Origin of the sequence: Paenibacillus camelliae, assembly GCF_023715345.1 — a bacterium.
Taxonomy (GTDB): Bacteria; Bacillota; Bacilli; order Paenibacillales; family Paenibacillaceae; genus Pristimantibacillus; species Pristimantibacillus camelliae.
In genome coordinates, this window is sequence record NZ_JAMBNY010000001.1 from 173,015 (window position 1) to 230,685 (window position 57,671).

General features: G+C 41.8%; 53 protein-coding genes, 1 riboswitch and 1 other annotated feature (2 of these 55 running past the window's edge). Of the genes, 18 read left to right on the forward strand and 35 right to left on the reverse strand.

All coding sequences use genetic code 11. The features are described 5' to 3' along the window. Positions 1–1,281, forward strand: the 3' portion of a protein-coding gene (locus M3180_RS00860) for a sensor histidine kinase (protein WP_251665336.1). The gene continues 105 nt to the left of window position 1, outside the view; 1,281 of the gene's 1,386 nt are visible here — the last part of the coding sequence; its start codon lies off the left edge, out of view; its stop codon occupies positions 1,279–1,281. 83 nt (positions 1,282–1,364) lie between these two features. Here the strand turns inward: M3180_RS00860 and M3180_RS00865 are convergent, their stop codons facing one another. Together M3180_RS00865 and M3180_RS00870 are read right to left on the reverse strand one after the other, a co-directional pair. Further along, positions 1,365–2,513, reverse strand: a complete 1,149-nt coding sequence (locus M3180_RS00865; protein WP_251665337.1) for a sugar efflux transporter — start codon at positions 2,511–2,513, stop codon at positions 1,365–1,367. Positions 2,514–2,687: 174 nt separating this feature from the next. After that, positions 2,688–3,542 carry an aldo/keto reductase gene (locus tag M3180_RS00870; RefSeq protein ID WP_251665338.1) on the reverse strand — a complete coding sequence of 285 codons (855 nt, stop codon included), beginning with the start codon at positions 3,540–3,542 and terminating at the stop codon, positions 2,688–2,690. Positions 3,543–3,735: 193 nt separating this feature from the next. On the opposite strand from M3180_RS00870, the gene M3180_RS00875 reads away from it, so the two are divergent. The 11 genes from M3180_RS00875 to M3180_RS00925 all read left to right on the forward strand — a co-directional run bounded on the left by M3180_RS00875 (position 3,736) and on the right by M3180_RS00925 (position 17,378). Continuing rightward, on the forward strand, positions 3,736–4,629 hold the full coding sequence (locus M3180_RS00875; protein WP_251665339.1) for an AraC family transcriptional regulator: 894 nt from the start codon (positions 3,736–3,738) through the stop codon (positions 4,627–4,629). A gap of 45 nt (positions 4,630–4,674) precedes the next feature. Further along, positions 4,675–5,328: a M48 family metallopeptidase gene (locus M3180_RS00880; RefSeq protein ID WP_251665340.1), complete on the forward strand. Its 654-nt coding sequence runs from the start codon at positions 4,675–4,677 to the stop codon at positions 5,326–5,328. Positions 5,329–5,413: 85 nt separating this feature from the next. Further along, positions 5,414–6,502 (forward strand): Gfo/Idh/MocA family protein, encoded by a 1,089-nt coding sequence (locus tag M3180_RS00885; RefSeq protein ID WP_251665341.1) that lies wholly within the window; start codon positions 5,414–5,416, stop codon positions 6,500–6,502. Between the two features lie 331 nt (positions 6,503–6,833). Continuing rightward, positions 6,834–7,790 (forward strand): 3'-5' exoribonuclease YhaM family protein, encoded by a 957-nt coding sequence (locus M3180_RS00890; protein WP_251665342.1) that lies wholly within the window; start codon positions 6,834–6,836, stop codon positions 7,788–7,790. A 112-nt stretch (positions 7,791–7,902) separates the two neighbouring features. Further along, positions 7,903–8,155, forward strand: a binding site (T-box leader). Positions 8,156–8,220: 65 nt separating this feature from the next. Continuing rightward, on the forward strand, positions 8,221–9,900 hold the full coding sequence (locus M3180_RS00895) for a glutamine--tRNA ligase/YqeY domain fusion protein (RefSeq protein ID WP_251665343.1): 1,680 nt from the start codon (positions 8,221–8,223) through the stop codon (positions 9,898–9,900). A gap of 368 nt (positions 9,901–10,268) precedes the next feature. Next, positions 10,269–11,225 carry a Gmad2 immunoglobulin-like domain-containing protein gene (locus M3180_RS00900; RefSeq protein WP_251665344.1) on the forward strand — a complete coding sequence of 319 codons (957 nt, stop codon included), beginning with the start codon at positions 10,269–10,271 and terminating at the stop codon, positions 11,223–11,225. Positions 11,226–11,593: 368 nt separating this feature from the next. Beyond that, positions 11,594–13,450 (forward strand): ABC transporter ATP-binding protein, encoded by a 1,857-nt coding sequence (locus M3180_RS00905; RefSeq protein ID WP_251665345.1) that lies wholly within the window; start codon positions 11,594–11,596, stop codon positions 13,448–13,450. Further along, positions 13,440–15,260, forward strand: a complete 1,821-nt coding sequence (locus tag M3180_RS00910; protein ID WP_251665346.1) for an ABC transporter ATP-binding protein — start codon at positions 13,440–13,442, stop codon at positions 15,258–15,260. Before M3180_RS00905 ends, M3180_RS00910 begins: the two co-directional genes overlap by 11 nt. A 284-nt stretch (positions 15,261–15,544) precedes the next feature. Next, entirely contained in the window at positions 15,545–15,865 is a 321-nt protein-coding gene (locus tag M3180_RS00915; protein WP_251665347.1) for an outer membrane protein assembly factor BamE, read from the forward strand. 417 nt (positions 15,866–16,282) lie between these two features. Further along, entirely contained in the window at positions 16,283–16,756 is a 474-nt protein-coding gene (locus M3180_RS00920; RefSeq protein WP_251665348.1) for a hypothetical protein, read from the forward strand. Positions 16,757–16,937: 181 nt separating this feature from the next. Next, positions 16,938–17,378, forward strand: coding sequence for a DUF5412 family protein (locus tag M3180_RS00925; RefSeq protein ID WP_251666325.1), 441 nt, complete (start codon positions 16,938–16,940; stop codon positions 17,376–17,378). Between the two features lie 602 nt (positions 17,379–17,980). On the opposite strand, the gene M3180_RS00930 is transcribed toward M3180_RS00925, so the two are convergent. Both M3180_RS00930 and M3180_RS00935 read right to left on the reverse strand, forming a co-directional pair. Further along, positions 17,981–18,400, reverse strand: coding sequence for a hypothetical protein (locus M3180_RS00930; protein ID WP_251665349.1), 420 nt, complete (start codon positions 18,398–18,400; stop codon positions 17,981–17,983). 1,385 nt (positions 18,401–19,785) lie between these two features. Further along, positions 19,786–20,559: a class I SAM-dependent methyltransferase gene (locus tag M3180_RS00935; RefSeq protein WP_251665350.1), complete on the reverse strand. Its 774-nt coding sequence runs from the start codon at positions 20,557–20,559 to the stop codon at positions 19,786–19,788. Between the two features lie 213 nt (positions 20,560–20,772). Here M3180_RS00935 and M3180_RS00940 point away from each other — a divergent pair, with 213 nt between their 5' ends. Together M3180_RS00940 and M3180_RS00945 are read left to right on the forward strand one after the other, a co-directional pair. Continuing rightward, the gene (locus tag M3180_RS00940; protein WP_251665351.1) at positions 20,773–21,276 is read left to right on the forward strand and encodes a DUF2243 domain-containing protein; all 504 of its coding nucleotides are present in this window, start codon (positions 20,773–20,775) and stop codon (positions 21,274–21,276) included. Next, positions 21,269–22,105, forward strand: a complete 837-nt coding sequence (locus M3180_RS00945; protein ID WP_432806898.1) for a cytochrome c oxidase assembly protein — start codon at positions 21,269–21,271, stop codon at positions 22,103–22,105. The genes M3180_RS00940 and M3180_RS00945 overlap by 8 nt, the downstream gene beginning before the upstream one ends. Before the next feature lie 110 nt (positions 22,106–22,215). Here M3180_RS00945 and M3180_RS00950 read toward each other — a convergent pair whose 3' ends face one another. The 9 genes from M3180_RS00950 to M3180_RS00990 form a co-directional block, all read right to left on the reverse strand. Then, positions 22,216–22,611 carry a hypothetical protein gene (locus M3180_RS00950; RefSeq protein WP_251665352.1) on the reverse strand — a complete coding sequence of 132 codons (396 nt, stop codon included), beginning with the start codon at positions 22,609–22,611 and terminating at the stop codon, positions 22,216–22,218. Beyond that, on the reverse strand, positions 22,611–24,002 hold the full coding sequence (locus M3180_RS00955; RefSeq protein ID WP_251665353.1) for a sensor histidine kinase: 1,392 nt from the start codon (positions 24,000–24,002) through the stop codon (positions 22,611–22,613). Before M3180_RS00955 ends, M3180_RS00950 begins: the two co-directional genes overlap by 1 nt. Continuing rightward, positions 23,999–24,670 (reverse strand): response regulator transcription factor, encoded by a 672-nt coding sequence (locus M3180_RS00960; protein ID WP_251665354.1) that lies wholly within the window; start codon positions 24,668–24,670, stop codon positions 23,999–24,001. The genes M3180_RS00955 and M3180_RS00960 overlap by 4 nt, the downstream gene beginning before the upstream one ends. Positions 24,671–24,685: 15 nt before the next feature. Further along, positions 24,686–26,809: an MMPL family transporter gene (locus tag M3180_RS00965; RefSeq protein ID WP_251665355.1), complete on the reverse strand. Its 2,124-nt coding sequence runs from the start codon at positions 26,807–26,809 to the stop codon at positions 24,686–24,688. A gap of 134 nt (positions 26,810–26,943) precedes the next feature. Continuing rightward, entirely contained in the window at positions 26,944–27,159 is a 216-nt protein-coding gene (locus tag M3180_RS00970; protein ID WP_251665356.1) for a helix-turn-helix domain-containing protein, read from the reverse strand. A gap of 10 nt (positions 27,160–27,169) precedes the next feature. Continuing rightward, a complete protein-coding gene (locus M3180_RS00975) occupies positions 27,170–27,652 on the reverse strand; it encodes a DUF2975 domain-containing protein (RefSeq protein ID WP_251665357.1) in 483 nt (160 codons plus the stop codon). Positions 27,653–28,057: 405 nt separating this feature from the next. Then, positions 28,058–28,789, reverse strand: a complete 732-nt coding sequence (locus tag M3180_RS00980; RefSeq protein ID WP_251665358.1) for a ZIP family metal transporter — start codon at positions 28,787–28,789, stop codon at positions 28,058–28,060. Between the two features lie 555 nt (positions 28,790–29,344). Beyond that, positions 29,345–30,097 (reverse strand): phosphoribosylformimino-5-aminoimidazole carboxamide ribotide isomerase, encoded by a 753-nt coding sequence (gene hisA / locus M3180_RS00985; protein WP_251665359.1) that lies wholly within the window; start codon positions 30,095–30,097, stop codon positions 29,345–29,347. Positions 30,098–30,121: 24 nt separating this feature from the next. Beyond that, positions 30,122–31,549 (reverse strand): MDR family MFS transporter, encoded by a 1,428-nt coding sequence (locus M3180_RS00990; protein ID WP_251665360.1) that lies wholly within the window; start codon positions 31,547–31,549, stop codon positions 30,122–30,124. Positions 31,550–31,643: 94 nt separating this feature from the next. On the opposite strand from M3180_RS00990, the gene M3180_RS00995 reads away from it, so the two are divergent. Then, positions 31,644–32,279: a DedA family protein gene (locus M3180_RS00995; protein WP_251665361.1), complete on the forward strand. Its 636-nt coding sequence runs from the start codon at positions 31,644–31,646 to the stop codon at positions 32,277–32,279. A 118-nt stretch (positions 32,280–32,397) separates the two neighbouring features. On the opposite strand, the gene M3180_RS01000 is transcribed toward M3180_RS00995, so the two are convergent. Next, positions 32,398–32,679, reverse strand: a complete 282-nt coding sequence (locus M3180_RS01000; RefSeq protein ID WP_251665362.1) for a hypothetical protein — start codon at positions 32,677–32,679, stop codon at positions 32,398–32,400. A gap of 225 nt (positions 32,680–32,904) precedes the next feature. Here M3180_RS01000 and M3180_RS01005 point away from each other — a divergent pair, with 225 nt between their 5' ends. Then, entirely contained in the window at positions 32,905–34,314 is a 1,410-nt protein-coding gene (locus M3180_RS01005) for a hypothetical protein (RefSeq protein ID WP_251665363.1), read from the forward strand. Positions 34,315–34,451: 137 nt separating this feature from the next. On the opposite strand, the gene M3180_RS01010 is transcribed toward M3180_RS01005, so the two are convergent. The 7 genes from M3180_RS01010 to M3180_RS01040 form a co-directional block, all read right to left on the reverse strand. Beyond that, the gene (locus tag M3180_RS01010; RefSeq protein WP_251665364.1) at positions 34,452–35,213 is read right to left on the reverse strand and encodes an ABC transporter permease; all 762 of its coding nucleotides are present in this window, start codon (positions 35,211–35,213) and stop codon (positions 34,452–34,454) included. Further along, the gene (locus M3180_RS01015; protein WP_251665365.1) at positions 35,210–35,953 is read right to left on the reverse strand and encodes an ABC transporter permease; all 744 of its coding nucleotides are present in this window, start codon (positions 35,951–35,953) and stop codon (positions 35,210–35,212) included. The genes M3180_RS01010 and M3180_RS01015 overlap by 4 nt, the downstream gene beginning before the upstream one ends. Further along, positions 35,950–36,663 (reverse strand): ABC transporter ATP-binding protein, encoded by a 714-nt coding sequence (locus tag M3180_RS01020; protein WP_251665366.1) that lies wholly within the window; start codon positions 36,661–36,663, stop codon positions 35,950–35,952. Before M3180_RS01020 ends, M3180_RS01015 begins: the two co-directional genes overlap by 4 nt. Positions 36,664–36,750: 87 nt before the next feature. Next, on the reverse strand, positions 36,751–37,764 hold the full coding sequence (locus M3180_RS01025) for a sensor histidine kinase (protein WP_251665367.1): 1,014 nt from the start codon (positions 37,762–37,764) through the stop codon (positions 36,751–36,753). Continuing rightward, positions 37,761–38,438: a response regulator transcription factor gene (locus tag M3180_RS01030; protein ID WP_251665368.1), complete on the reverse strand. Its 678-nt coding sequence runs from the start codon at positions 38,436–38,438 to the stop codon at positions 37,761–37,763. The genes M3180_RS01025 and M3180_RS01030 overlap by 4 nt, the downstream gene beginning before the upstream one ends. Before the next feature lie 262 nt (positions 38,439–38,700). Next, positions 38,701–39,411: a hypothetical protein gene (locus tag M3180_RS01035; RefSeq protein ID WP_251665369.1), complete on the reverse strand. Its 711-nt coding sequence runs from the start codon at positions 39,409–39,411 to the stop codon at positions 38,701–38,703. 91 nt (positions 39,412–39,502) lie between these two features. Beyond that, a complete protein-coding gene (locus M3180_RS01040; RefSeq protein ID WP_251665370.1) occupies positions 39,503–41,686 on the reverse strand; it encodes an MMPL family transporter in 2,184 nt (727 codons plus the stop codon). A gap of 123 nt (positions 41,687–41,809) precedes the next feature. On the opposite strand from M3180_RS01040, the gene M3180_RS01045 reads away from it, so the two are divergent. After that, positions 41,810–42,412, forward strand: a complete 603-nt coding sequence (locus M3180_RS01045; RefSeq protein WP_251665371.1) for a TetR/AcrR family transcriptional regulator — start codon at positions 41,810–41,812, stop codon at positions 42,410–42,412. Between the two features lie 78 nt (positions 42,413–42,490). Here the strand turns inward: M3180_RS01045 and M3180_RS01050 are convergent, their stop codons facing one another. The 14 genes from M3180_RS01050 to M3180_RS01115 form a co-directional block, all read right to left on the reverse strand. After that, the gene (locus M3180_RS01050; RefSeq protein ID WP_251665372.1) at positions 42,491–43,273 is read right to left on the reverse strand and encodes an undecaprenyl-diphosphate phosphatase; all 783 of its coding nucleotides are present in this window, start codon (positions 43,271–43,273) and stop codon (positions 42,491–42,493) included. Positions 43,274–43,338: 65 nt separating this feature from the next. Continuing rightward, complete coding sequence (locus M3180_RS01055; RefSeq protein WP_251665373.1) at positions 43,339–44,658, reverse strand: hemolysin family protein; 1,320 nt, start codon at positions 44,656–44,658, stop codon at positions 43,339–43,341. 89 nt (positions 44,659–44,747) lie between these two features. Next, positions 44,748–45,932 (reverse strand): DUF3900 domain-containing protein, encoded by a 1,185-nt coding sequence (locus tag M3180_RS01060; protein WP_251665374.1) that lies wholly within the window; start codon positions 45,930–45,932, stop codon positions 44,748–44,750. After that, positions 45,932–46,213, reverse strand: coding sequence for a DUF1294 domain-containing protein (locus tag M3180_RS01065; RefSeq protein ID WP_251665375.1), 282 nt, complete (start codon positions 46,211–46,213; stop codon positions 45,932–45,934). Before M3180_RS01065 ends, M3180_RS01060 begins: the two co-directional genes overlap by 1 nt. 128 nt (positions 46,214–46,341) lie before the next feature. Further along, on the reverse strand, positions 46,342–48,120 hold the full coding sequence (locus tag M3180_RS01070) for a stalk domain-containing protein (RefSeq protein ID WP_251665376.1): 1,779 nt from the start codon (positions 48,118–48,120) through the stop codon (positions 46,342–46,344). 17 nt (positions 48,121–48,137) lie between these two features. Then, on the reverse strand, positions 48,138–48,884 hold the full coding sequence (locus M3180_RS01075) for an adenosylcobinamide amidohydrolase (protein ID WP_251665377.1): 747 nt from the start codon (positions 48,882–48,884) through the stop codon (positions 48,138–48,140). Then, positions 48,868–49,983, reverse strand: a complete 1,116-nt coding sequence (locus M3180_RS01080) for a pyridoxal phosphate-dependent aminotransferase (protein WP_251665378.1) — start codon at positions 49,981–49,983, stop codon at positions 48,868–48,870. Before M3180_RS01080 ends, M3180_RS01075 begins: the two co-directional genes overlap by 17 nt. Before the next feature lie 106 nt (positions 49,984–50,089). After that, entirely contained in the window at positions 50,090–50,926 is an 837-nt protein-coding gene (gene cobS, locus M3180_RS01085; protein WP_251666327.1) for an adenosylcobinamide-GDP ribazoletransferase, read from the reverse strand. Beyond that, a complete protein-coding gene (gene cbiB / locus M3180_RS01090; RefSeq protein WP_251665379.1) occupies positions 50,908–51,903 on the reverse strand; it encodes an adenosylcobinamide-phosphate synthase CbiB in 996 nt (331 codons plus the stop codon). The genes cobS and cbiB overlap by 19 nt, the downstream gene beginning before the upstream one ends. Then, positions 51,900–52,541, reverse strand: coding sequence for a bifunctional adenosylcobinamide kinase/adenosylcobinamide-phosphate guanylyltransferase (gene cobU, locus M3180_RS01095; RefSeq protein WP_285855545.1), 642 nt, complete (start codon positions 52,539–52,541; stop codon positions 51,900–51,902). Before cobU ends, cbiB begins: the two co-directional genes overlap by 4 nt. A 191-nt stretch (positions 52,542–52,732) precedes the next feature. After that, positions 52,733–53,809: a nicotinate-nucleotide--dimethylbenzimidazole phosphoribosyltransferase gene (cobT, locus tag M3180_RS01100; protein WP_251665380.1), complete on the reverse strand. Its 1,077-nt coding sequence runs from the start codon at positions 53,807–53,809 to the stop codon at positions 52,733–52,735. Positions 53,810–53,876: 67 nt separating this feature from the next. After that, positions 53,877–54,698 (reverse strand): ABC transporter ATP-binding protein, encoded by an 822-nt coding sequence (locus M3180_RS01105; RefSeq protein WP_251665381.1) that lies wholly within the window; start codon positions 54,696–54,698, stop codon positions 53,877–53,879. Continuing rightward, the gene (locus M3180_RS01110) at positions 54,695–55,738 is read right to left on the reverse strand and encodes a FecCD family ABC transporter permease (protein ID WP_251665382.1); all 1,044 of its coding nucleotides are present in this window, start codon (positions 55,736–55,738) and stop codon (positions 54,695–54,697) included. Before M3180_RS01110 ends, M3180_RS01105 begins: the two co-directional genes overlap by 4 nt. 3 nt (positions 55,739–55,741) lie before the next feature. Next, the gene (locus M3180_RS01115; protein ID WP_251665383.1) at positions 55,742–56,752 is read right to left on the reverse strand and encodes an ABC transporter substrate-binding protein; all 1,011 of its coding nucleotides are present in this window, start codon (positions 56,750–56,752) and stop codon (positions 55,742–55,744) included. Positions 56,753–56,949: 197 nt separating this feature from the next. After that, positions 56,950–57,146, reverse strand: a riboswitch (cobalamin riboswitch). A gap of 125 nt (positions 57,147–57,271) precedes the next feature. On the opposite strand from M3180_RS01115, the gene M3180_RS01120 reads away from it, so the two are divergent. Continuing rightward, positions 57,272–57,671: the 5' portion of a hypothetical protein gene (locus M3180_RS01120; protein WP_251665384.1), read on the forward strand. Its footprint extends 41 nt past the window's final position; 400 of the gene's 441 nt are visible here — the first part of the coding sequence; it begins with the start codon at positions 57,272–57,274; the stop codon falls past the right edge of the window.

A 57,671-nucleotide genomic window follows, 5' to 3' on the forward strand; every position in this document is an offset into this window, starting at 1 on the left:
ACTTCGACGGCTTTAATGTATCCAGCGAATTATACTGAAAAAGCAATACAAAGGAATTATGACGAATTAAAAGAAGCACCTCACGTAACGATGGACTTATTAACACCGATGAGTAGCTTTGGTGTTTTTTCTCCCGATGGGCAATACTTGTACGGTAATTTTTCAGCTAGGGACATAAAGCTCAACTGGGATTACTATCGTAATGGGGATCTATCATCGGGCTTATCAACGTTTATTGTTTGCATTGATAGAGACAGCGAAGTACTAATTATTAGCTATCCATTAAGTATGCAATTTAAGAATGATGTATTGAGGAACCTTTTACCTCATGCAGAAATGACCGCTGTTATTTTATTTTTGCTGCAGCTTCTTTTCGTTATTGTACTTTGGTCTAACAGATTTGCTAAACGAATTAATCGTGAATTAACATTTTTACTAGCGACTACAAAGCAAATTCAAGAGCAGAATTTAGATTTTAAAGTCGGCAATAGCAGAATAGAGGAGATAGACGGGGTCCTTAAAGGGATTGATACGATGAGAGTCGCTTTGAAAATCTCTTTAGAAGAGCAATGGTCATTAGAAAAACAAAAGAGGGAGCAGGTGTCCGCTCTAACTCATGATCTCAAAACTCCTCTTACTATCGTTAAAGGCAACGCAGAACTACTTATGGAAACTACGCTGACAGAAGAACAAAGAAACTACTGCATGGATATAGAAAAGAGCAGCCTCCAAATGGATCATTATATCCATAAGTTATTGACCATCAGTAAAAACGAACTCGATCATCAGGCTGCTAGGACGACTATTGAAGTGACAAAGTTTCTACATTCAATAAAAAGGCAAACTGAGGCAATAAGTAAAATAAGAGGAATAGGCGTAGTCTGGCAAATGAATGTAAAGGAGAATCTAAGGTTAACAGCGGATCAATATGATCTCGAACGTGCAATAATGAATATCATAACAAACGCATTTGACTTTTCTCCAGGCGGCTCAACGATAACGATTAGTAGTATGGCGAACGATTCCGAGCTTAGCATTCAAGTGATAGATCAGGGCAAAGGTTTTACGAAAAAGGCGTTAAAGCATGGTAAAGAGCAACTGTTTATGGAAAATGAAAGTCGAACGATAAACGGGCATCATGGATTAGGTTTATATATCGCTAATACCATCATTACTAATGATAATGGGGAGCTGATCTTATCAAACGATGTGCATGGCGGCGGATCAGTTACAGCTAAAACTCCAATCTTAGCTGAGAATATGAAATATTTAACAAGATGATATAGTGATGCACAAAAGCCCATTCTCTTCAAATTAGAAGTAAATGGGCTAGAAAATCAAGAAAATGAGATAAAAAATGTGTATTAAGCTAATTTTTGTGTTTCGTTTTCAGAGTAACGTCCGCTAACCACAAGCATGATTATTGAAATAAAGATGAGTATAAAACAAAAAATAAAAGAATACCGGTAACCTAGAACACTGGCTAATCCGCCACCAACAAGACTACCAATCAGTCTTCCGATCGTGGATGAATTAGAGTAGAGAGTAGATGCATACCCAGGCATGCTTGGAAGCAGATCTTGAATGTAGCTAATGCCAATCGCAGAGATGACAGCAACAAAAACGGCGAGTAGAATTTGGGCTGCAAGCATTTGCCACATCGCTCCTGAAATAATAATTATGAGATAATAAGCTCCTCCGATAATTGCTCCACTCATCATTAAGATTCGGTTACTGTATTTTGAACTGAGTATACCTAGCATGATCATAAAAGGAATTTCCAATGCAGCACAAATACTGCTGACTAGCCCGACATCACTTGTCGATCCCCCAAGATTGTTTGTAATAAAGAGGGCGGTATTGAGGCTGCTCGTCCAGTGAGCCGTATACATGAGGATTAGAATCAAGAAGGGGAGCAGAATTTTAGGGTTCTGACCCAATCGGAAACTTTTCACTTTCATTTGATCGTTAGTTCTTTCCAGATTAGAATTTGATTTGAGAAAAAGAAATATAAGTAAGGCAACAAGTAGGAATACTCCAATTGTACCCGAGAAAATCCCCTTAAACCCTAAACCAGCGATTAGAAGGGTACCGATTAAAGGACCTGTAATAAAGCCGAGAGAGAAAGCAGAACGCAAGGTAGAATTAGCAAAAGAATAATCAGTAAAATTACTTTTTTTCACAGCTTCTCTAGAAATAGCGAACAATTGAGGCATCCCTGGTGCACCAAGGGCAGTAAAGATCGTCATAAAGATAAACAAGATCGTAAAATCCTCAATAAGCAAGTATCCGCTATAAGCCACAGCACTACAGAGCGTAGAGATAAGATAAATATTTTTTCGATTCAAGCCGAGATCAGAGCGTCTCCCGATTAGCAAACTGATCCATATCCCAGCAATTAATGTAACGGCTAGAAAAATACCAAACATCGCAACTGGTACTCCAAGATATTCCGTAAAATATATGGATAAAAAGGGCATGCTGATTGAAATCCCCATTCCTTGCAGTAACATACAAAAATAGAGTAAAGGATAAGAGGAAATCGAAAATAGTTCAGAGAATCGTTTGATTAAGATGTGAAGTTACTCCTTTATATTTATTTAGATAAGAGAGAAAGATATCAGCTCTATTTCTTGTGAAAAGCTTGCCATGTGATCGGACTGATTACTAATATATTGATCTATTACTTAGATATCGAGTGTTCGAGTGCCAATCCATTTCACCATTTCAGGATCGTTATGAGAAAAGAACAAGCTCTGTTTCGTGTCTAACGTTGTAATCGACTCCATATCCTCTTCGTTTAATACAAAATCAAAAATATCGATATTTTCAATAATTCTATCTTTATGTACAGATTTTGGAATCACAACAATTTCTCTTTGTGTCAACCACCGTAATACCACCTGAGCAACAGATTTATTATACTTTCCAGCGATGGATACTAAAAGATCATTATGGAACAAGTTATTTTTCCCTTCAGCAAAAGGCGCCCATGATTCAATTTGAACATTATTCTCTTTCATAAATTTTTCATTTTCGATTTGCTGGTTAAAGGGGTGTGTTTCAACCTGGTTTACAGCAGGAATTACTTCATTATGAATAATCAAATCGATCAGGCGATCTGCCTGAAAGTTACTTACACCAATTGCACGTACCTTTCCTTCACGATACAATTCCTCCATAGCTCGCCATGAGCCATATACATCTCCAAAAGGCTGATGAATCAAATACAAATCCAAATATTCCAATTGCAACCTGTTCAGTGATTTTTCAAATGCTTTCTTTGTGTTTTCATAACCGGTATCCTGCACCCAAAGTTTCGTAGTGATAAACAATTCCTTTCTTGCCACTCCACTACGCTTGATTGCTCTGCCGACTGCTTCTTCATTCAAATAAGAGGCAGCAGTATCAATCAGACGATATCCAGCCACAATAGCTTCATAAACGCTTTGTTCGCATACAATCGGATCAGCAATCTGAAAAACACCAAAGCCTAGTATAGGCATCTCAACACCATTATTTAATAATATTTTTTCTTGCATATCAATTTCCTCCTGTGTAATCATTACTGGCTGACTTCATCATGCGGCTTAATATATTTATTATGCACAGTATGACAGAATGAAAGATATCCCAATCGTGCCAAATGTTTGCCTAATCCTCTCACCACTACTTATATAATAGATATATATGGACTATAATTGAACGATAAATAACTAATAAGGGGAGGGTCAGATGTCTGATATTATTACTAAGCAGCAGAATGAGCTCACCCAAATTATTGAGCTTTATGCAAAAAAGGATGGGGTTCATCCAACAGATATTCAGTCCTTATTTTTCTTGCGTGACTCGAATGCGTCCATACGGAAACATGGAGTTTACAAACCTTCTTTATGTATAGTGGTTCAAGGGGCGAAGGAGGTATGGTTGGCACAGGAGCGTTTTAGGTATAGTCCTGCTGATTACCTTGTTGCATCCGTTCATTTGCCTGTTAGTGCCCAAATCACTGAAGCCACGCCGAATGTTCCATATTTGGGTTTAAGACTTGAATTCTCAACGAGTCAAATCTTAGAGGTCTTACATGATTCCAAATTTCGAGTAAATAAGAAAGATAATCCTAAGCGAGCTATGTTTGTCAGCCAGTTGGATTCTTCATTATTGGATGCAGTCCTCAGGTTAGCACGTTTGTTAAATAAACCTGAAGACATTCCGATGCTTACGCCATTAGTTACGAAGGAGATTCTTTATCGGGTGCTTCAAGGGCAGCATGGGACTGTTTTGGAGCAAATGGTTATGGAAGGAAGCTCTACCTATCAAATTAAAGATGTTATTGAACAAATTACGAATAACTATGTTCGTTCTTTTCGAATTGAAGAACTTGCTGAAATAGCCAATATGAGTGTTTCTTCACTACATAGGCATTTTAAAGAAGTAACTGCCATGACTCCTATTCAGTACCAAAAACAACTAAGATTACAGGAAGCCCGTCGCCTACTGTTAACTGAATCAGCAGATGCAACCGATGTGGCATTTAGGGTAGGCTATGAAAGCCCCTCGCAATTCAGCCGTGAGTATTCCCGGATGTTTGGCTTTCCACCTAAACAAGATATAAAGCGTCTGAGGGCATAGATGTAAATAATGTTTGTTAAGGAAATTATAGAAACGAAGGTTAACATGAAAATTGAATTTGAAGGTCACCACATAACATGTAATGTGCAATATTCGAAAAGAAAGAAAATTTCTCTTCATATGGACGCTCAAGGCCTCGTAACGGTCAAAGTTCCAAATCATACGAGTGAAGAGGTCATTATTCAGGCCGTGAAGCATTATGGACAATGGATCATAGAGAAATCGCAACTCATTGCGAAGACTCAAGAAACTCCTAAGGAGCGGGAATATGTGCATACAGGCAAGTTCCTTCATCTAGGGAAGGAATATGATCTCAACGAACTGATCGACATTGAAGACCTAAGCGAAGAAGAGCTTAAGAATAAGTTGAAGAAGTTTTATTTTACCAGCTGTAAAAAGATTATTGGTGAGCGTATCATCAACTACCAGCAAGTGCTGAAAGTTAAGCCGAAGAGCTTCGACATTATTGAGTCAAGAACGAAGTGGGGGAGCTGTAGCTCGGATAGAAAGCTCACCTTCAACTATCGCCTAGCAATGGCTCCAATTGAAGTAATCGATTACGTCATTATTCATGAACTGTGTCACCTGCACCACATGAACCATGACCGCTCCTTTTGGCGGCGCGTCGGCAGTATCATGCCAGATTACAAAGAGAAGGAAGCCTTTCTGGCTAGGCAAGGGCAGTTTATGACATTATAATGGTCTATTGATTAAGCTGATCAAACGATGGAAGTACGATGTAAGTCATTGGAATAAATCAAAAGCAGAATAGGCGGTGTGTGAAATGGGGAAGCGTATTGACTTCAGTATTATCGGCGGCAGTGGATTTCGGGCTCAATATTTTTTAAGAATAGCACAAGCATTACCTGAGCAGTTTCATGTAAGCGGCATAGTTGTTCGCGATGAAGCAAAAGGGAGGGCTATGGAAAAACAATGGCGTGTAAGTACATATCGTACTTTAGATCAGCTGTTAGAGTCAGAACAGCCAAGCTTTGTCGTGCTAGCCGTAAATCCTGCTGCAGCGATGGAATATATGATAGATTTGGCTGAACGCAAAATACCGGTATTAGCAGAAACTCCTCCTGCACCAGACCTAAGCGGTTTATTATTGCTGCATGAAGAGCTGACCCTGAAAGGGGCACAGATACAAGTCGCAGAACAGTATCATTTGCACCCGTTGCAACAGGCTCGTCAGCATATTATACAGTCTGGTCAACTTGGCCGAGTAACTGAAACGACAGTATCTATCTCTCATTTGTACCACGCGGTCAGCTTAATTCGATTCATGCTAGGTATAACGTACGAGAACGTTCGAATACAAGGTAAGCGATTTACATCAAGCTGGGTGGCTGGTCCTAACCGCGGCGGTCCGCCAACCGAAGATAAATTGATAAGCTCTGAGCGAGATTTAGCTTGGCTAGATTTTGGGGACAAACTCGGAATCTATGACTTTACGAGTAACCAGCATCGATCCTGGACTCGCTCTAATCACTTGAATGTTCGCGGCGAGCGCGGGGAAATATTTGATAATCGAATAATGATTCAGGATCGCGACTGTACAGAAATTCAGCTCCATTTACATAGAGTCAATAAAGGAGAATATGAAAATGCGGAAGGCTATTTCTTAAAAGGGATTATGGCTGGGGAACGCTGGGTATATGAGAATCCATTTATACCTGCGAGACTTTACGATGATGAAATTGCTATCGCAAGCTGTCTTGTGAAAATGGCTGATTACGCTTCTGGTGGTCCGTCTTTCTATAGTCTTGCAGAAGCCTCACAAGATCATTATTTAGGGATGCTAATAGAGCATGCCGTTGCTACAGGAGAAACCATAGAATCAGAGACACAGCCTTGGGCTAACATGAAGTAATGCAAATTAGAATATGGATCATACCGAAAGTTTCCATGTGAAAGAGCTCAGAAACGATCTAAATAGAAAGCAGGTCAATTTCTTACATATAATAGCCTGCTAAATAATCCAATAATGTCGAAGGCAAGATGTATTATAGATTAGAAGTCGCGTAAATCGCGACTTTTTTATTTTTAAAGGATATATGTTCTCTTCCCAATGCAAAGTCGGTAATTTACCTTATATACCTTGTAGAGAGGAGGATCCTCGGATTACCATCTATCTTCGAGAAGGTAATAAACCTTATGATGTAGAATAACTCATAAACCACATTGTAAGGAGCGACACTACATTGAATTTGATTAAAACATTTACCGAGGGTGAAGAAATCATCGGTTTTTATTTGTTGAAAAAAGCAGATTTAAAGCAAACCAACTCAACACCTCCGAGAGATTATTTCGATTTTGTTTTTGCTGATACGAGTGGAGAGATTCCAGCTAAGCTCTGGGATGTTTCTCCTGTCGATAAAGAAACATACTTCCCGATGATGCTAGTAAAAGTTCAAGGTTTTGTTCAAATGTATCGTGACAAACCTCAAATTAAACTTAATCGAATTCGGAAGGCTACTGAAGAGGATGGTTACAACCTGACAGACTTTATCAGATCAGCTCCGATTCAAGCGATTGATCTAGTACACATGATTAAGCAAACTGCAGTCAGCATTCAAGACAGCGATGTTAGACGTGTAGTCGAGTACTGTGTCAGCAAGGTAGAAGAAAGGCTTATGCATTATCCAGCTGCTAAGGGGATGCACCATGCTTACTATGCCGGACTAGCCTATCATATTTGTAGAATGCTTGAGCTAGGAGAATTTGTCGTAAAACAGCGTCCTTTCCTTAATGCTGATCTAATCAAAGCGGGTATTATACTGCACGACATAGCTAAACCTGAGGAAATGAACGCAGAACTCGGCATCGTAACGGATTATAGCTTTAAGGGGAAGCTGATCGGGCATATTTCGCTAGCAGCAAACTGGATTATTGAAGCAGCCATTGCTCTCGGGTTGGATACCTCGGATGAAAAAATCGTTATACTCCAGCATCTCGTTCTTTCTCATCACAATCTTGGGGAATGGGGCAGTCCTGTGCAACCACAAATACCTGAGGCAATTGCTCTGCATTATATTGATACGCTAGATGCAAAGCTTCAGGCTGTTGAGGATGCGTTAGATTCGACACCTGATTCCGAAGAATGGACGCAGCCACTAAGAATCATTGAGAACAAACCCATTTACCGAATGAGAAAATAAAGTTCAATGCTTATGGGGATGTAAAAGTTCTGATCTTTTAAGATCAAAGTGTACTGTAACTTTGAATTGTAGTTTACAAAAGAGGGAATGATTTGATAATATTAGAGCAAATTCAAACGCGATGACGAGAAGAGTAAGGGAAAAAGTACTTGCACAGAGAGCTCCGGAAGCTGAAAAGGAGTCAAGAGCTTTTCCAAGAAACAAGCCTCTGAGCAGCATGTCGGAACCGTTACAGGGGATGGCATGACGGGAGCTCCCGTTACAGAGCTAGAGTATAAGCATTGCATGCAATGCCGTACTTGAAGAGGTTAATATGGCGACATATTAATGAAGCTGGGGTGGCACCACGAAATTTCGTCCCCAAGACATTAGGTCTTGGAGGTGAAATTTTTTTTGTTTTTCCACATCCAGTTCATTAGGAGGAGTCGTCATGGTTAAAGATAAGGAACACCAAACTGATAATTTTATGTTTAGATGGATTAAGGAAGAGCTTGGACAGAATCCTTTTGGCAGGAATATGTGCACGCGCTTTCCACCCGAGCCTAATGGTTACCTTCACATTGGGAGCGCCTACGCCATACACACTAACTATTCGGTGGCTCAAAAATTTAATGGGACATTTCATTTGCGTTTTGATGATACCAATCCTCTTAAAGAGGACCTCGAGTACGTTAACGCGATCATTGAGGACATAAAGTGGCTAGGCTACGATCCGGGTAAACATATCTACTTTGGATCGGACTACTCACACGAAATCTATAATGCTGCGGTTAAATTGATCAAGAAGGGGAAGGCCTACGTCTGTGATTTGGCACCGAACGAAGTGACAGAGTATCGAGGAACTTTAACTGAGCCAGGTAAAAATAGCCCCTATAGAAACCGTTCAGTCGAGGAAAATCTGGAGCTGTTCGAAAAAATGAAAAACGGAGAATTCCCGGCTGCTTCTAAGGTTGTTCGTGCCAAAATTGATATGGCTTCGCCTAATATAAATATGCGAGATCCGATAATTTATCGAATTATCTTCGCTGAGCATTACAGGACAGGAAGTGAATGGTGCATCTATCCTATGTACGATTTTGCTCATCCGATCCAAGACGCTATGGAAGGGATCACCTACTCCTTATGCTCAGTTGAATTTAAAGATCACCGTCCCTTGTACGAATGGGTATTAAGAGAGCTTGACATCCCTGATCCTCCGCGGCAAAGGGAGTTTGGACGGCTAAATTTAACAGGCGTTGTCACAAGTAAACGTTTTTTAAGACAAATGGTTGAAGGTGGTTACGTTGATGGGTGGGATGATCCAAGGCTTCCAACGATACAAGGGCTTAGAAGAAGAGGCTTTACACCGGAAAGCATCCGTAGTTTCATCGAGACAATTGGCGGAATTCGAACAGAAAGCATGGTGGACATATCCCTCTTAGATTATTGCCTCAGACATGATTTAAGAGATAAATCGGTTAGCGTAATGGCGGTATTGCACCCTCTGAAAGTCGTCATTACAAACTATCCTGAAGATGACGTGGAGATGCTAACGATTGATAATAATAGCGAAAACGAGGAACTGGGGAAGAGAGAGGTTCCTTTTTCCAGAACGATCTATATTGAGCGTAATGATTTTTTGGAGCAGCCGCCAAAGGGTTTTCACAGGCTAAGTCCGAATGCAGAGGTTAGGCTGAAGGGAGCTTATTTCATTAAGTGTGAAGAAGTGATCAAGGATCGTGAAACAGGAGAAATCACGGAACTTCGCTGCACCTATGACCCGCTTACGAAGAGTGGCACTGGGTTTACAGGACGAAAGGTGAAAGGGACGATTCATTGGGTTTCGGCGGACCAGGCGGTAAAGATTGATGTTAATCTTTATGAAAAAATGCTGCTTGATGAAGAAACTTCGACGGAAGGTGGCAAAGAGTGGACTGAAAAGATAAATCCTAACTCATTGGTTACCATACAGGACGCACTTATTGAGCCTTCCATTAAAGATTTCCCTCCGGAAATGAAATTCCAATTTATCAGACATGGCTACTTTTGCCTTGATCGTAAGTATAGAACCCATGATCAGCTGATGTTTAACCGAATTGTTCCGCTAAAGGATAGTTGGGGCAAAAAATAATGCGCTACGATGGCGAACATAGAAATATATGGTTATAAGCAGGAGATTTCACCATCAGGAGATAGTCGCTCTATGTCATGACGGCAGCCTATGGCAGGCTGCCGTTTTCAACATACAAGGAATATTAGTGTGTATGGCATACCTCAGCATCGTATGCTTTACTATTTTAAGTTCAATCTTTTTTATCATCCCATATTACGCCTAAAGATAGGTTTGAAATGGTCTACTAATGTAACATTTTTTATCAGGGCTTCGTCAGAAGGATAAGGAGCCATTCCAGTAATGAAGTAATTTGTGCTTGGAGCAAAAAGGATCTCCGATATAAGAAGAATTACAAGAAAAACAATACTTGATCGTGGGAGTTGATCATGATGACAATTAGGAAAAGAGCTCTCCATCTAACCATGCTTTGTGCAATACTGCTAATAACAGCTTGTGGGGGAGGAGATACGAACAATAAGCAGGGGACAGGTGATAACCCGCCTATTCAGGATGACATTCACTCAGTGAAAGCGATCGACAGGGGAGAAATTATTCAAACCAGTAATGATAGCTTGCTCATTACAACCTTCGTAGACAAGGGAGCCGATTCTTATGTAGATGCTATCTCGTTTCGAATTAATGATCAGACTGAGCTACTGAGTAAGAACGAAGAAGTGGTGACCCTTGACCAACTGACTGTTGGTGCACAGGTGGAAGCATGGCATACTGGAGTAGTAGCGGAATCATATCCTGCTCAAGCTACTGCAGTGAAAATTGTGTTGCTTGATGATGAGAATTCAGTGGATACTACGATTAATCGGGCAGATGCCATTCGAATTGCACTTAACGCGCAAACAGAGGTGAATGGTCCTTGGGCAGTTAAGCAAGCGAAGCTAGATGAAGGCAATGCGTTCTGGCTGGTGGAGATCGTAAATTTTCAATATATGGATCAACCGGTAACTGTACGCATCGATTCTAAATCAGGCGAAATCGTTCCGATTGTTGCAGCGGAGAATGATGCATTCCGTTTATATAGCCCTCAAGCTCAGGAAGAATTAGGTCCTACGTTTACTGTTGAAGGAGAAGCCCGTGTTTTCGAAGCAGCGTTCAGTTGGGTGTTGGAGGACGGTCACAACATACTAGCTGAAGGTCATGAAATGACTGATGCGGGTGCACCTGAATGGGGAAGATTTAAGTTTGATGTAAGTTTCGAGCATGCAACTCAGCCCCATATGATGTTAATACTGTATGTAAGCAGCGCCAAAGACGGCAGCTCGGAGCATCAGCTCATTATTCCGCTGAAGGTTCCGGAGACCTTAATTAAATACTCTGCTGATCAGTAAGACCCGCCAATACCTACCTATGTTTACCTATTGGCACCAACGATACGAATAAGCTCGCAAAAGAAAAGTCGCCGCTGGCGGCTTTTCTTTAATTTACACTAATCGAATAATGATTCATCATCGACCCCGTACATGACTAAATTAACACGTCTCATATCCTTAGTCCATCTTCAATCCCTATAGTGTTGGATTCTTAACTACCTAACGCCCATATCTTTTTGTATGTTTTTGTTTACAAATTACAATACATATAATTTCTGGGGTTGTTTTCCATCATCCCTTGTAGTAAATTTTGATTATTTATTGGGTAGAGCTTTTTCAAAATGCTGAATAAATACTCTTAACGATACGAGGGGGAAGGAACGATCTTGAAGAGGCTACGCCATACATTCCAGCATATTAAAGTCAATATCGCCAACAACTTATTTATGTTCAAATTAGCATGGAGTATACATCCGCAGAGAGTGGTGGCTGAGTTTGCAGTCCAAGCCGGTAGACAGCTTGCTAATGTTTTTTTTACCGTGTATTTTATGAAGTACATAATCGAGTCCATATCAATCGGAAGAGATTTTCAACAAATTGTCTATTTCATATTGCTGACATTGGGTTTGCTTTTCGCATTAGTCTTGCTGGACAACTGGTATGATTATCGCTTCAAACCTATAAGCGATCTCAAGTTATATGAGAAGCTTTATCTCATTCTCTTTCGCAAGGCTGCTTCCGTAGAATTGAAGTGCTTTGAAGATCATGAGTTTTATAATAAATATACCAAAGCCATCCAAGAAGCGGATATACGAGTAAGCGCTGTTCTTGCCAATCTCTCTAGGATTATATTCGTCTCGCTTGCAACGATAAGTATATTTGCCGTCATGTACGCCATAGATCCTTGGGTGGTATGGTTTGCTTTATTGCCGATTATCGGTAATTTTTATTTTGGAAAAAAGCTGAATCGACTTCAGTTCCAGCAAAATGATGAGCGGATACCCTACCAAAGAAAAATGGACTATGTAAACCGTGTCATTTATTTATCGCACTTTGCCAAGGAAATTCGATTGTCCCGCATTTTTTCAGTACTGAGAAGCACTTATATTGAAGGGTATGACGGTGTCATTTCTGTCATTCATAAGTATCGAGTAAAGGCGGGAGTCATTTCCTTTTTGAAAATTTTCACTACCTTCACGCTCATTTTCCAAGGGGTGTTGCTGTACGGTGCTTATCTAGCCATTGTTAAGCAATCGATTTCTATCAGTTCCTTTATCGTTCTTGGAAGCGCAATGGTTGGTGGCGCCTGGTCGCTCATCCGGCTGTCTGACAGTTTTGTAGAGATCAACAAGAACGGCATTTACATTGAAAATTTAAAAACTTTTTTAAGCTATGTTTCTGAAATTCAGGAGGATGACGATCCAGTCAAACCCATTGCGCCACCGATACAGCAATTAGCAATTCGGAAGCTTCAATTTACGTATGATGGAGCAGATAGACCCTCTATTCGCCATATTACGATGGAAGTGAATAAGAATGAGAAAATTGCTCTTGTTGGCCACAATGGAGCAGGTAAATCAACGTTAATCAAGCTCATGATGCGATTGTACGATCCTACTGAGGGAGAAATACTGTTAAATGGCCGCAATATAAAAGAGTTCGACCTCATGTCCTATCGCTCATTGTATGGGACCGTATTTCAGGATTTTAAGATTTTTTCGATGACAATTGCAGAGAACGTGCTTATGCGCGATGTGGAAACTGAAGCAGACCGCCAGCTCGTCATAAATGCGCTCAAGAAAAGCAAAGTATACGATAAGGTAGCCACTTTGCCGGAGGGAATAGATACGATGCTTACGAAGGAATTCGATGAACAAGGAGTGGTTTTATCAGGCGGCGAGTTTCAAAAGATTGCGATCGCGCGCATTTTTGCGCAACAGGCTGAACTACTCATTCTTGATGAGCCTACAAGCGCACTCGACCCAATTGCGGAATATGAAATCTTTGAAAGTATGATGGAAGCCTGCAAGGATAAAGCCGTTGTCATTATTTCTCACCGCATGTCGTCCGCTATGCTGGCAGACCGCATTTATTACATGGAGGATGGCGAAATTCAAGAGTCTGGTTCACACATGGAATTGATGCAGCTGCAAGGAAAATATGCGGAGCTATTCTTAAAGCAAGCAGAAAAGTATGTTGATCAAGAAGAGTTGGCTGGGGTGGTGAATCTGCATGAAGCCTAATAAGCATAGCTTTAGTCGGGTTCTTCAAAATAATTGGTTTGTTTTGAAATACGGGCTGCGCTATTCTCGCAAATATATCATCTTTACATGCTTGTATGCATGCTTGCAGGAAATCGAAATTTTTATCGAGCATGTCATTTTGATTAAGTTTGTGTTCGACAGCGTTCAATATGGAACTTCTTTTTCTACGGTTGCCTTCTATATCGGACTAACCATTTTGTTTATCGCAATCTGCTTTGTACTAGACAGTATTTACTACCAGAGCGTTGAACCTAAAGGAAAAGAATTGCTGTATCAAAAGATAAGGATGGATCTTTACGGAAAAGCGATTAGTACCGATTTGGCGAATTATGATGATCCCGTTTACTATAATGATTATGTCTGGAGCGCCAATGATGCTCATAATCGAATAGATGCTACCATAAACAACATCAGAACAATTTGTAAATCCGTTACGGTTATCATAACCTCTATAAGCTTCTTCTTGTTCGTTGACAAGGTCGGTTTGCTGTTTGTGCTCGTGTCCTTCATTTTAACCCTAATTGTCAGCATGATCACCAATAAAATCGGGTACAAAATGAGGATGGAGCTAAACGAAAAGGATCGCAAACGAATCTATTTGAAGCGGTTATTTTATTTGGCTGATTATGCGAAGGAATTAAGACTTTATTCCATCAAGGAGAGATTTTTTAGAAATTTCTCTGATACACATAAAGAGATGCACGGAATCGTGCAAAAGCATTCGAAAAAGCAGTTCTGGTTAAACTTTTCCTCTGAGTATTTTTTTAATGAGTTGATTTTGAGCGGCTTGTACGTCGTCTATGTTGTGTTTATGACGTTAGTGAAAGGAACGTTAAGTTTTGGAAGCGCGGTTACGCTGCTCAATTCATCCTGGCGTTTAAAGGGCAATTTGCAATATATGACGACGCTTATTAGCCAGATGCAAGAAAACAGCTTGTATATTGAGAAGTTAAGAAGCTTCCTGGATCAAAAGAACCGTCTGATAGAAGCTGAAGATCCTATACCTGTGCCAAACAAGTTTGTTGGATTAACGCTAAGAGATTTATCATTCCAATATGGTCAATCTGGGCCGCCAATCCTCCAAAACGTTAATTTAAGCATTAAGCCTGGAGAAAAAATAGCAATCGTTGGCTATAATGGTGCGGGAAAAACGACATTGACAAAGCTGATCATGCGTCTATATGATGCAAGCTCGGGAGAAATTCGATTAAATGGGATACCCATCGATCAATTGAAGCTGGATGATTATCGAATGAAGATTAGCTCCGTGTTTCAGGATCATCAGTTGTTCGCTGCTACGCTTTCTCAAAACGTCGTCATGAACCATGCTGCATCAGGCGATACCTATCTGATAAGAGAAGCGCTGGAGAAAAGTGGTTTTGGCAGTAAGCTACAATCTTTGCGACTAGGGACCGAGACTTCCGTTACTAAGGAATTTGACGATGCCGGGATCGAATTATCTGGCGGAGAGGCTCAGAAGGTGGCAATAGCAAGAGTATTCGCCAAGCCTACTCTTCTTATTATATTAGACGAGCCTTCCAGTGCATTAGACCCTATGAGTGAATACCATTTGAATCAAGTCATGCTTGAGAAGGCAGAAGATAGACCGATCATTTTCATTTCCCATCGCTTATCGACGACCAAAATGGCGGATCGCATTCTCATGATGGAAAATGGTCAAATCATTGAGCAAGGCTCACACGAAGAGCTTATGAAAATCGACGGGAAATACGCTCAAATGTTTAACCTTCAGGCGTCCAGATATCGCGTGGTCGTTGGAACTTCTTAACGGATGATGTGAGGGAGTAGGAGGTAGCAGTTGAATCATACCTGCTTACCTATAAAATCCTACTGGAAGTTCTACCGTTCAATGAATTTCTAACGGAAAACGTTAGTTCTGTAATAAACAATGAGCAGGTGCTTCGGTATCCTGCTCATTTTATTAGACTAAAATGCAGGATAGCTCAATAATTTCGAGAATACTCTACAATATGAAGTGATTACGAAATTTGTAAAAAACGTCATGTGCAATACCTGCAAATTATTTTCAAAGTAGAATGAAAGGTTGATTTAATGAAGAAGTTACCCTTCGTAATAATATTAATACTAATTCTTTGTTCCTGTAGTAATCAGTTTGACAGTGAAAAATGGTTAAAGGAACCAGAAAAAAGAAGCAGCATGGTGTATGATTTAATAAACAAATATGAGCTTGAGGAAATGACGGAAACTCAGATTGTTGATTTACTTGGGAAGCCAGAACAAATAGTAGAGGAACCATTTCGTGAGTATGTATATTATTTAGGAAGAGCAGGATTGGGAGTAGATGACAGCTTGTTTCGACTCAAATTTAATAATGACGGTGAGCTTGAAAGCTATAAGATAACGTCTGATTAGTTAAGGTTTGTAGGAGAACGTTGACAACTACCTAAGTAAACGAATGATTCAGTGTACAGTTCGAAAACGGCAGGAACTAGACATAACACCGCATTCATGCATCGGGGCATTCGCCCCTCGGTCACTGGTGATGCATTCGGCATAGGAGTGTATTCACGTGACAACCCTGCAAGGCTAAGTCTGTCGCCCCGTTTCGCTACTCTTCACTTAAGCCTTTCGGGTTGGTTCGTGAATGCTATGTGAAACCGTGAAACCTATGCAATTATTGTCAAGGGGGGATTCCGTTACGAATGTCTACACAGCGATTGAACCGATCCATCGCTGTTTTGCATTGCTGCAAATCCGCTCAGTTAACGGGAAGTTTAGTTACAATTATGGTAACATTTAGGAAGGGCATGAATATGAAAGGACGGCAATATGCGTAAAAATAGATATCTTACTTTGGCAGTAGGCTGTGCACTGATGCTAATATTTGGTTGTGATAATACCGATCAGCAGAAAGTGGTACAAATTCCTTCCAACCCTGTAATACAAGATGGTGGGCAGGAGACATCTTCGATTGCGGTTGGTAGTATTGAATCAAAGGACGGCAAGAATTTGAAAATATCAATGAGTGGCAGAACAGAAAACAACTTTGGAGAAATGTCGTTCCGTAAGGGCGAAACGTTTAAAATTTCGGTGAAGAGTGAGAATGAAGGTGAACTTGAGATTGGTGTAATGTCTATAACTACAGAACAAGTGTACAGCGACACCGTGAAGAGTGGAGAAGGTGAGTTTATTATTAAGATTCCAGAAGAGGGGAAATATCGTATTTATATTAGCAATAAAGATGAGCAGTCAGCCAATTTTCATATGAAGCTTAGCAAAGCCATTGAAGGCCCCCTAGTTTAAATGGATGTGAGGTTAAAGGTCTTCTGCGTTCACATAATTGGAAAGTCAATAATAAGGGGGTATCATTATTCTAATTATATTTGGTTTCTTAATTTCTTTCATTACCGTTTTATTATTTTTGATACTATGTGTAGACATCATAATTTCTTTTATTAAACAAAGAGCTTTTCCTAAAAAATTGATGATTGCAACGTTGTCAGGGATTGTTTTGGCATCTTCAATCTATTTTTATGAAATGTACTTTTTTACCTTTAGTGATATTGATAGAGAATCCGCCCAAGAGGGTCCTGGACCTGTAACATCCCCCACAGAAGAATATACGGCTAATGCTTTTTATGAACTTTATGGTGGTGCAGCAGGTGGTGTTAATGTATGGGTTGAAATTACAAGCCATAATGAGAAAAATAAAGTTCAAATTGTTTATTATAGTGATGCAAAAAGTAATTTTGCTATGGAATGGGTGGATGTGGATACACTGTACATTCTAAATAACGAACCTAATTATCCAAATTCGAATAGAAGTATCAAATTAGAAATTGGTAAAGAGATTTATCACGAAAATGGTTTGGCATGTAAGAGTTTACTAATGAAAGGCGAATATGAGGCTTGCTACCAAAACTAACATCTCTTTTTGCACTAACGGGTACTTTAGTTCAATGACATTCATCAATTCTAATAACCCGATATAACAAAAATTCTAGTCTATCACTTTATTTGCAACGAACAGATATTACGCAGAAAAATTTGGAAAGAGTGTTTTTCCTATATTAAATAGGGAAGAGGGCTCTTTTTAAATAATAATAGGGAATTAAGTTGTAAACTCATACCATCACTTATCAGAAGCCTGATACCGTAATTGATCTGAACAATTGAAGTAAAAAGCACAGTTTTGTATTTGAAGTTGGAGACATAAACATCTTATAACACCTCAATAACGCCAAGGCTAGAAAACATTAGTGAATATTTATTGTGTTCATCAACTGATTAAAAGAATACTAAAAAAGATGTGCTCTTAGCATATCTTTTTTAGTTTCAATACTGATTGTACGAATCAGAAAATAGGGGGTAGAGACACAGTTGTGTTTATACTAATATAATTTATATAATGTCCGTACATCTTAATTATATATATTATTATGATATTAAAAAGTAACGACCGTTACCCAATATTAAACTGGGAACGGTCGTTGAACGGTCGTTTTTTTAATACGAACACTAATTTTATTACTTGCTTTTTATCACGGTTACCTCAGCGGCATCATAAATCATAGTACCAAAAGTTGTAGAAGACATATACCAAACTTCTATAACATCATCGGGCTTAAGCTCTTGAAAAGTTATTTTTTCTCTTTGGCTGCTTCCTTCAATTTGAACATAATACCTTGTATGGGGTGTTACAAATAAAGGAAAAGGATCTAACTCTTGCGTAATAATGGCACGCGTGTATTTTAATGCCATCGGTATATCTCCAATACCATCATTGATTGGAAAGTTATAATCTCTATTAATCTCATTGATTGTCAAAATCGATTTGTCTTCAGGGAAATCATCAAGTGGCTCATACTTAAAATATAGAGCTAATCCAGCGAGTGCTAAGATAATAATCAAAAAAGATAGTAAGACTGTAATCATTTTATTTTTCATTATTACACCATGCCTTCTTAAATAGTGGACCTAGAAATTTATATTAAATCAATCTAAGAATGGAATTATATAAAAGTTTACCACTATTACGGTTATAGTTAAATATCTGTCAAACAATATAGAACTAATGTTCAACTACATAGATCGTCTAACAGTCGAAGAATTTAGAATATTTCGCAACGTATTACATATAAAATTGTCAGAAGACAACAACATATATAGATAAGATGTCTTGCATAGCAGGAAGTATCGAAGGGCTGTGAAACTCTGGAGAGCATCCGATTGAGCATCAGCAAAGTATTAGGAATAAGGAAATACTGGAGCAATTCCAACTGCTCGTTAAATATTGGGAAATACGAGACAACTAGTGGAATCAAGCATCGAAGCTATGGCATGAGGTCGCATATGAGCTTACGAGGACTGGAGCAGCTACGTTCAGCTAACGAATGATTTTCTGTTCTATGTCGACATGGAAGGGCTGAACGTGAAGCGAGATTCAGACAACAAAATTTGAATTGTATAGGGGCTTATCACGACTTATAGACATGTGTACAAAATACGAGTTTTGTGAAGATGTAATGTAGACTTATGTGGAAGATGGTTTATATTCGCTGGATTCTGTCTTTTACATAATTCCAACAATAAACCCATGTTCTATTAACATTCACTACAAACGTTCATTACTCGTTCGTCCACAATGTTCTACATTAACTTATTGAAAATTACTTCAGATCATATACGATTTTTAAGATATAACTTATAAAGCTCTATAACGATCTTAATCAGCTACTTAATATCAATCACAAATTTGAAACCGATATTATTTAGTTCGACTCGTGTTGTTACTTTTTGAATAGATCTTCGTTCAATTTTCTTTCAATCTAATGACAACGTATTTAGTTGTCTAAGATGTTTTAAGCTTTTTTAGACTTAAATATTTATTAGACATTATTTATTAACCTTCAGGAATTGAATTTTCTTTCATTAATACGAATTTTTATACATACAATTAATATAGTATTTTCCTAATTTTCCATCTATTAAACGCACATCGTTTAGTAAGCGTTTACATTTATAATTTCTTTAACCTATCGTAGCAATGAATAGGAAACATTAGAGCAGATGCCCCCATATATTCAGATATCATCTGCTGCCTTCAGTTAATTAGTCAAATTGAGACGAGCCAATGCAACAAGATCTTCAATATCAATTGCACCATCACTATTGATATCGTATTTCTACACTATCTTACTAAACGAAAAAAAAGAGCGCCTAAGCGCTCAGCCATTGGTATGCAGTATAATGTAGTACATAGTAACAACATTATTGTTAATATATTTGTTATTTGAGCTACGATATCGAATACCATTTTACGCGCTACAATTTTACAATGAATCCTTTATTGCCATAATTCTGATCCGTTTGTAATCAATATACCAAGATCCGTTTATATATAGCTCATCTCGTAATTGTGCAGCCATTTTAAATAGTACGTTTTCTTTTTCAGTGTCTGTTAACGTGCTGAAGAAATTCCCGGCAAAACCTTTAAGCCAATGCTGCAGTCCTGCTTCACCATCAGTCATTTCAGTCGGCCGATCAAAATGTGTGGCATATACGACTCGAAAGCCTAGTTGCTCGAGTAACGTACTATATTCTCCAATACTAGGAAAATACCATGGATTAAGTAGAGAAGCATCGATGCCGTATTCGTCATGAAGAATGCCAGTTAGAGACTGTATGACGCGTTCTACATTTCCCTTTCCCCCGAATTCTGCAACGAACCTCCCTCCACCCTTTAATGCATTCCGTACGCACGTAATCACCTTGCTTGGACTCGTCATCCAATGTAAAGCAGCATTGGAAAACACCGCATCGACTTGTTCTCTAAGCTGAAAGTTTTCTCCGTTTTCTATGAAAAAAGGAATATGTGGATACTTCTGTTTAGCGGAGTTTATCATCGACTCAGAAAGATCTATACCTGTGACGATTGCACCTGATTGAGAGATCTGATCAGCCAATTCGCCCGTACCACAGCCTAGGTCTAGTATCCGTTCATCCTTTTTCGGATCTAAAAGCTCCACGACCCCCTTGCCAAGCTCTGAAACAAAATTCAATTTATTATCATAATGATCACTATGCCAAGCATTAGTAGAATTCATCGCTCACCATCTCCTTTTATTGGTAATTTCATTGTCGCATATCGAACTACATTCGTTAAATATATAATATCTATCCACTCTATAGGTATAACCTATAAAAGATCAACCTGATGTTACTAAGATCATCAACTTCATCACTCACGATAGTTTATTTCTACAGGATGAAGGCAACACTCAAAGTAATATTTACATCAATATTTCAAGGAGAACAGCATGACTATTCGACACCAATCTGCGTTTGATACTTTATCTGCATACTCCAAGCGTAATCTATGGTCAGGTGCTTTATTCGGCATAGGCTTAGCTGCTTTCATTGACGAAGCCGTGTTTCATCAGCTGCTGCACTGGCATCACTTTTATGACAAGTCCACGACAGACATTGGACTCATCTCTGACGGCCTTTTCCATGCATTTAGCTGGTTTGCTACGATTGGAGGCTTATTCATGCTGGCTGATCTACGACGGCGTAATGTCTACTGGGGAATGAAATGGTGGGCAGGAAAATTAATTGGTGGAGGAAGTTTTCAGCTATATGATGGGACGATCCAGCATAAGCTTATGCGCATTCACCAGATCCGTTATGTAGACAATGTCATCGTATACGATCTAATCTGGAATGTTATTGCCGTCATTATGATTGTAGTAGGGCTTATCCTTGTCGCTCGTGCAAGAAAGCATACTTATGCAAGAAAGGCCGTTTCACATGATCATGAATAGCCTTATGAGCCATGACGAGCATATTCCTAGCAAGGGAATGTACGACCATGACATCACAAGCATTATTCCGCAGATCATCTTGGCATTACCATTCGTCGTGGTATTGGTATTGTATATCTTTGCCGTTGCAGCAAATAATCGAAGGCATAATCGCTGGCCGAGCATTCGTACCGCTTACTGGGTAACCGGATGTCTACTTGCTATTGGTTCGGTAATTGGACCGCTAGTAGAGCAAGGAATTGTAGATTTCAGAGCCCATATGGTCGGTCACTTATTATTAGGGATGCTTGCGCCGCTGCTTATCGCACTAGCAGCACCATTAACGCTACTTCTGCGCTCGCTTAGCGTTCCACTTGCAAGAAGGCTAACAGCACTACTTAAAAGCCGACTGGCACAATGGCTTACTCACCCGAGCATAGCAGCATTATTGAATATTGGCGGGCTCTGGTACCTGTATACTACGAATCTCTATATACTCATGCATGAGCATACCGTTTTACATATATTCATCCATGCGCACGTATTTATCGCTGGTTATTTATTTACGGTGTCGATCATTTATATTGATCCGATGTCTCATAGGACCTCGTATTTCACTCGTGCGATTATCTTGATCGTAGCGCTAGCAGCTCACGGTATACTGTCCAAGATTATCTACGCTTTTCCTCCCACTGGTGTACCTGCAGATCAAGCAGAACGTGGTGGCATGCTCATGTACTACGGCGGAGATTTGATCGATATTCTGTTGATCTTCATCCTTTGCTTGCAATGGTATAGAGCAGCTAGACCTCGATTAAACAAAAAAGCAAAGGAATTCAGCCACCCGTGAATCGTTAGAAAGCTCCTAACCATACCACATAAGGCATAGAATTCCTTTGCAATGTCAACATCATTCCATTACTAAAACTTTTGGCTGGCTTTGACTGCTTCTATTCCAGCTTAAGCTTGCTCTTTCTCTGTAAAAAACGTAATGATTGCAAATAGTAGAAATGCAAGCATCAGAAGCGACCCACCTACAATAAAAAGAATCATAACTAAGGTGTCATTTAGATTAAACGGATTCAGATTATACATCCACATACCAAACGTTAACCCGAAAGATCCCAGTATAGCTAGCCATCCTTGAACCGTGACAAGCTTCTTGTACTTTACCTTATAGTTTTTATAGAAGATCCCCCATGCAAATACGCTCAACCAACCTACCAGTAATATATGGGCGTGGATTGGTCGCAAGGAATAATCCATTTCACCAGACATCTTGGAACCAATATACGTTCCAATAATACCGAATATCGCAGCGTAGCGAATAAGAATTAAGCTCCATTTTTGTTCCATTAATGATCATTTCCTTCCTTTAATAAAATTATCGTAAAGGTGGTTCCTTTACCCAGCTCGCTTTCGAGCGTTATGGTACCGTTTAGCAGCGTTACAATTTCTTTTACGATGGATAGACCAAGACCTGTTCCATCCTTTTTGCGGGTTGTATCCACGCGATAGAAGCGATCAAATACCTGCTCTGCGGACTCTTCAGATAGACCGATACCAGTATCCTCAATCCTAATAATTATACTGGCTTCATCATTAGTGCAGGAGATAAAGATTTGACCGTCTGGTTGGTTGTACTTGATAGCATTTGTAATTAAGTTATCCCATACGATCGCTAACAGCTCTGGGTCGGACAACAACGAAGCTTCATCCAATTTATAGGAAATGGTTAGATTTCTCTCCTGAACGCTCCACTGATGCTTTCTAATCGACTCCTTAATCTGCTGATCTAGTCGGATCACACTCTTTTTCACAGGATAGCCAGATTGGTCGAGTGACGTAATGAGTAATAGCTGCTTCGTCAGGTTAGATAGTCTCTTGGCTTCATCGCTAACAATCCTCGCGTATTGTAATCGCTCCTTCTCCTCCAGCTTGGAACTGAGAAGCAGATCTGCGTACCCTTGAATATTCATTAGAGGTGACTGGAAATCATGAGACACGTTGCTTATAAATGATTTACGTGCAACATCATTATGCTTCAGCTGCTGCTGCATCAATGTAAAGTTTTCCGCAAGCTGTCCAAGCTCATCCTTTCGATGAATGCCGAGCGAATACGTGAAATCCTCGTTCGTAATCGCTTTTGTTGCTTCTGACAGCTCAGAGATCGGACGAATAAGCTGCTTTGTCATTATGATGACACCGATTAAGCTAACTAACGCGATAGCGATAATAAAGCCTGCCAGCATCATATGAAAGTCTGAGAATAAAGTTTTGCTATCCGGTTTTACGAATAATGCATACGTCTCGTGTTCGATTTGCAGGGGTAGACCAATCGTGTTAGTAATATCATTAGAAAAATGACCCATCATCCAAAATTGTTCCCAAACCCCTTCCTTCCCCATATAGGACTCACCGTTTAACACTTGAGTCTTAATTGGCTCAGGCAGCTCACTATACTCGAAGGGTTCTCCAAAGTAATAGTGCTCGTTGGCTTGGTTCGTAAGATAAATCTGGTAGCCTAAACGTGCAATCGAATCTAAAAACGGCTGGAACGTATCGCCGTATTTATGCATTTCTTCGAGATTGAGTACAATTTGCTCAGCAACCTCAACGTTTTGCTTCGTAATCTCATCCTTCGTAAACACGACGTATACGATATTCGCCAATAAAAAGCCGATACAAATGCTGATGCCTAAAATGAGCAGCGTAGCAGATATAAACTCCCGATATAGTGTCTTCATTCTGCAGCCTCTAGCTTATAACCGATGCCACGGACGGTCTGGATCTCAATCGACGCATGATATCGCTTAAGTCGCTCACGAATCCGGTTCATATGCGTATTTAATGTCATCTCATGTTCCTGCTCGTCCTCGCCCCATGCTTGCTCAATAAGGACAGCGCGGGGTGTAACCTTATTGGCCCGCATAGCAAGCATAACGAGCAGCTCAAACTCTTTCATTGGAAATAGAATCGTTTTATCGTTGATGATGACCTCATAATCGCTCCGATTGATCTTAACATTACCGACCTGTAACACACTCTCCGATGCTCGTCCATATCTACGAAGCACAACGGCAACTCGGAACAAAAGCTCCTTCGGCTCAAACGGCTTAACAATATAATCCTCTGTCCCCGATCTAAACCCCTGCTCCTTATCAGATAGCTGCCCCTTTGCTGTTAGTAAGATAACAGGAATGTCTAACTCCTTCGTTAAAATCTTAGTCAAGGAATATCCATCCATCCCAGGCATCATTACATCGACGATCGCGAGGCTAACCTCTGCTTCCTCAAGCAGCTTAAGGGCCTCTAGTCCGTTCTGAGCTTGTAATACTTCATAGCCCTCTCGCACTAGATGAATCGTTACCAGCTGTAATATATCATAATCATCATCAACGACTAAAATTTTCATAACGTCTCCTCCCTATTATTTCTGGGAAGAGATTGATGTCTTGTCCTTATCCTTCTCAAAAAATAAGATCAAAGACGGCAGCAATAAACCTCTAACCAGGAATGTATCAATGAGTATACCAATCGCAACCATAAATCCAAACACAAACAAGTCTGCAATCGGCATCGTTGTCAGTGCAGCAAAAGTAGCTGCTAAGATTACACCAGCCGATGAAATGACTCCACCAGTATTGCGAATCGCCACTTCAAGAGCATCCTTTAGCTTTAATGTTTTTCTCTCTTCGAGGAAGCGGGAAACCATAATGATATTATAATCGATACCAAGCGCTACTAAAAATATAAATGCGTATACCGGAACCCGGGTACTGATGGAGTCGTAGCCAAACAATACATCAACTAGGAATATGCCTAGCCCTAGAGCCGATACATAGGAAATAAGAATGGTTGCGATCATATACAGCGCCATTTTTATTGACCTTGTTAAAGCAATCAGCAGCACTAGAATTAGTATGCTTTCCAAAATAACGATCTTAATAATATCGTTATTGTTAATATCTCGTTCATCAACTAACTTGGCTGTCACACCACCGTAATATACATCGCCTTGAAGCTGTAACTCACTTAAGATCGAAGTCGACTCTCCTTGTAGTTGCTCTACAAAGTCAATCGCCTCGGTAGAATATGGGTTCAGCGATAAAGCTGTACTTAATTTCACTGCTTTTGAATCTTCGCTTATTCCAGCTAATCGGACAGAGTCAATCTCTTCATAGCTCTCTAGCTTGCTTCTAAATTGCTCAATTTGATCCTCATTTAGTGCTTCTCCAGACTCTAGAAGAATGGTGGATGGTGCCAGCTCCCCTTTATTGAATTTAGATTCAACGATTTCATAGCCGACACGAGAAGGTAGATCTTTAGGGAATTTTTTAACTGTATCAAATTCATAATCCAAATTAAAAACATTCAAGGCGGTAACTACTAAGAACACAGCTACGAGTCCACCACTCATCACTGGTTTATTTACGACAAACTTTGCAATAGCTCCCCATACTCTGTGCTTAACTTCTTGATCTTCACCGAATTTAGGAACCTTAGGCCAGAACGCTTTTCGTCCAAATAATGTGAATAGTGCAGGGACGAGTGTGATGGATGCCAGCATAATGACGAATATCGCCATGCCGAACACCGGCGCGAAATTTTGATAATCACGAAATTCTGTAAAGAACAAGATAAGCATTGCTGCTAGTACTGTTCCACCAGCAAAGAATACAGGCTCGCCAGTCGCTCGCATCGCTTGCTTCATTGCAGTATATTTGCTTTCAACTTTATTTAATTCCTCACGATAGCGTGAGAATACAAACAACGAATAGTCAATGACAGCAGCGAATAACAGAATACTCATAATCGATGTTGTCGAGTTGTTGATTTCTAATCCAAACGATCCCATCAAGGCAATGGATTGGTTCGCTACCTGATACACGATAATCGTTGCTAGTAGTGGAATAATAGCTAGCAAAGGTGAACGGTATATTAAGATTAATAGTAATAGGATGATAATAATTGTAGCGAAAAGCAGTACAAAATCAGCCTGCTCAAACAGCTTTACCGTGTCACCCGCAATTCCTGCTGGACCCGTTATATAAAACTCAGTACTAAGACCCTCAGCCGCCTCATTACCGAGCTCTGAAGCTTTATCGTTGATCTCGGCATATTCGCTGTTACCGAGACCTGCTTCTAGGCTCATCGGAACGATCATCGTAGATAAATCCTCTGACATGAAGCCTGAAAGTGCTTGAGGTGGCAATTTACTAATATCAACGATAGATTTTATACCCGAAATATTAGCCGAGCTAATATGGTCTAATATTACTTTTACTTCGTCATGACTCACATCTCCATTCGGATTATGAAAAACGAGTATGCCAGGTGTTCCTTGATCATTTGGAAAAATTTCTTCTAGCTTCGTTTCAGCAATGATCGACTGTGCATCATTCGGCAGTGACTGAAAATTAGTCACTTTATATTCACTTAATTGGGGGCCAGCACTTAGCCCAATCATAACAACCAACCAAACGGAAATTGTTATCCACATCCCGCGCTTCGTTGACACCCAATCTGTGATGGGATTTAACAGCTTTTTCAACGTAATTCCTCCTCTTTGTTAATGCAACTAATCTAGCACAGCTATATAAATTAAATATAAACTCGCTAGTTTCCATAGATTAACAAAGAAAAAGCAGCGATCTCATCGTTATGAAATCGCTGCTTCTATTTATGTTACGTTTCCTCGTCACTTTGATATTCTAATATATCACCCGGCTGACAATCCAGAGCTTTGCATATCGCTTCTAATGTCGATATTCGGATCGCTTTAGCCTTCCCATTTTTCAATATTGAAAGGTTTGCCATCGTAATCCCAACCTTCTCCGACAGCTCCGTTACGCTCATTTTTCTCTTTGCTAGCATGACATCAATATTAATAATAATCGCCATATTTATCACCTCAGACCGTTAAGTCATTTTCCGATTTAATGTCGATTGCTTCCTGCAGCAATTTTTGCAGTACTGCTGCAAAAACCGCAATGACCAGTGCAGCGAAAACAATGAATAGCCCGATCAGAATCAAGCCAGGAGCATCGTCATATTCAGCCAAGAGATAAACCATTGGCAAGAATAGAACATACAGAGCGCTAATAATGACTGCACAGCGCTTAATGACTTGTAGCGCCTGAACTGACAGCTCTGAAAAAGCGCGGCCTTGATCGATATAATTCAATAGCTGATAGGCCTTGTATAAGGCAAAATAAAAAGGCAGCACCGTCACATACATGTAAAGCATGACAACAATTTTCATAGCTGAAAACTCAGGAAAAAAGTAAGCTGCAAAGTTTCCAAAGGCAGGAACTACAAATATACATGCTGCTAGCACGGGAATACCAATTACAATTACAGCTGCCTTCAAAAAGGCTGTTGATACACGTTTCATAAAAAGCACCTCTCAAATGTAATGTCATATTGAATGTAGCATATTATTTATCGTTTTACAATAAATAATTATCAAACAAGAAAACTTTTTTATTGTTTCGATTCCATCGAAAATGATAAAATTCCTTATTTACAGCTGCTGAATTACTGCTACGTTCACCCTATGTGACGGTGTAATGGTGTAACCCGTCGCTTATCTTGTGTTCTTTATTGTGATACCTAATGTTCTGTCATTATTTCACTTATTTACATATTCATTTAATTTTACCCTTATATAGAACATATGTTCTGTTTTGTGCTTACGATTTTAACAATATTTTTTTCAAACCATATTAGTTTACATAATTATTTTTACGTAAGTTTGTATAAAAAAAGCGACCAAATGATTGGTCGCCGTAAAGGTTACTTATCCAAAAAAATAACTAATATAAATCATTACAATTAATCCAATAATGAATGAATAGGTTGCTGGACGCTCGTAGCCATGACCGTGTGTTTCAGGTATTAGCTCCTTATATACGATAAATAACATAGCTCCTGCGGCAAAGGATAGCCCAAATCCAATAAGCCAAGAAATATAGGCGGCTGTAAAATACCCCACAATCGCCGATACAACCTCTACTAGCCCAGTAATCGTTACAATCAATATCGCACGAAGCTTGCTTACGCTTGACTGTATAAGAAAAACGGCTAAGATAAGGCCCTCTGGAATGTTCTGTGCACCGATCGCAATCGCAATCATTGGTCCGAGTCCTTCATTTTCACTGGCATAGCTAAAGCCAGTGCTCAAGCCCTCTGGTATATTGTGAAGAAACAAGGCAATGATGACAAGCAGTGATTTCGTATCAAATTGCTTTACACTTTTATAGCGCTCAATATCAATATGAGGCACATTTTTCTCTATAAGGTCAAGCGCGAGTATTCCAACGATTAGACCAACTGTCAGAATCCATAGCTTTGACTCCTCGAGCGCCTGCGGAATTAATCCAAATGTCGTTGCACTCACCATGATGCCTGCGGTAAACGCAACCAGTATATCCTTCCACTTTTCAGACAGTTTTTTTACAAAAAGCAGCGGCAGTGCGCCAAGCACAGTCGCCATAGCAGATATAAAACTTCCTATAATTGCACTAACCATTCAGCTTTGCTCCTTCAGTACAAATTTCCCCATGCTGGAAAACGATAAGCATAAACATCACCTGAGGTATCATGTACCTGCTGCGCGTCAACTATTGCAGTTCATCGATTGACCGTTTCTGTTAGGCACAATAACTATTTTATTGCTCTTTACAGAAATTGTTCCTATTTCATTACAACGAATTCCAATAAATGAATCTATGTAAGGCTATTCATTGTTATGTGCCATTTATTTATTATAAATTGTTCATATTCATGTGTACAGATCATTAACACACTTTCATTACCGCTAATAACTTCCGTTTACAGCAAATTTGATTTTCTCGCATTTTAGTTTACATAATTATTTTTATGTATGTCTATTGTTTTCTTTTACAGTATATATCTGATGACTGATATATTTTTTTTCGCAAACTCTCTATTTTCCTTTAGATTATATTCCAACCAATCCACAATCCATTCCTTTTCATTAGCGATATCCATTACTATGCACTTATTCCAACATAAATATAAAATAAAAAAACCGACTGTAAATGGCATACAGTCAGTTTTTCCATTACGAATATGCTTTAAATACGTCTAACACTTGCTCATACAAGAGATTACCACCGAAGATTGATAGTGCACTTCCTATTGTTAAGCCGAGTCTTCCTTTACTTATGCTGTGAAATAACTCAATATCTTCAAGCGATCGCGCTCCACCAGCATAAGTTGTCGGAATCGTTGTCCACTCTGCAAGATCGCGTACTAGACTTTGCTGAATACCGGATTGCTTACCTTCTACGTCAACAGCGTGTACAAGCAACTCATCGCAATACTGCTCTAGCTTTGCGATATTTTGTTGATTAACTTCAAAATCACTGAATTGCTTCCACTGATTCGTTACAACGTACCAGCGACCATCGCGTGACTTACAGCTTAGATCGATGACGAGACGTTCCTTCCCAACCTTATCGACGATGGCATGCAGGTTGTCCCAATTCAACTGTCCGTCCTTAAAAATATAAGAGGTAACAATGACATGAGAGGCGCCTGCATCAATATATTGCTGTGCATTGTCGGCAGTAATCCCACCACCCACCTGCAATCCGCCTGGGTATGCTGTGAGTGCTTCCTTCGCTGCAGCTTCATTATTAGGACCTAGCATAATGACATGACCACCTCGTAGGCCATCGCGCTTAAAAAGCTCTGCATAATAGCTTGAAGAGTGCGAAGATACAAAATTTTCAATGAGGTTAGTATTTAAGGTTTCTCCAACAATTTGCTTAACCTTTCCATCATGAAGGTCGATACATGGTCTAAATTCCACCGTGCTTTCTCCTATTCTATTTCATCATTTTTGCTTCGAGGCAATTCTTGCCTTTCCTTCGTAAAAGGAACGATATTCGCCTTTTTGAATCGATGCTACCCATATCATATACACGCTTAATAGAACAGCTAGCATCGCAATCATAATAAATATCGTATGTAGACTTTCACTCAAGTAAACCGCATAGCTCGGGTTCTCTACATCACTATATAAGAACAGTCCAAAGATGACAAGACCTACCGCTTGTCCTAATGTACGAAACAGCTGTACGGCTGACATTCCAGCACCTCGAATCCGCTCTGAAGCAACTGTCGTCGAGAGGATCATTAATGACGTTAATAAAATTCCAAATGAAAATCCTGAGCATGCGATATAAAGCATAATAATAAAATTAGAAGTGCCCGTAGTTATCGTCGCGAGCCCAATACTGCCTGCACACAAAAACAGACTGCCTAATAAGATCATTCGTTTAATTCCGTATTTGACTGTCAGATTACCCGCTACAATCGAGCCAAGCGGCCATAGGATAGACAGCGGAATCATAATGCTTCCTGACCTTGTTGCTGACACGCCATTAACGTGCTGCATCCATAACGGAATATAGAAAATAATTGCTACATTTATAACACTAATCATAAATCCAGTAATAAGAATAAATAAAAATTGTCGGTTGCTGAATATTTCAAGCGGCATAAATGGTTCCTTTGCCCGTTTTTCCACATTGCGGAAAAAGATTAGCAGCAACACGCCCACAGCAATCAAAACAAGATAGAGAATCCGTGCTGAGGACTGCGGATCTGCTTCTACATATTGATTCAAACCAAAGAGCAATAGTATGATACCTATAGAGAAGGTCGCAATCCCTGCAGTGTCGATTCGGATTTGCTTTCGCTCTGTCACCTTTGGCATATACTTATTAAGCAGGATAAGTGCGATAAAAGCGAAAGGTACATTTAAGTAAAATATAGAGCGCCATGACACATAGTCAACTAGCATTCCACCTGCGAGCGGCCCTAATATTCCAGCAACTCCCCATATGCTGGATACCCAGCCCTGGATTTTTGAACGAAGCTCCAGCTCGTACAAATCGGTAATTATAATCATCGGCAGCGTTAACAATGCGGCACCGCCTAACCCTTGTATCGCTCGGAACACGATAAGTGACGGCATGCTCCAGGCAATACCGGATAATGCAGAGCCAACTAGAAAAATAACAGCTCCTAATATGATCATACGCTTTCTTCCGTATAGATCAGATAGCTTTCCAAACAACGGTGTTGCAATAACCATAGCAAGCAAATAAATCGTGTTCACCCAGCTATAGAGATGAGCCCCTTTTAGCTCCGAGGTTATGATCGGCATCGCGGTTGAAACAATCGTGCCTTCAATGGCCGCAAGAAACGTTGCAACATATAGTGCAATGACGACTTTGAATCTTGAATCTTTCAGCATGAACGTCTTCCCTTCTCAGGTTTGTGAAACCTTTCATTACTTTGGTTCGTATTATTGTATATTGCTTGTTATTTCCCTGAATAGGAGAATGATTGTGGGTTATGATCTTTTATTAGATATTATTGAATATGTCGGGCCTCTAGCGTTGTTCTTAGTGCTGTGCCTTGGGCTAATCGGCTTGCCGATTCCTAATGAAGCGGTAGCTCTAACTGGCGGAGCGTTAGCGGAAAGCGGCATACTTCAAGGAGGACTTGCCTATCTTATGTTATCGCTCGGTATATGCTCAGCGATGACCTTCAATTACAGTCTCGGTAGATTTACTAGCAGCAAGCTAGGCAAATGGTTTACCAGCAAACAAAAGCTTGGCGCTTTTGCAGAGAAATCACAGCAGCTTATTGAGAAATACGGCATCTATGCGATTCCTATCAGTGTTTTCTTTCCATTTTTAAGACATGCAACGCCGTATATTATGGGAATTAACCGACTCCGCTTCTCTCGTTTTGCACTTATTGGATTCCCTACTGCGGCGATATGGACAGCGATTTACTTTACGATTGGCCATTTCGTTGGAGATAAAATACCTGAGTTGATTAAAGTCATCAATCGATACGAAGTTGCCTTTTATATCGTAGCAGCTTGTGCTATCGTTCTGCTTGCCTTATGGTATGTTCGTAAGCAACGGTTAAAGCGTATAGCCGAGCATCAGGATCAACAACAGTACCATATCTAACCAAACTACCACAGATAACTAAGCCGTATCATTCGTGATACGGCCTTTTTATATGTTCAATTGTTAATTTGCTTTTTCGCTTTATGTACAACGACGGCTTTAACCGCAGATTGCGACTTTATGTCTCCTTTGTTTGCTCCTGCAAAGCGGCCATTCCCGCTTCAATTAAACGCTCAAACAGCTCATCATTCTCTTCAATTTCTTCCTCCACGAGCAGCAATTGCTCTTCATTGCCAGAGCCAGCTAAGAAGAATAATCCATAGCCCCAGTCTTTGCCTCGTTTACTTTGTAATGCCATCTCATACGCCTGCTGATGTCCTTCAACTTCAAATTGAACGGCACCAACGAAGCCGTCTTCTTTTGATTGAGTCATGCGCGCATTTATGATCTTAACGTCCATGGTTTTCCTCCCGTTTCTATCCATATTTCTTAAAGTAACATAGCATGTCTCCCCCTTGAATGCAAGCGTTGATCAACGATCCACACGTTGACTGATTGATTGAAGTAGACTGTAAAAAACGAAAAAATTTCTCACTTGCTATGGATTAACGTCCCGTGCTTTGCTTGCATACACTATGCATACACCTAGAAATGGTGTATACCAAGCGAAAGAAGGTCGATAACTATGGTCTTCGAATTAACCGCGATTCATTTTATTTATTTATTCTTCGTCCTCGTCATTATTGGATTTATGATATTTCGTAAAGATACGACACTCATTTGTATCGCTGCAATTGCTACATTAGGCGCCTTAGCAACCTTGACGATTGAAGGCTCAATTAGTGGCATCTTTAACAGCTTTATTTACGCGATTAAGGAGCTGCTAGGGACGATATTGATCATTTCCATTATCGTTGCACTTAGCCGAATTCTGATTCGAACCGGCATTAACGAATTGATGGTTGCTCCCTTTACTGCATTTATGAAAACGCCTGCACTGGCATTTTGGGGAATTGGCATCGTGATGATGGTCGTTTCCTGGTTTTTCTGGCCCTCTCCGGCTGTTGCATTAATTGGCGCTGTATTGCTTCCCGTGGCTACCCGAGTCGGGTTACCCGCACTTGGTGCTGCTGTCGCGATGAATCTGTTCGGACATGGTATTGCTTTATCCAGTGACTTTATTATTCAAGGTGCTCCCAAGCTTACAGCTGACGCTGCTGGCATACCGGTAAGTGCAGTCATGCAGGCTAGCATTCCACTCGTTATTACGATGGGGCTTGTAACGACCCTTAGTGCGTATTGGATGATGAGACGTGATATGCGTAATGGAACATGGCGGGATGGATTAGTTGAAGCTGATTCTAAGTCGAGCACAGCTGAGGACAAAAATGATAAGGACCATCTGAGCAAAAATGCAAAGCGTGTGTTAGCCGTTATCGTTCCGATCTGCTTTGCACTGGATGTCGTTGCTATGTTCTTACTGAATTTACAGGGCGGAGATGCAACAGCGCTCGTCGGAGGCACCGCAATACTGCTTATGGTTATGATTACGATGCTATCTCATCACGGAGCTGGACTAGAAAAAGCAACGCAATATTTAATAGACGGCTTTTTATTCGGCTTTAAGGTATTCGGTCCTGTTATTCCGATTGCAGCCTTCTTCTATTTGGGCGATAGTGGATTTTTTGCAATGTTTGGTGAGAAGCTTCCGGAGATCTCAACTGGAATTGTCAATGATCTCGGCCTTGCGCTTGCACATTATGTTCCAGTCAATGAGACCGTTTCAGGTATAACATTAGCTGTAGTAGGGGCGATAACCGGCCTAGACGGCTCAGGGTTCTCTGGCATCTCATTAGTTGGATCAATTGCCCTGCTATTCAGCAATGCATTAGGAAGCGGCATAGCAACGTTAACCGCGCTTGGACAGATCGCTGGCATATGGGTCGGTGGCGGCACGATTATTCCTTGGGCACTTATCCCAGCTGCAGCGATATGCGGTGTTAGCCCGTTTGAGCTTGCACGACGCAACATTAAGCCGGTATTGCTAGGATTAGCCGTTACCACCGTTGTTGCTATTCTAATTATTTCGTTCTAAATACAAGTAGGCAGACGACGAGTATATATGACGGATGAAGTACGCTGTCTGCAATGTAGCTAGCATTCACTTGAAAAAAAGAGGGTATTCCGCGTATGGAATCCCTCTTTCGTTATCATATATTGAATGAAACAACGCTATGCATCTCGCTTACGGTAAAACACAATAGCTATAATTATAAGGATCAGTGTCCATACCATGACAATACCTGTCCCTTGCACTGACGTAAGAGCATTGATTTCGTTAGCGTAAGGAACCATATACATATAGTAACCTGCCGTATCCGGAAAATAGTTTTTAATGCTGGGTAAAGCATCTCTCATTAATGGACCAACAATGAAATAATAACTAACGAGTGTAACCAATACAGGCGTAGTGCGTCTTATTAAGCTGCCTAGAGCTGCACTAAGAAGTGTCGTTAAGGTTAGATAGCCTGTCGCACCTATTAATGTGGCTATCAATGTGTTGATTTCAATCGCTACAGAAGCTGTGTCCCTCATCATAATATAAGGATATAGTACACCTGTTGCAGCAATAATCAGCGCCGCAGGAATAGTTACTATTGCTAATGCCACATACTTCGCGGTCAATTGCCACCCTCGCCAAGGGATCGTAGTAAGAGTCGTACGAATCTGCCCACCAGTGTACTCTGAGCATACAGCTACTATCCCAATAATAATGAAGCCTGCTTGAACATAGCCCATAGAAGCAAGTCCGATATTCAGTATATTTTGTGTTCCTGCTTCCGCATGTAGACTAGAAGTAGTATAAGCTGCGGCTAAAATGATATTAACCATAAATGTACTAATAAGCGTGTGCCAGATCAACGGTAATGTCATTAATTTATCTAGTTCAGCACCAAGGATTCGAGTGAATGTTTTACTAGATAAGACGCTCATGCTGCAACGTCCCTCCTATGGAACTCAATAGCTGCAATGATGAGAATAACGACGACCCATGCTAACATAACTAACCCGCCTGTCACTGGGGTGAGATAACGTTCGCTCATAAACATATCCATACCAGCTCGATCTGGTAAGTAGAATGCCAACTTAGTAGCCTTCGTAAGCAAGAAGCTGAATGATACCACGGATGAATTTATGATAAGTACAGTGAGCGGAATCATACCATTCTTCGTCAGCAATGTAATCCCAAAGGCTAGAAGAGCAGTGAATGTCCAGTAACAAACAGCGCCGATAAGTCTCGTCCATTCAAATTCAGGAGCATGCTCACCAAGAATGAGCTGCGTTGCTAACACAGTTGTCATAATCGTTACAATACAAAGCAATACGCTAATCACAATCACCGCACACGCTTTAGCCAGTAGAAACTGTAATCGTGAAGCAACAACCGTTAAGCTTGTCGTAATCTGTTGGCCTCCACCTGCTTCACTGCTCTCTGTTACATACTCACTGCTGACAGCGAGCACACCAATAATGATGACACCTTGTACACCAAAGCCTAATCCAATGTAGCCAATGTCCGATAGCCGCGTGCTAATTCCAGCAACAATGTCCGCTTTTTCAACGATGCTGTCAAGGGCAGCAACGACCGCTGGGGCAAGTGCTCCAATAACTAAGGCAAGCCAAATACCCGGTAGGGAGAGTAATTTAGATAGTTCCGCGTTGAATGCCCTCATACAACATCACCTGTATGTTCAGAGGTCATAGCAAAAAATGCTTCCTCAAGCGTGGAATAGTGTCCGATTACTTCTTCCAATGTTCCATCTGCAACGATTTTCCCACGATTCATAATCACCACATCATCGACAGTCTCAGCAAGCTCTCCCATGAGATGACTCGATAGCAGCACCGTGTGTCCAGACTGAGCACGTTCGCGTATCAATGTTCGAATCCATCGAATGCCTTGTGGATCAAGACCGTTCACAGGCTCATCCAACACCAATATTGCCGGATCACCAAGTAAAGCAGCTGCCATTCCAAGTCTTCTTCCCATACCAAGAGAATAACTACCAACCCTTTTACCGGCTGCATGAGTTAAACCTACGATGTCCAAAACTTCCTCGACGCGTGCACGAGACAAGCCTGCAGCACGAGCAATCCAGCGCAGGTGTGCTCGTCCTGTTCGCATCCGATGAGCTCCAGATCCATCAAGTAGTGCTCCTACCGTAGCTAGAGGATGTTGTAAGTCTGCGAACGGCTTTCCATCAATTAGTGCACTACCCGAGGTGGCACGATCTAATCCTAGCAGGATGCGAAGTGTAGAACTTTTACCCGCACCATTCGGACCTAGAAAACCTGTTACTCTGCCTGGTTTAGCTGTAAAACTAATACCGGATAAGATCTCCTGATTACCACGATGTTTGACTAAGTTATTTATTGTAAGCAACCATAACACTTCCTTTCTGTTATGGCTCTCATTATATAGAAGCAAGGTTACTTCACGGTTATCCTGTCGTTTACTTTTCGGTTAACTTTAGTTTAATTTACCAATAGCTACGCTTGTACCTTGTTCATCTGATACGAAAACAGCCTTTAGCTTCATTTTATTCAACATGTAAGCTGAAGCGGATAGACCTATTCCTGCTCCTCGCTCATCAGATGACTGATCCATACCTGGCCCTCTGTCTGCTATGATAATCTGTTCTTTGTCTACATCAACAACAGCGCTTGCATACTTCCCCTCTGCTGCATGGCGATGAATGTTCTGAAATAAGTTATCGAGAATTCTCGTCATCCATGTAGGGTCTACTTCCCAATAAAACGTCTCCTCTGTCGGCAAATCAACATTGAGCTGAATGTCTTTTTGCTCAAATACCGGATACCACGCAGCAACGGATGCTCTAACTAAACGTCCAATATCTGTTGAAGTGGGCTGGAAAGGATGCTTACCCGATGTAAGCAATGTATAAGAGAACAAATCGTCCATTAAATCACCGACTCTTGTAATCGTATGATTCATCTCTGTTAACGATTCTAGTCCTTTTGAGCTAATAGCTTCTTTATTTAATCTGGTAACATGTGCTCTCAAAATGGTAAGAGGTGTTCGTAAGTCGTGAGATATATTCGCGATGAGTCGATGTCGTAACAATTCCTCTTCATGCTCTCGTTTGCTGCTTTCTTCAAGCTGCTGAATCATCCAGTTGAAAGAAGTTGCTAATTGGTCTATCTCATCCATACGATCCGTCTGTACAGAAATTGGTTTAGGAAATGTATGATGCTTCGCTGAATAAGACATGACTTCCTGCAAACCGATAAGACGTTTACGAAGACGTAAGAAGAATAGCCAGGATAATACGACAAACGCGACAATAATAAAGCTAAACAATAGTAATATGATGTAAAACAAATTTAATTGATTATGATGTTCTTCATCAATACCTGAAAAACCAATAAACGCAAAAGAGAGAAGCAGTACAAGCGGAGGTAAAAAGATAAATAGAGCATGTCCTCTTAGAAAACGATGAAATAATGATCTAGTCTGAATCATAATTTCACCCGATAGCCTATTCCCTTTAACGTTTCAATAATCTCTGGGGAATTTGGATACCGTTCCAGCTTTTGACGCAGTCGACGGATATGCACCATTAATGTTTTATCACCAGTGATGTAAGCTTCATTCCAAATCGCTTCATAGATTTGTTCCTTTGGTAAAACTTGATTTGGATGGCGTAAGAAATACATTAAAATTTGATGTTGCTTCCCTGTCAATATAATTTCTTCTCCTGTGCGCTTGTCATACACCATTTGAGCTTCCGGATCTACTTCAATATGATCTGCTAATACAATACGTTCTGGACGGGTCCCGCCACTTCGACGAATTAATACCTCTAATCTTGCAACGAGTTCATCGGTATGGAATGGCTTTGTTAAATAGTCATCAGCAAATTGTAAACCCTCTACCTTATCATCGATCGATGTTCGTGCAGATAATAGCAATATGGGTACAGCAGGAGCTGCTTTTTTTAATCGTTTTCCGACTGTGAATCCATCTAAACCTGGTAACATAATATCCAAAATCACGATCTCATGCTGTTTAACTGCCTCATCGGCTCCTTCACCTGAAAGCAGCCACTGTACTGAAAACCCTCGCTGTTCCAATTCTTCTTTTACCCAGCTGCCTATTTTCTCGTTATCTTCAATATATAAAACGCTTCTCTTCAAGTAGCATCCCTCACTCTACATCGTATGTATATGGGCACAATCAAAGCGAACCACGAACCGCATTGAACCCTTTGCAATACCTATCGGCTATCGGTTGCTTCATTGTCAACCAATCCATCATTAATGCCACACTTTTCATATAATATCATAATTTGGGTAAACCTGAACGACAACATGAAAAGGAGCAGATGCCATAAGCATGATGCTCCTTAATCGGTCAGACTATTGTAATTGAGTTTTATAACACGTTATAAATCAGTGTTTAGCGCTTTTTGCGGTTTATTAGCAATAAAGCCGCACCAATAAGAAGCACGAACCCGATACTAACGAACAACATCAACACTCGTGAATGCTGATTGTCGATTTTTTCTTCGAGCTCAGTCTCCGTTACAGTTGACTTAATTTGCTCTGGACTCAAAGCACTACTGCCTTCCGCAGAAGCTGATGTAGGGACAGCTGTATCCTCTGAGGCTCGGTTATCTTTTTCACCGCTATCCCCTCTGCTTGTCGGCTCTACTGTGGGATCCTCAGGTAGCTTTGTAGGCTGACCTAGCTCGGTAAATATTGCTGAATCATCGATGATCGGTGTAGTAACGCCGCATAAGGATACGTGCAGCTCACCATCAAATTGTTGAGCAAACACCGCATAGCGCGTGCCGATATGGAATTCATAGCCGCAGGCTGCTGAGTTGTTAGCAGTAATAACGTGCGTTTCACGCTCTGCTTCTCCCTTCCATACCGCCGATACAGACAGCTCTATATCTAGGTTTCCTTGCTCAATCTCGGTTTTATTCATAACTGTTGCATCTAGCACATGACTGTTTTTCTCCAGCTCCTCAGTATAGCTGCCTGGAACGACACAGGAGCAGGCGTAAGCTTTTTCCGCACCGATCCAGCCTAACAGCAATAATAATACACAGCTAAGCAAAACCATCGTCGTTAACTTCTTCAGGTTGTACTTGGGTATAGGCATATAAAAACCCCTTTTACTCGTTAATATCCATTAAACGAGTAAAAGGGGTGAAAGGTTTCACGCTTGCGTGCCATTAGGGTACGTGACCCGTTTACTTTTCCTGCTTCATCACTTGCTTCTGCAGCTTGCTCGGCCAGAAAGCCCAGCGTCCGCATACGACTGTTATAGCTGGAACGAGGAACGGACGGACGATAAACGTATCAATCAATACGCCAATTCCTGTAATCACACCAAACTGAACTAAGATCGTAATCGGCATTTGGCATAGAACAAAAAATGTCCCTGCTAAAATTAAACCTGCGCTGCTAATGACAGCCCCCGTTTCACCGACTCCTTCTTTAATCGCTTGCTTCAGCGGCATATGCTTCGCTTTCTTCCATATCCCTGAGATCATAAAGATGTTGTAATCCTCACCAAGTGCGATCAGGAACACGAACGCATAGAGTGGGATTGCTGCTTGAATAGCGTCATAGCCTAGACCATAATGCAGAATGATCCAGCCTAAACCTAATGATGCAACAAACGATATCAATACGGTAACGACAAGATAAAGCGTTGCAATAATTGATCGTAAATATACGAGCAGCAGCACAATAATTAATCCAATAACGACAGGCATTACAACCGTGTTATCTCGAATCGTTAGCTGCTGGGTGTCGTATTGTCCAGCCGTTTGGCCTGCGATCCAGTAGCTGCCATCCCCTGCTAAGCCATCAAGCTCTTGATGAAGATCAGCGATATAATCCATCGCTTCTAGAGAGTATGGATCAATATCAAGCACAATATCAAAGCTTTCATAGCTTGCATCCACTTCACTTACTGATGGAGTCGTTATATGATTCACAAGCTGATTGTTCTCTATCGTTTCTCGGATGACTGCAGTATCAGTATCCTTTGTAATGACTGTAATTGGTGCCAGCTCACCTGGACTGAACGCCTCACCGATCATCTTAAAGCCTTCACGGGACTCCATGCTTTCTGGGAAAGAGGAAAGCAGATCGTATTTATAATGCGTTTGCGTCGCAAAAATCGAAAGGATTAGCAACACACTCATGCTTGTTACGATAACGGTCCAAGGCTTCTCCGTAACAAATTTACCAATTCTCTTCCATGTACGATGAGCTTCCTTCGCTGGTTTTACTGGCTTATTGCGCTTAGCTGCGCGCTCTTCTTCCATTTCCTTCGTACGTGGGATGAACGGATAGAAGGAGCTTCGGCCAAGAATAGATAGTATTGCTGGAATTAGCGTTAAGCTTGCTAGCCCCATAATGAAGATCGACAATGAAAATGGGATTGCGAAGCGATGACTTGAGCCGTATTGAGCGAGCAATAAGGCAAGCAACGCAATAACAACCGTAAAGCCACTCATCGCAATCGCACCGGAAGAGCCTTTAAACGCAGCAAGCATTGCACTTCTAGTGCTGCGCTCTAGCTGTAATTCATCACGATAGCGTGTAATTAAGAACAAGCAATAGTCAGTACCTGCACCAAACAAGAGCACCGTCATAATACTTATCGATTGTGAATCAACATCAATCCAGCCCTGACCTGCCATCCAGCCTAGTATCGGACTTGTTACAAGATAAGCAAACCCAACACCGATCAGTGGTATAATGGCAAGTAATGGTGAGCGGTAAATAAGCAATAGTAAAATGAGTACGAGCAGCACCGTTGCGATAAGCAACACGATATCTGCATCAAGGAATAAATCTGTCGCATCAACAGAGATGCCGACAGGTCCCGTAAAGCGAGCTGTCAGGCCATCGCCAAGCTCTGCAGTAAAAATATCTGAGCCTACGTAGCTGTTTAATTGCTCCTTAACGGTTAGCAAATTATCCTTTAATGTTTCCGTTGCCGTTTCCGCTGTAAACATAATCGGAACGATGATTGTACTTCCATCATCGGAAAGAATGCTTTGCAATGCTGGAGGCGGAATCAGCTGTAGCGGTATAACACCTTCCTGTGCTGGTAGAGGCTCATTCGTAAGCTGCTCCGTTAGCTGTACGAGATGCTGAATGTCTTCCTCCGTTAGTCCTCCGTCCCGCTGGACTGTTAATAAAGCTGGTACACCTGATGTATTCGGAAAATATTGCTGCAATAATTGATCAGCAACAATTGATGGAGACGAATCAGGCAGATTTTGAACGTTATTTTGCACCTTGTCGTTAACACCTGGCAATGTTAAGGTTAATACTACAGCCAGAATAATCCATGCAAGCAGCGTCATCCATCTGCTGACCTTTCCAGTAAAGAAAGCAGCAATGTTTTGAAGCATGTAAACTCCTCCAATTCGATAATTAAATATTTATCTATACCGTTCGGTATAATAATTATAAATTCAATGTGACAGAAAGATCAATCCTATAATTATGAAAATTTTATGAAAGGATATTGAATCATGAAGCAACCACAGAAACGAAGACCAGGAAGGCCTAGACTAGAGAACTCGGAAACGAAGATTAACATATTACGAACCGCCTCTATGCTCTTTATGGAGATTGGCTATGACAAAGTTTCATTAGAGCTCGTTGCGAAAAAAAGCAGCATTACGAAGGCAAGCGTATATTACTATTTCAGCAACAAATCTACTTTATTCACCGAATGCTTAACTTATGTAATGGGGATCGCCTTCAAAGCAACTGAAACGATATTGGGTTCTCCACTCCCTCTTAAGGAGCAACTTAAGCAAATCGCCTTAAAGCAAATGAGCAATGCGCATTTAGACTTTGAAACGATGATGCGAGATGCAGCCAAGGATTTAGATGAAGAGCAGACAGCACGCATCCGAGCTGCTGAAGGCAAGCTCGAGCAAGCACTCATCGGGGCCTTCAAGGAAGCGATTGCTCGTGGAGAGATTCGTTCAAGTCACCAGCCTATAGTATTGGCGCATTTGTTTACTGCAATACTAACGATGAAAAATCACTTAAATCTAAAGCCAATTCCACTCGAGGATATGGTCTCTCAAACGATAGATATATTCTGGGAGGGTGCGGCACTATAACCTGAATATCTGCAAAAAAGGCAACAGCGCTCGCTGTTGCCTTTTGTTTATACACATATGGTTAATACTGAGGGAGAATTATAAAAGGATAAAGAAAAAGACGATGGCAACTGCAAAACGGTAGTAGGCAAACCAGGATAGACGGAGCTTTTTCATCATATTTACGAACGTTACGACTGCAAGCATTCCGACAACGAACGACGCACAAAGTCCAATCAGAAAAAGCGGCAAATCCTCGCCGGTTAGCCCCGCTCGGTTATCGATTAGATCTAGCAGACTAGCTCCGCCCATAATCGGAACGGATACGATAAATGTAAATTCAGCAGCAGCCTTTTGACTTGTTCCAGCAAGTATTCCGCCCGATATCGTTGAGCCAGAACGTGAGAAGCCGGGCCATAGTGCTAAAATTTGAAAGCAGCCAATCATGAAGGCCTGTTTATATGTAATATCGTTAAGCTCCTCAGAGGTGACCGCTTTCTTGCTTCGTTCTGCAACAATCATTAATATTCCACCTAGCACAAGACCGATCAAAACAGTCTCAGGTCCAAACAAATATTGCTTAATGAAGGAATGAGCCAATACACCGATAACTCCTGCAGGCAGCATCGCGAGCAGCAAGTGAAGGATATTTATACCACTGCCTAGACGGAACGTCAGGATCTTCATGAAGGTTTTGAAGTATAGGACAAAGACAGCTAACACAGCGCCAAACTGAATAACAACCTCGAAGGTCTTCGCCCGCTCCCCTTCAAAGCTAAGTAAATGCGCTGTTAAAATTAAGTGTCCCGTTGATGACACAGGTAAAAACTCCGTTAAGCCTTCTACAATACCCATAATAATTGCAGATATTACATCAAACACGATCACACGCTCCTACTCTAATTTAGAATGAGAAAGAAACAAGCCGCACTTGTCCTTTCTCTATCCTATGCATGACCGAGCCCTGAAATTTCCTCATCTTGTGCATCAACAATAATTTCGACACTACGTATTCGATTTTCATCACGCTCACGAACGATAAAGGTTGCTGAATCGTAATCCCATGCCACATCCTGCTTCAGATTCGGCTGCAGCTGATAAAGCAAGCCGCCAATGGTATGAATTTCGCCACCTTCTAATTCCAAGCCTGTCATCTCGTTTACATCGGAAATTAATGCGCGACCTTCAACGAGAAAGCGTCTTTCATCAATTCGGTCAATTTCCATTTTTTCATCTGTATCGAATTCATCTCGAATTTCTCCAACGATTTCTTCGATAATATCCTCAATCGTAATAAGGCCTGCTGTACCGCCATATTCGTCCAGCAAAATTGCCATATGCGTCTGTTCACCTTGCATCCGCGTTAACAGCTTACGAATGGGTATCGTATCTGGGACAGACATCACTGGCTGCATCAGTACTCGAACATCCGGCTCTTCATCGTCGTGACTCATCACATGAAACAGAAAAGCCTTTGTATTCAATATCCCGATAATATTATCTTTGTCTCCGTGTGCGACTGGGAAGCGAGTATATCGCTCCTGCATAATGATATCGATCTTTTCTTGACGTGAGTTTTCAACAAATATACAGACCATATCTGTACGTGGAATCATAATGTCGCGAGCCAATCGCGTATCAAACTCAAATATTCGATTCATAAAGCCATATTCGCTGAAATTGATTTTCCCGCTCTCATATGAATCATTCAGTATTAGCTTAATTTCTTCTTCACTATGAGCTTCCGTTTCACCTACGTATTTATAGCCCATCATGCCTGCAAGTGCGTTAGCTGAACCGTTCAGTAACCAAATAAACGGATAGGCAATTTTATGAAACCAAATAATGTAAGGAGAAAGCTTGAGTGCTACCTGCTCTGATTTAACAATCGCTACCGTTTTAGGAGCAAGCTCACCAAGTACAACATGCAGATACGTAACTAATAAAAACGCGATTAAAAAAGAAATAACATCAGTAATGTCCTTTCTCATCGGTACATATTCGAATAACGGATGCAGCAATTTTGCTATCGTTGGCTCTCCTAGCCAACCAAGACCGAGTGCTGTTATCGTTATGCCTAGCTGGCAGGCCGACAAGTACCCGTCCAAATTTGTTGTTACTTCGTTTAAGGCCTTCGCATTTTTAACCTCTTCATCCATTAGCTGGTGAACACGACTTGGTCTAACACGAATAATTGAGAATTCGGTAGCAACAAAAAATGCAGTAAGTACTAATAGCAAGACGAAAAGAATAAGGTTCACGTACATTTGAAGAGCCCCTCTCAAGTCCAATATACCGACTTAGCGTTACCTCTTCCCCTATGAAATATTCATTCGCTTGCTACTACTCATGAGTACTACCAAGGTGGCGTGTCATCCTCACGAGCGACATTAGACCCTTCCATAGCATAAGCAGAGTCTTCATAGCGCTGACTGTCTGCACCTGGCTCCAGCATTGCATCAGGCACTTGCTTTAGACTCTTCGTGCCGATTACAGGCAGTAGCTCCTCTAGCTCCGGCGGTGATAACAGCTCAATCGGTGACATTCCCTTTTCGAACTGAATCGCATCCCCTTCAATGACAGCGACGTACCGACCATTATGCTTAGCTAGATGAACAGACAAGCCAAAGTCAGACAAGAGCCCCTTTACCGTCACGCTGCCTAGCTTAAAGCTCATCTGCAGATCTTCCTTCTGCTGAATCAGATTGTAGTTCGCCTCTTCAACTTGCTCTTGATTCCACCATTCCTGCAGCTCGCGCTTTTCGCTTGCTGCCCATACCTCAATCGCATTTTCCTGCTCTGCACGCTCAGTGCTCTCTGTGTCCTGCCATTTTGTTTCCATAAACTGATGAACCATCTCAACGACCTGCTCGCTCATCACCTCAGGAATTGGCTTTTCATAGCTCACATATTTGAGAAAATCCTCAAAGTAACGAGCATGTGACGCTTGATGAATTTTCAGCTCCCACCGTTCTAGCATTCCGTCCTGCTCCATATGCGGGTATTGAATGCTTTTGATGCTGCGAGCACTGATTGCCATCTCGACTTGTGAGATTAAGCTTTGCTCATCTGCGATACGCGCAATCTTCGGCTCAAAGTCACATTTCAATATAAAAAGGAAGGGTTCATCAAAAAATGTGTTTAACGTGGAAAGCGCTACGATAAATGCCCCGCCACGCACCGCTGAAGTATCAACATAAATCCGAATCAGCTCGTCACTAAGGCTATGGAATCTCTCCTTCGTGTCTGCCTCTCGAATTCGTTGAAACAAATTATAGTTTGGGTTGCTATCAAGCTCATAGCCAGGCTCGACAAGAAACATCCCTACCTTTGTCGGCGGGTTAGGTGTATTCGGGTGACGCTCTGCCTTGCGCTTCACAATTTTAATAAATTCTTCATCTAGAAACTGCTGTAATGCGCTGTCCTCGTATTCATCACCGTCCATCGTCTGGAAATGCTTGAACGATTTGAAGCTTCCTGCCCCCTTCTCCGTCTCCGATTGAATAACGAAAAAAGATAAAAATTGCATACGCAAATCCATTAAATTAACACTCCTGCGATTAAAATTACGATCAATATATGCACAGCAATAATGATAGGCAAGCCAATCTTAAATTTACGATGCTGTGTTTTATGGCGATGTGCTTGCATTCCTAGATATGCGCCAACTGCGCCCCCTAATATACTGAATAACATGAAATGCCGTTCTGGTATACGAGGCAGATTTTTTTTGGCAGCATCCTTGTCTTTTCCCATCATCCAATATAAATATATGTTCAAGAAAAGAATATATCCAAGTAGCCACATTAACGTATTGTCCATCCTATATCCCCCTTTTCAATTACTGAACACAATACATTCATTTTACTATAAGCATAGAGCAATTAGTAGACTAGCCTGCAAAAGAAAAGAGAGTCGCTTCTCGTGCGACTCTCTTTTCTTTTGCAGCATTATAGCTTGTTCACTCTTGAATCGAGCGGGTATAGGATAAGGTTGAGCGGGAATGATGAGCCAGCCGGTGGACTGAACTCTATCGTAACCTGCTCGTCTCCAGCTTTCGTTTTGGCAATCGTTACTAGCCCATCGAAGGGAGTTAATGCACCAGATGCAGGGACACGCACAAATTGACCATTGACCTTGAAGGCACCCTTGAACCGTCCGCCGCGTGCCATCACCATAATGGCCATATCGCCCGGCTCTTTAATCGTCATATGATAGACGACTCCATAATTTCCGTTTAAAGCTGTTGCTTCTCCGCGCTGCGGATCATACCCCTGTAGGAAAGGATCACTTTGTCCATCACCAATCACTACACGCTGGATTTGAGGTTTCTTAGCCTTACCAGTTTTACTAGGCTCTATCGTCCATGTAATATCTGATTGATGGAAGCTGCCGCGAACATGACGCTCGTACGCAAGCTTCGGTAAAGACAGTGAGGAGCGATCAATACTGCTTGCGGCTACGAAGGAAATAAGCAGCTCTCCTGTCGACACTACATCATACATCGTATTTATACCGTACCCATCTTGAAACGTAGGAAACTGGCGATAAATGATCGTTTCTCCCGGTGCGATCGTAAACGACTCCTGTGACTCGTTATACATTAGAAAGTCGATGACCGATTCACTACCGAGCAGCATCGCATATTTTGAAGGATATACTTCCCCTTGGTTCGTTGTGTTCAGTGAAATAGCTTTCGTCGTATTATTCGTTGCTAGGATGGCAAACTCCATCGCTTGACCTGAAGCGTTGACGTGATTGGCATACAATCTTGCTTTGCCATTGATGCTGTCCTCGTATAAAATACCTGGCTGCTTAATGTTCTCAGGACTGTCGCTTACAAGCAGCTTGCGGTCACTCGAGTAATGAACAGTTTTCTTTGCCTCGGGAATCGTTAATGCCGCTGCATTGAACAAGCTGTCGGTAGCTTTTACATAGCTCCCAGGCTTGCTCGTATATACGCTATACTCAAACTCATCAAACAGCACCTGATCGGTAACCGTGATCGTTCTTGTATACGGTTCACTACGATGACCATTGCGATCCATCGCAACAAGGGTTACCTCATGCTCACCTGCTGAGAAAAATGCATCTTGTTTGCCTGTCCAAGACAGCGACACGCTCTCCGAGTCCGGATCATAGCTTAGATTCGTGTACGTAATGGTTTCACCGATTGCATAGGATGACTTATCTACTGCAAACTTGGCGATTGGCGGCGAGCCTAGTCTATCATCTACATTCTCTTTAGCCTGTGGTATATAGGTTACCAGCACCTTCCGCTGTTCCGCTGAATAAGTATAGTTGGCCCCCATATAGTCGCATAGCCATGAAAGCTGCACCAGGATTCGACCGTTGATGATGCGCGCAATATGCTGGTTCGGCCTAGATTCGCCATTCACTATAATCGTGTCATGAGCCGTATCGAAAATAATATGGTCACGATCTGATATTAAAGTAACCTGCTTGGTTTCATTGCTATAAGTAACCTTTAACCCGAATGAATCTGCTAAAAATTTGGTTGGTACATACGATCTCCCTTGAATGACGGTAGCAGGAGAATCTAGCTTTACAAGCTCTCCATTGCGGTAGGCATCTTGCTCGTCTAAGTATAGGATGAGCTGCGTTGTCTTCGTTGCTGCAGCATGTGCAGCTCCTGGTGCAAGTATGATCAGGATAATCGCTGCGACGCAGCTCATAAGAGCTGCTTGTGCAATTATTGCTTTTTTCATTATATTCTCCTTGATGCTTAATCTTGTTGCTGGGTAGCTACGGCTGTGTAGATCGATTGATAGACTAGCCTTGCCAGCTGACAGCCTAACGTTGTCGCTGTGCCCGCATATTGATGCTCATGGCGGTATGTGGTTGCCTGACTTGCTGCTAAAAACATAGCGTCAGTTGTTGTACCCGTTGCGATGCGGTTCGTCTCTTTATCGATGATTTGAAGATCAGCTAGCGCAGAACACTTCGCTTCGGTGGCCGTCATCATAGCATTGACCATTGCAGCCTGACTCATTCTTCCATCAATCCAAATGAATACATTAATGGTCCCCGCATGATAGCCAGCATAGGTAAAACGGTTCATGCCTGCTCTTGCGGCGTTGGAGGTGCCAGCTGTCGCCATAACAAGTAGTGCAAAATCATCATCAGTCCATTCGCAGAATGCTGCATGTGTTAGCTTCGCAGCTGTCATGAAGCCGGCAGTATACTGCTCGCTAAGCTTCCCTTGCTGCAGCCATTGTACATAATCAAAGGCAGGAGTGTCGCTCGCATAATCCAACGGTACTCGCACATTAACTGCAGCTCTTGCGCTGCTGAAGCCTCCACCATACACTGCATTGCTGACTACATCCCAATGCTGATCACTTATCATTAGAATGGTTGGCTCCTCATAATATACATCCACATGCTCGATGCTGCTTGCACGAAAATGTGCCACACCGCTTCGGAACGGCTGAACAGCTTGTATGAGATCCTTATCATGACTTTGTGACATTTCGCTCATCCTTCCGATAATCCTTCAACACATCGGCAAGTGCACCCAGCATCATGTGATTACTCTTGCGTGATTTAATAGCTAGTCTAATATAGCGATCAGAAAGGCCACGAAATGTTGCAGCATCACGAATTAGAATGCCACGCGCGCCCATTAATTGCTGCAGCTGCTTACTATTAATATCGTAATGCTCACCTATACCGACTAGCATGTAGTTGGTAACTGTCGCATACGGCTTTAAGTGTAGCTGTTCAATGGCGTCTTTCATCCACGGGATTTCCTCCGCTAGCCAAGCTTTCGTCTGATCAGCAAATTCTGACTCAGAGAAGGCGATGCAGCCTAGCCTTTGAGCTAATGAATTCACACTCCATGGAACTTGAAGCTGCTTTAGCGCACGAATGGTTCGCTCATCACCCGCCATATAACCAAGCCGAATACCGGGGATTGAATAGAACTTCGTCATCGAGCGAATGACAAACAGACGATCATACCTTTCTAGCCACTGCATCATCGTTAATTGCTCTTCCTCAAGATGAAAGTCAATAAAGGCTTCATCGATGACAACCGTCGCACCTTCATCAAGCAGATAAAGAATGTATTCCATAGGAATAAGTGTTCCCGTTGGATTGTTCGGATAACCTAGCATGTATAGATCAGGACGCTTAGAAGCATGAACTTGCTGTAACTGCTCTAATGTAGGTATGAAGCCAAGCTGTTCACTTGTCTCGATATAGATGGGTTCACAGCCAGCCTTTACAATGGCTTGTTCATATTCCACGAAAGAAGGAATCAGCAGTGCAGCCTTCGCAGGCTGAAGCTGTCGAACGATAAGATCAATTAGCTCTGCAGCACCGTTTCCTACAACAATGCTCTCCTGCTTAAGCTTATGCTTATCAGCAATTGCTGCAACGAGCTCGCGCTGCACAGGATCTGGATAATGAACGATATGCTGCCAGTAATCCTCAATCGCTTGCTTAAAGGACTTAGGGGGGCCAAGTGGATTCATATTGGAGCTATAGTCAAGCAGCTCATCTACATTCTTCCCAAAAAGCTCCGAAGCAGATCTTAAATCTCCGCCATGACCGTATTTTTCAAGCATAGATATACCTCCTAGTAAATAAAAAAGTGCAGGATCAGCTTACCTGCACATTCGGAAATTTGTATAGCATCGTAATACGTTACAGTATCCTAACTTGATTTAATTGTCACAGAATACTGTAGATAAATATAACGACAAGAATGACATTCAGTGCTTCAACAATCTCATTCATCGCTCCGTACGTATCACCCGTTAAGCCACCAAGCTTCCGCTTTAGCCATTTGGCAATCAGCCAGCCGACTATCGCACTACATATTGGGATAAGCAGTGACAGCCATACATAATACAGATTACCACTAATCACGACAACATAGATCATTAATGCCATTAAGTATATGAACAACGAGATAGCTGTCGCCACACTGACATATTGAAGTTTAATGCCATTAAATAGTTGACCGAGTCCTCCTTCACGGGCTGGCTTCCAGCTTGAGATGCTAATGACCATCCACCAGCGGCTCCACATACTAGCAGCGCCTATCGCAAGCAGCAGCCATGCAATCCCTAGCTGCTGCTCTGCATGCTGCTCGAACAAATAATATAGCCCTGCAAACTTTATCAGTAATATGAAGCAAGCAGCAAGAACACCGTATGAGCCAACTCGGCTGTCCTTCATAATATCCAAAATTTGTTCGCGGCCTCTCCCGCTTAGCACGCCGTCTGCCGTATCCATTAATCCATCAAGATGTAGCCCTCCAGTAAGAAAAACCCATAGCAATAAGGTTAGCACTGCCGCAATCATCGGCGGTGCCGCAAAAGCTAGCAAGGCAGCTACTCCACTTATTATTACGCCGAGCACAACGCCTACAACTGGAAAAAAGATCACACTGCGTTGGAGTGTTTTTTTGTCGAAGGGAACTTCCACAGGTATAGGTATTCGGGTTAGAAATTGAAATGCTGCAATACAAGCATACACATATTCCTTCACTTGATCGCGTTCCATATGAGCCACGCTATCATCACCCCTGCCCACACTAGAATAGAAACACTATATAATATCACTACGGACTTCTTAATATGTGCTGCACGCAAAGCTTCGGTTCCCCAGCCCATAATTGCACGCTCCTGCCAAACACCGAAATATCGATTGCGGCCGCCCAGCTGTATACCGAGCGCACCTGCAACTGCTGATTCAGGAATCCCGCTATTCGGGCTTGGATGTCGACGAGCGAACGTAATCATCGACTTAACAGAGCCTCTTGCGTTGCAACCAGGTATAATGCAGCAAACGATTGCTATACATATGCCTGTCAAACGTGCTGGTACATAATTAAGTATATCATCTATAATTGCAGAGCACTTTCCAAAATACTCATATTTTTCATTACGATAGCCAACCATAGAGTCGAGTGTATTCGCCGCACGATAGCACATCACTAGCGGCGCCGCGCCAACCAATGCCCAAAAAATCGGAGAAATAAAAGCGTCTACGATATTTTCTGAGACAGTTTCCACAGCTGCTCTTGTGATCTCTGGCTCTTCCATAACCTCTTGATCTCTGCTGACGATATAGCCAATATATTTTCTTGCATCCGCTAGATTCCCCTCAACTAAAGGATGATAGACAAGCATAGCAGCATCCTTTAAGCCTTTAACTGCAATGGTAGTGGATATAAACCAAGTATTCACTGCATAGCCAAGCCAAGGATGAATCCACCAGCTGACGAAGCTCAAAAGCATTATTAAACCAGTACTAACGAGCAAGGTGCTCGCCGCAAGCAAGCTGCCTCGATATATTAGCGTTCGATTCGATTGATTGTCGGTCTTCTCCACTTTATAAAGCAAGCGTTCCACTCTCTTAATCCATCGTCCAATGAGGATCACTGGATGTGTAAACCACTTTGGGTCTCCAACGAGCCAATCAATAATGATCGCAGCAGCAATCATGAGACATATTTCCTCTAAGCTATAAAATATCATAGCTCATCCCACTGAAACGCGAAGCGCTTCAAATCAATAGGGATGCCTGCTGTAACAAGAAACGCTTGCTCACAATGACGGGCTACCGCTTGATTCAGTCGTCCTGCGGCATCACGATATTGGCGGCTTAGCGCATCCATCGGCACGATGCCGTCCCCTACCTCATTACTTACGATAATAAGTGGATATCGATATTCGCTAACCTCTCCCGCCAGTCTTTCAATCTCATGCTGCAGCATTGTCTCGCGATTAGCTTCTGCTTCAAGCGCAAAAAACCAATTGCTAAGCCATAGCGTCAAGCAATCAACAAGCACTACGCGCCTACTCATCTCATCGCTCGGTCTTGACCCCAGCTCGCGCAGCTTATCAGATAGTTGAAGCGGAACTTCGACTGTATCCCAATCGAAGCCACTACTGATTCGATCCGCTTGATGCTTTCGTATGCGCTCAGCCATCTCATCGTCTAGCGCTTCAGAGGTTGCAATATAGATACCACTGTCATGCTTTCTTGTCGCTAGCTGCTCTGCAAAATGACTTTTGCCGCTGCGTGCGCCTCCAGTTATAAATATCGCCACCGTATTCGTCCCTTCCTGCCCATCATACTTTATGCTGTTACATTGATCATCAATACTTCTCATTACTTTTCAAAAAATCCTGCTATAGCCCGCAACAGTTTAGTACAAATGGATTGATTCCTAGAATTGTTTATGTCATTAAATATAATACAACTGTCGTATTGACCAGTGACAATTAACGACATTAACTTTCAACATTTTCAACCGTTAATCATCTATAAATGACAATAAATTTTCAATTAAGACCCTTCACATTATTGGTCGTTGCGACCATCAATGCCAGCACTGGAGAATGTAGCCATTTCCTGCATAAGCTTAAGTGCCGCATCAATAAAATGAAAGCTCAAAACAGCTCCCGTTCCCTCTCCGACACGAAGATCAAGCTGAATGCAAGGTGTTAAGCCAAGCGAGGATAACGCATGACGATGTCCTTGCTCCTGTGATTGATGAGAAGCAAGCATATACGCTGTACTATTTTCCGCAATTGCTGCAGCGATAAGTGCTGCTGCTGTTGAAATATACCCATCAAGCACAACCGGACAACGCAGCTTTGCCGCACCAAGTATTACACCAACTAAGCCTGCAATCTCAATGCCGCCAATCTTGCTAAGTACATCAAGCGGATCGTTGCGCTTTGGCTCGTTTACTTGAATGGCCTGCTCGATTACTTTGATTTTATGAGCCAGCATATGGTCAGATATGCCTGTCCCTCTACCTGCGGCTTGCTCTGCGGAAAGACCTGTCATAACAGCAACAATCGCTGCACTTGGCGTCGTATTGCCGATGCCCATTTCTCCCGTAGCAAACATTCGTGAGCCTTTATTATACAGCTCCTCAACGAGCTCGATGCCAACTGCAATGCCTTGTATGGCCTCTGCTCTCGTCATCGCCGCACCCTTCGCCATATTGTGCGTGCCATACATTACTTTTCGAGACACAAGGTGTTCATGCTCCAGCTCTGCAGCTACTCCGATATCGACACAAACGACGTCTGCACCCGCTCCTCTAGCCAGTACATTGACTGCTGCGCCACCCTGTAAAAAATTATGTACCATTTGCGGTGTAACCGATTGAGGGAATGCACTTATTCCTTCGTCACACACGCCATGATCTCCTGCCATAATAATGACGGTGCGCTTAGATAGATCTGGCCACAGCTCCCCTGTCATAGCAGCAAGCTGTGCCGCGGTATGCTCCAGCTTGCCTAAGCTGCCTGGGGGCTTTGTCAGCTGATCGCTATGCTGCTGTGCAGCCTTAAAAGCATCCTTGTTGGGCGGTTTAATCGTTGATACGTATTGCAATAATTGTTGTTCGGTCCATGTCGTGTTCATTACATTCTCTCCTATATATTTCATGTTGAGTGATCATAACTTTAATAAGTATAGCTGGTTCTATAATCTAGGTATTCTGCTTATGATCACCTGCAAAGTACCTGTTAGTATTATCCTTATTCGGCTGCAGAAGCAGCTGAGGTACAGCTTGCTCTGGATGCGTAATAATTAACGTATTGGCATCATATAGCTCTGCTACATTAGGACTAGTTAATACCTCCACAGCTGATCCAGCAGCCAGTAAACTTCCGTTGCTTAGTGCAAGCAATTCGTCACAATATAATGCCGCAGCATTCAGATCATGCAGCACCGCAATAACGAGCAGCTGCTGGTTCTGCTGCCATTGCTGCACGAATTCCATAATCATCTGCTGATAGCCAATATCCAAATACGTCGTTGGCTCATCGAGCAATAGAATGTCTGGCTGCTGTACAAAAACCTTCGCCAAAGCGACACGCTGTCTCTCTCCGCCACTTAGCTGCTCCAGTGATCGATCAGCCAGTTTAGTTAACCCAGTTAAATATAATGCTTCCTCGACGATTCCCTTCCGATTATCCAAGTCACCGCCTAGCCAGCCTTGATATGGGAATCTCCCCATCTCTACGACCTCTCGTACTGTGAAGCCAAGTGCGGGAAGGCCTCCCTGCTGCAGCACGGCTATACGTCTAGCAAGCTGTTTGCGTGGTATTTGTCTTAGCGGTACATCATCCAATAGCACGATTCCGCTCAATGGAGCTCGTACACCTGCAAGCAGCTGCAAAAGCGTTGATTTGCCCGCTCCATTCGGACCAATAATTCCATAGAAATTCGATGGGCTGAAGCGGTAGCTAAACTGATCAAGCACGCTACGGTCACCATAGTGATACGAGAGCTGTTCTACCTTTATCATAGTGATTGAACACCGCCCTCCTTTTTATTACGCTTTACGAGTAAATAGGTAAAGATCGGAGCACCAATTAATGCCGTTACAACACCAAGCGGCAAATCCTTCGGACTTAGAACAAGTCTTGCAACGGTGTCAGCCATGATCATATAGATCGCACCGCCAATCGCCGACAATGGGACAAGCAGTCGGTAGTCTGGTCCTACCATTAATCGCAGCAAATGAGGAACGACGAGGCCAACAAAGCCAATTACTCCTGAAACAGATACAGCAGCAGCCGTTAACAGCGTACAGATCATCAGCATCACAAATTTGCTTCGTTCAACCTGCACTCCGAGATACGCTGCTTCTCGTTCTCCAAGCGCTAACAAATTCAATATCCGACTGTACATCATCATTATCGGCAGTGATACAACAACGAATGGAATAAGCAAATAGACATGCTCCCAGCTCTTCATCGCTATCGATCCCATAATCCAGAACAGAATTTCGTTGACGACACCATCAGACAAAGACACCATTAACGAAACGAATGAACCTAAGAAGGATTGTATAATGACACCAGCAAGCACTAATGTCTGTATCTGCATTGAGCCCTTATGACGTGCGAGCATAATGACGCCAATAATCGTTATCATACCAGTAACAAAGGCTACAAACGGAATCGTCCATAAGCCAAGAAGCATCTGATAGCCCATTAATATTATAAATGCTGCACCAACCGAGCTGCCCGATGCAACACCAAGTGTATAGGGGTCAGCGAGCGGATTGCGAAGAACACCTTGAAAACCAACTCCAGCTAGTGCAAGCGACGCTCCGACTAGAGCACCTAAAAGCACGCGTGATAAGCGTATTTGTGTTACGATAGCAATCTCACCAGCGCTGTACATCGTGCTTGCTCCATCATTAAACGGCAAGCTCAGCCATAGAATATGCCATACATCAACCATCGACATGCCAGATGAGCCTAGGGAAAGCGCGACGAAGATTGTTACGAAAAGAAGGAGCATTGCTGCTCCTCCGTATATCATCAATTTTCTTTTCATAGATTAGTTAAACAGCTCCGGATGAATAGCAGCAGCAATATCCTGTAAGCCGTCGACTAAGCGCGGACCTACTCGAACAAGTGGATCGTTATTAACCATTACTAAGCGATCATTCTTCACTGCATCAACCACATCCCAGCCAGGTCGACTCATAATACCTGCTAGAATTGAGCTTTGCTCCTCTCCAAAATCAGGGAATATAATAACATCAGGATTTTTTGCAATAATGGCTTCTCCGTCAATTTCATACCAGCCTGGCTGTTCAGCAGCAATATTGATACCACCAGCAATCGTTACAAGATCGTCAAGAAAAGTCGCGTTGCCTACAGTCCAGCCTGGTGAAAACTCTAAGTATACGTTGCGTTTATCAGCATCTGCAACCTTTGCTTGAATATCAGCCTTAACCTGCTTCATATGGTCGGCTACAGCCTGTGCTTCTGCTTGCTTATTTAATAATACCCCTACCTGTTCGATATGAGCAACTGTTTCATCATAAGTAACAGGGTTGGAGGAATAGACCGTAATTCCAAGCTCTCTAAGCTTTCCAATCGCTTCTGTATTCATGCCATCGTTTGCTAACACAAGGTCAGGATTAAGGGCAACGACCGCCTCAATGTTCGTACTCATATCGCCAACTTTTGCGATATTTGCCGTTTCCTCTGGGTAGTTGCTAAATTCATCAACGCCGACAACGATGTCCCCAGCACCTACTGCAAATGCAATTTCTGTCTCACTTGGAACTAGCGATACAATGGCTTCCGGCTGCTGCTCAATGACAACCTCTTGACCCGTAATATCTGTAACCGTTAGTGGGTAAGCCGTTGCTTGATCAGCATCTTCAGCTGCATCTTCTTCCGCTGCTTGCTCGTTCGAGCTTGCAGTGTCTTCCGTTTGAGTATTGACGTTTGATGAATTATTCTCTGTAGCATTATTATCGTTGCCACATGCTGAAAGCAACAGCACCATACATAATAATAACGTAACCCATTGTAGCAATGTCTTCTTTTGTAGCATCTTCTCTTCTCCTCTGCTTCTCTTACTCTACGTATTTCAACACAACAATCTTCCCCTTTGTTTATGCACTACTACTGGTGCATTTAAACAAAAAAAGCGCCTCCATGTTGGAGACACTGCGAACCAACCATTTCGCTCGAAATGATTGCAACTAGCTGCCCAACACCTCCTAAATCCTCGTAGGATATGCTTGTACCAACTTAGGCAGGTCTCCTGACTTCGATGTTCAGCTCAGCAGCCTTCCCAGCTTTCGCCAGTGGCTTCTTGCTTCGCCTGATACGTTCGTATCCATCTTTACAGTGGCGGGTCCGTGCCGGAATTACACCGGCTTCCCTTTTCATCTATACTGTGTCTACCTGAAAACAAGTGAAACACTATAGCATAGAACCTAAGTCTAATATGAAATTGTACTATATAACTATACACATTCCATTTGTTGCTGTCTATGGAGGAATACTGAACAAGTTCATGCGCATATAGCTAATGTTGACAATTGTTCGACAAAAGGGGGATCTATATATGGAAAACACCCGTCGCAAGACATCTCCTCTGCTTATCCTGCTTGCGCTCATCTTAGCTATCGGTGTCCTCTACTCATGGTCCGCCCGTTCGAATGACACCGCAGTATTCGCTGAAGCTTCAGATCATATTACTATAGGGGATATTGATATTGACCTTGTTTCAACTACCTCGACGCACTATGCGCTTCAAGAAAGTGAGTTTATGCTGCAAATCACTTCAGCAACTCAGGTAGAGCTCATTGATCCTGTCATAAAGCTCGAAATGCTGCACATGGATTGTGGCATCGTATCATCGAGTTTGTCTGCTGACTCTGATACCAGTTATCGTGTAGCAGCAGCTCCTTTAATGCCTGGCAAGTGGGTAGCTACTGCCAGCTTTCAGCTTGAGGGTCAACCAG

Bases quoted from the DNA above. Each gene is read 5' to 3' on its own strand.
- M3180_RS00865 (WP_251665337.1), bottom strand. From the start codon at position 2,513: ATGTTACTGCAAGGAATGGGGATTTCAATCAGCATGCCCTTTTTATCC.
- M3180_RS00870 (WP_251665338.1), bottom strand. From the start codon at position 3,542: ATGCAAGAAAAAATATTATTAAATAATGGTGTTGAGATGCCTATACTA.
- M3180_RS00875 (WP_251665339.1), top strand. From the start codon at position 3,736: ATGTCTGATATTATTACTAAGCAGCAGAATGAGCTCACCCAAATTATT.
- M3180_RS00880 (WP_251665340.1), top strand. From the start codon at position 4,675: ATGAAAATTGAATTTGAAGGTCACCACATAACATGTAATGTGCAATAT.
- M3180_RS00885 (WP_251665341.1), top strand. From the start codon at position 5,414: ATGGGGAAGCGTATTGACTTCAGTATTATCGGCGGCAGTGGATTTCGG.
- M3180_RS00895 (WP_251665343.1), top strand. From the start codon at position 8,221: ATGGTTAAAGATAAGGAACACCAAACTGATAATTTTATGTTTAGATGG.
- M3180_RS00900 (WP_251665344.1), top strand. From the start codon at position 10,269: ATGATGACAATTAGGAAAAGAGCTCTCCATCTAACCATGCTTTGTGCA.
- M3180_RS00910 (WP_251665346.1), top strand. From the start codon at position 13,440: ATGAAGCCTAATAAGCATAGCTTTAGTCGGGTTCTTCAAAATAATTGG.
- M3180_RS00915 (WP_251665347.1), top strand. From the start codon at position 15,545: ATGAAGAAGTTACCCTTCGTAATAATATTAATACTAATTCTTTGTTCC.
- M3180_RS00920 (WP_251665348.1), top strand. From the start codon at position 16,283: ATGCGTAAAAATAGATATCTTACTTTGGCAGTAGGCTGTGCACTGATG.
- M3180_RS00925 (WP_251666325.1), top strand. From the start codon at position 16,938: ATGATTGCAACGTTGTCAGGGATTGTTTTGGCATCTTCAATCTATTTT.
- M3180_RS00930 (WP_251665349.1), bottom strand. From the start codon at position 18,400: ATGAAAAATAAAATGATTACAGTCTTACTATCTTTTTTGATTATTATC.
- M3180_RS00935 (WP_251665350.1), bottom strand. From the start codon at position 20,559: ATGAATTCTACTAATGCTTGGCATAGTGATCATTATGATAATAAATTG.
- M3180_RS00940 (WP_251665351.1), top strand. From the start codon at position 20,773: ATGACTATTCGACACCAATCTGCGTTTGATACTTTATCTGCATACTCC.
- M3180_RS00945 (WP_432806898.1), top strand. From the start codon at position 21,269: ATGAATAGCCTTATGAGCCATGACGAGCATATTCCTAGCAAGGGAATG.
- M3180_RS00950 (WP_251665352.1), bottom strand. From the start codon at position 22,611: ATGGAACAAAAATGGAGCTTAATTCTTATTCGCTACGCTGCGATATTC.
- M3180_RS00955 (WP_251665353.1), bottom strand. From the start codon at position 24,002: ATGAAGACACTATATCGGGAGTTTATATCTGCTACGCTGCTCATTTTA.
- M3180_RS00960 (WP_251665354.1), bottom strand. From the start codon at position 24,670: ATGAAAATTTTAGTCGTTGATGATGATTATGATATATTACAGCTGGTA.
- M3180_RS00970 (WP_251665356.1), bottom strand. From the start codon at position 27,159: ATGGCGATTATTATTAATATTGATGTCATGCTAGCAAAGAGAAAAATG.
- M3180_RS00975 (WP_251665357.1), bottom strand. From the start codon at position 27,652: ATGAAACGTGTATCAACAGCCTTTTTGAAGGCAGCTGTAATTGTAATT.
- M3180_RS00980 (WP_251665358.1), bottom strand. From the start codon at position 28,789: ATGGTTAGTGCAATTATAGGAAGTTTTATATCTGCTATGGCGACTGTG.
- M3180_RS00990 (WP_251665360.1), bottom strand. From the start codon at position 31,549: ATGCTGAAAGATTCAAGATTCAAAGTCGTCATTGCACTATATGTTGCA.
- M3180_RS01000 (WP_251665362.1), bottom strand. From the start codon at position 32,679: ATGGACGTTAAGATCATAAATGCGCGCATGACTCAATCAAAAGAAGAC.
- M3180_RS01005 (WP_251665363.1), top strand. From the start codon at position 32,905: ATGGTCTTCGAATTAACCGCGATTCATTTTATTTATTTATTCTTCGTC.
- M3180_RS01010 (WP_251665364.1), bottom strand. From the start codon at position 35,213: ATGAGCGTCTTATCTAGTAAAACATTCACTCGAATCCTTGGTGCTGAA.
- M3180_RS01015 (WP_251665365.1), bottom strand. From the start codon at position 35,953: ATGAGGGCATTCAACGCGGAACTATCTAAATTACTCTCCCTACCGGGT.
- M3180_RS01025 (WP_251665367.1), bottom strand. From the start codon at position 37,764: ATGATTCAGACTAGATCATTATTTCATCGTTTTCTAAGAGGACATGCT.
- M3180_RS01035 (WP_251665369.1), bottom strand. From the start codon at position 39,411: ATGCCTATACCCAAGTACAACCTGAAGAAGTTAACGACGATGGTTTTG.
- M3180_RS01040 (WP_251665370.1), bottom strand. From the start codon at position 41,686: ATGCTTCAAAACATTGCTGCTTTCTTTACTGGAAAGGTCAGCAGATGG.
- M3180_RS01045 (WP_251665371.1), top strand. From the start codon at position 41,810: ATGAAGCAACCACAGAAACGAAGACCAGGAAGGCCTAGACTAGAGAAC.
- M3180_RS01055 (WP_251665373.1), bottom strand. From the start codon at position 44,658: ATGTACGTGAACCTTATTCTTTTCGTCTTGCTATTAGTACTTACTGCA.
- M3180_RS01060 (WP_251665374.1), bottom strand. From the start codon at position 45,932: ATGGATTTGCGTATGCAATTTTTATCTTTTTTCGTTATTCAATCGGAG.
- M3180_RS01065 (WP_251665375.1), bottom strand. From the start codon at position 46,213: ATGGACAATACGTTAATGTGGCTACTTGGATATATTCTTTTCTTGAAC.
- M3180_RS01070 (WP_251665376.1), bottom strand. From the start codon at position 48,120: ATGAAAAAAGCAATAATTGCACAAGCAGCTCTTATGAGCTGCGTCGCA.
- M3180_RS01075 (WP_251665377.1), bottom strand. From the start codon at position 48,884: ATGTCACAAAGTCATGATAAGGATCTCATACAAGCTGTTCAGCCGTTC.
- M3180_RS01080 (WP_251665378.1), bottom strand. From the start codon at position 49,983: ATGCTTGAAAAATACGGTCATGGCGGAGATTTAAGATCTGCTTCGGAG.
- cobS (WP_251666327.1), bottom strand. From the start codon at position 50,926: ATGGAACGCGATCAAGTGAAGGAATATGTGTATGCTTGTATTGCAGCA.
- cbiB (WP_251665379.1), bottom strand. From the start codon at position 51,903: ATGATATTTTATAGCTTAGAGGAAATATGTCTCATGATTGCTGCTGCG.
- cobU (WP_285855545.1), bottom strand. From the start codon at position 52,541: ATGAGAAGTATTGATGATCAATGTAACAGCATAAAGTATGATGGGCAG.
- cobT (WP_251665380.1), bottom strand. From the start codon at position 53,809: ATGAACACGACATGGACCGAACAACAATTATTGCAATACGTATCAACG.
- M3180_RS01105 (WP_251665381.1), bottom strand. From the start codon at position 54,698: ATGATAAAGGTAGAACAGCTCTCGTATCACTATGGTGACCGTAGCGTG.
- M3180_RS01110 (WP_251665382.1), bottom strand. From the start codon at position 55,738: ATGAAAAGAAAATTGATGATATACGGAGGAGCAGCAATGCTCCTTCTT.
- M3180_RS01115 (WP_251665383.1), bottom strand. From the start codon at position 56,752: ATGCTACAAAAGAAGACATTGCTACAATGGGTTACGTTATTATTATGT.